The sequence below is a fragment of the Nocardioides sp. FY1077 genome (assembly GCF_058681775.1).
In genome coordinates this window covers 172205-228833 of record NZ_JBZWDB010000003.1, presented here as the reverse complement: position 1 = coordinate 228833, position 56629 = coordinate 172205, and the positions used below count along the sequence as shown (strand labels likewise).

Sequence of the window (56629 nt, the reverse complement as noted above, 5' to 3'; positions counted from 1 at the left end):
TCGTGTGCTCGAGCCCGACGGCCAGTGGAACAGCTACGAGATCGTGGTCGAGGGCGACCGGATCCGCGTCCACCTCAACGGTGCGCTGATCAACGACTTCCTCGACACCGACCCCAACCGGATGAACCTGCCGTCCCACATCGGGCTGCAGACCCACGGTGACGGCGACGACGTGTTCTTCCGCAACATCCGGATCAACAACCTGGACGAGCCGGACACCGTCGCCTCCACCACCACCGCGACAGCGGAGCCCGCCACGGTGCGGGCGGGCGGCACGACCGACGTCCGCGTGACCGTCACCGCCGACGGCGCGACGCCGACCGGCGAGGTGACCGTGCGCGACGGCGACCAGGTGGTCGGCACCGGCACGCTCACCGACGGCAGGGCGACGGTCGAGGTGGGTCCGCTCACCACGGTCGGCACACGGTCGCTGGTGGTGGAGTACGCCGGTGCCGGGCAGGTCACGGGCAGCCGGACGACCGTGCAGGTCGTCGTCGAGCCCGAGCCGGTGCTCACCGTCCGACCGCGCGTCGTCGACGCCGACAAGACCCGGCGGACGGGGTCGGTCAAGGTGATCTGCAAGCCGGCCGGAACCCGCTGCGTCGGGTCCATGAAGCTCCGGTCGGGCGGTGAGGTCCTCGGCGCCACCGAGTTCTCCGTCGCCGGTGGCAGGACCGTCGCGGTCAAGATCGAGCTCAACAAGCGGGCGCGCGGACTGCTGGCCAAGAGGGCGGCGGTCAGGGGCTCGCTCGTCATCTCCCTGGACGGTGCCGGTCGCTCTGTGGTGGGGGTGAGGCTCGTGCGCTGACCCTCACCGCACGTCATCTCGTCGCGCGTCGTGCTCCGGCACGGCGCGCGACGTCGTGCGCCCCTTGCTGGCCCCGGTCAGCGACGGTGCGTGGCCCCGCGGAGAATCCGATGATCCGCACCCACGCGACGCCGACCTTGCACGTACGTCGGAGCGGGTGGGGCCTATTCTCCCGGCAGTCGGCGGGTGGTCACGATCCGTTGCGCCAGGTCGCGCAGCTTGACTCCCTCGGACGTGGACAGCCGGGTGAGCAGGTCGAGGGCCGCGGGCGAGGGAAGGTCGAAGCGTTCCCGCACGATGCCCACGGCCTGGCCGATGACGCTGCGCGAGTCCAGTCCCGCCGCCAGGTCCTCTGCGTTGCGGGCGGCCGCCAGGGCGACAGCGACGTGGGCGGCGAGGGCGAGGCCCTCCGACCGGTCCTGCTCGGTGAAGCCGTCCTCTTGGGACGAGTACATGTTGAGCGCCCCGAGCGAGTCGCCGCCGGTGGACAGCCAGATCGCCAGCACGCTGCGAACGCCGTGGTCCTCGGCCACCCGCGGACCCCAGGCCGGCCAGCGGGGGTCGTCGCCGACGCTGGGGCTCACGACCACCCGGTGCTCGTAGATCGAGCTCAGGCAGGGCCCTTCCGAGAGCTCGTACTGCAGCAGGTCGCAGTCGACCGCCGTCTGCCCCACCCAGGCCGGGGTGTGCACCCCGGTGCCCGTCACGATCGAGAGGCCCACCGACTCGGCGCCGTCGATGTGGGAGGCGGTCAGCTGCGCCGCGGAATCCAGGGTGGCCTGTGCACCGTCCTGCCCCTGCATGTCCCGCGCCGCCACGGCCAGCCACGTCGACAGGGGTTCGGAGTCGGCCGGCACGAGGGCGAGTGTCCTCGACAGGCGAGCGGAGCGCCAGGCCGGTCCCGGAGGGAGCGGAGCCGCCCCTCCCTGCGTGCGGGCGACGGGGGCGCGGTGGGTGCGGGGTTCGTGGGTACCTGCAGGAGGTCCGGTCCCGGGCCCAAACAGTGAGCCCGGGGCCGGACCTCCCGATTCTGGGACGTCGGTCGTCGGCCCAGGATCACCCGTTGGAGTGGCCCGGACGCTCACCCGGCGGAGATCTCCTGCCGCGGCGAGCCCACGACATGTCGGAGGCGACGACAGCGCACGAGCCACCATCGACCAGGCGATGGCGGCTCGTGCGGACTGCTGCGGAGGGCTGGACCCGCCGCCGACTGGGCGGCCGCCTCGTAGGACACCCACCGCGCTCGGCGAGCGGCCAAGTCCTCGACGGCAGCGGGCTCCACCAGCCAGCGTTGCCCAGCACGGCGCATCGGCAGCCCCTCCGCTCTAGCGATGCGGACGACGCTGTTGGGGCTCACCCCGAGCACCCGGGCAGCCTGGGGCGTGGTGAGCCACAGCGGCGACGGCTGCACTACGAGCGCTCTCGGCGCTTGGACCCGGCGTACTCCTGCACCTTCCGGCTGGCCACTTCTCGCAGGACGGGTAGGACAACTATCGACGCAGAAACTGATAGGGACAACCAGGTCACCTTCACGTCGTACACGAGGAAAGCGATCACAACCGCCACCAGCGTGACCGCCGAGAGGGCCAGCTGTAGGCGGAACTCGGTCATAGCGCGACCGTAGAACATTGGCGACCGCAGGTGGCCTCAGCGGCACGCCGCGTGCACGTTGGTGCGCCCGAGCTCAGGAGACGTCGCGCCTGTCGCGCCTGATGGCGTGCTGCCGATCACTGCGGGTTCCGTGCGCCGCATCCTGACCGAATCCCTGGGCTGCGTGAACGCCAAACCTTCACATGGTCCCCGACAGGCTGTCGGGCGACGCGCCTTCAGCTGTCGTGCTCTCGACCCGCTCCGCCTGCATCACCACCAGGAAAGCTGGTTGCGGCTCGAACCCTGTGATGAGCCAGTTGGAACCCGTCGCCCCGGCGAAGCTATCGCCGTCGCCAACTGGTGCGAAGATCCGCTCCCAAGCGACCCAGCCCTCCTGAGACTCCACGAACCAGTTGAGCTCGGTCTCGGTGTCGAACGTCATCACGACGCGCATGTCCCCGTCGTCGGGGCAGAGGACAAGATCACGGATCTTCAACCGGTCGAGCAGCTCTGGTTTGTACTTTGATATGTACTGGCCCTGCGGTTGCTCGCAGGAGAAGCCGGGTGCCTCATGCGCGGCCTCAGCCACGTCTTCAACGGAGTTCAGACTGCGACTCGGAAGGCTGCCGTCACCGGAGCAGCCCCCCAGCGATGCCGCAGCAACGACCACCAGGGGTGCGAGAACGTGCCTGATCTCGTGAGTACGCGGCCTCATGAACGGCCCTCGGGCTCGACGCCTTGCCTTGGCACGAGCGGATCATATGGCGCTGAACTCGGAGTGAGGCCCCGAACCAGGTCGAAGGGCGACTCGGCCCTGTACGCGTCCGCGACGGGCGGCAGCGCCCTTTCGACCGCACTGTAGGACGTGCGGGAGCACTGAGGCCCGGGGCTGCCCCATGAGGGCAGCGCCGGGCCTCAGTCCTATGCGGCGGGCTCAGCCGAGAGTGGCCCAGTGGCGTGCGACCCGGGCCGGCACGCTGATGTCGGTCGAGGCGCGGTCGCCCGGCGAGTCAATGCCGCGCACGATGCCGTCGCCTACGAAGATGCCCCGGCGGGGCGAGAACGCGAAGTAGTACAGGCGGCGGCTGCTAGCGGTGACCACCTCAGACTTACCGCCAGCCAGGCCGAAACGCCCCGCCGGCTCAGGCTGCGTCGGGTCGCCGTAGTAGACCCGGACGCGGAAGTCGTTGGGGTTGGTGAACTTCACTCGGCCGGGCCGGTCGAGCTTCGTGACCTTCAACGGCTCCGGTTCGACCAACGCCACCGTCGCTGTGGCCGGGGTCAGGAACTCGTCGTTGCAGGCGTAGTAGGTGAACGACACCTCGGACGGCAGGTCATCGCTATAACCGAAGGAGTCGTTGATGAAATAAACGTCGCCGTCGAACACCTTCACCTGGGCGAACTCAGGAAGTCCGTCCCCCTTGACCCTGCACACGCCCAACTCGGCGCCCTGCGGGTCGGAGTCGTTAGCCAGCACGTCCAGCCGCTTCGACTCGCCGTGGTACAGCGTGAACGCGTCGTCGACCGCGACGGGCGGGGAGGTCTCGCCGTCGGCGGCGGAGGCCGACCCGGTGGCGGGACCCAGGAGCGCGGCGCCGAGCAGTGCGGTGAGGGTGGCGGTCAGGGCGGCGCGTCGGCGGCCCGGCGTGGCGGTGGTCATCTGTCCCTTCCTCGCGGCTCCCAGCGAGCAGCGACGCAAAGGTAAAGGCGAGCGCGCCACGCTGCTAGGCAACGGCGCCATCGTGACCCGATCGTCACCGCGCGCGGCCGGCGGACCGCAGTGCTGGGCCCTAATGGGTCCAAGTGGTCTGTACCACCGAGGCGTGAACGCTAGCCAGTCTGGTGCTGGGTAGGGAGACCTGGGTGCTCGGCCCCGGTGAGGTAGTGGAATTCGAGACCAGGTTCCGCACTGGTTAGGCAGCACGGGGTAGGAGCCGGCCGAGGTCTTCAGCATCTTCGGTCGGCCAGGAGTACGGATGTGCGTCCGTACCCCTCCACACGGCTAGCCCCCGCCTGGTCGAGGGCACGGGTCGCCGGCCGGCTGCCGTTCTGCACCTGGGATTGCCTCTGAGCAGCGTGACAGTGCCCGGGAACTGCCAAAAGTCAATCGTAGTTGACTTACTCTCCGAGTCAACTAAGGTTGACTGGTGACTAAAGTTGACATTTCGCTGATCACTGACAGCCCCGATCCCCTGGAAGCCTTGCGAGAGGCGGCCGCGTTGCGCCACCGCCTCGAAGGATGTGAAGAGGTGCTTGTGTACCGGGCGCGGGCGGCTGGTACGACCTGGATGCAGATCGCCGAGGCGCTCGGGGTCTCGAAGCAGGCTGTGCACAAGAAGTACGGCGGCCGACACCTCTTCGGCCGGACGGAGGCCTGAGAGTGTTGAGCGCGACCCTTGAGGATCAGGTACGTCGATCCGCAGATCGGCTCTGTGCCCGATCGCGCGGTTCTATCGTCGTGGGAGCAGTCCGCGACGAGCAGTCGGCAATGCACGGCGCAGACCCCCGAACTCTGTTCCAGATCGGCTCGGTAACAAAGACGTTCACCGCGCTCGTCCTCGCCCAGCTCGCTGTTAAGGGCGTCGTCCATTTGGAGCAACCGCTGCGCGACCTACTTCCCCGCGACATCACGGCTCCTGAAAGGGGCGGGGAGGTGATCCGGCTGGCCCACCTCGCCTGCCACACCTCCGGACTGCCCCGGCTCCCTAAGGGACTGCTGCCGCGGGCTCTCTGGAGTTCGGACCCCTACGCGGGCTGCACGGGCGAGCTCATGATGGACGGACTGCGGCGCACCCGGTTGCGGTCGGCGCCTGGCACCCGCTTCCGCTACTCCAACCTCGGTGCCGGTCTCCTTGGGCTCATCCTGGCGCGCCATGTCGGCGCCGAATACAACACACTCATCCAGGACCTCATCTGCCGGCCCCTTGGCATGAGCGACACGCACGTGGCTCTCGACCCCGAACGCGCCGCAAGACTGGCTGCCGGCTACTCCCGCCTGGGTCGCCCCCGCCCACCTTGGCACCTTGCCGCACTCGCCGGCGCCGGCGGTCTGCACTCCACCATGCCCGACCTGCTCACGCTGGCCCGAGCGCAGACCGGTCAGACACCCGAAGAACTGTCCGCGGCCATCTCTCTCACGCACACGACCGCGCACCGCATCAACACCAGAGCCGCCGTCCATCTTGGCTGGATCTCGGGCACCCTGCCCCGCAGTCAGGACCGGGTGCTGCTCCACAGCGGGGCCACCGGCGGCTACCGCAGCCTGCTCGCTATCGCCCCAGACCACGGAGCGGCCGTCGCCATCCTCAGTGCCAACGATCGCTCCGTGGACCGTCCGGGCCTCAACCTGCTCGCACAGATCCTCGGTTCTGGGGGCGGCCCGGACGCGGACCCAGGCGTTGCCCACACCGCGCCGAGCCGGGTATAGAAAGGAGCGACGACGAAGCCGCCCCCACCACCCTGCGTGAGGGTGCCGGGGGCGGCTACTCAGGTAGGAACAGATTGACGACGGCGAGGGCCGCCATGAGCAGAAGGATCACGCCGAGGAACTTCAGAAACCACAGGCTCGCTACTGCCTGGTTGTTCTCGCGCTTTGCACGCAGGATGCGGCGCAGGAAGAAGACGCCGATCGCGAAGATGACGGCGACGGGAAGCAGACTGGCCACGAACTGGAACAACGTCACCGCCGCATGCTCCCACCGCGGCCGTGGCGACGTAGCTACTCCGGCAGTTGGGGCTTCAGGCCGATCCGCACGACAGTCGGACCGTAGGGTGTAAATGACCCTGAGGGTGGCGCCGGTGGCGCGGCGTCGCCGGCGACGACGTGCCCGTCCGTGATGACGCGGGCGATGACCTTGCGCCTGACGATCACGCCGTGGCCGGTTCCCGGTCGGTTGAGTGTGACTAGGTGAGAACCCCCGAACGGATTGCGCCGAATGGGGGACCCGAGCCCAGCCGGGCCTCATCCTTGAGGGGTCCCCGCGTGCCCGCAAATGCGCGCCGCGTCCCCGCGCCCACGACCGTGGGCCTTTCCGGAAAGTCGCCCGTGCGCCTGCCTGCCCGTCCCTTACCTCCTACTGCCGCCGGCCTCGCCGTGGCGACCATGCTGCTCAGCCTTGCGGTCGGGATGACCTCCGTCTCGGCGCAAGCCGACGGCGTTGTCGTCCTGACCTGCGACGGCCAACCCGTCACTCTGGCCGGCACCCAGGACGGTGATGAGCTTCTTGGCACCGAGGGTCCGGACGTCATCGCCGGCCTGGGCGGCGGAGACATGATCCGGGGGTTGGGTGGCAACGATGTGATATGCGGCGGAGACGGCGACGACCTGGTAAGCGGGTACGGGGGTGACGACCGCATCTTCGGCAACGACGGAGGCGACGAGCTCCTCGGGAGGGAGGGCGACGACTTCCTGAGCGGCGGTCTCAGCGAAGACCTTCTGTACGGCGAGCTGGGCGATGACGTCGTGCTCGGCAACGGCGGCCCTGACTACATCGACAACGACGACGGCGCGGACCTGATGGTCGGCGGCGCCGACGAGGACTTCGTGTTCTACAACAGCTCGCAGGCAGGCGTGGTCGTCGACCTCCGCCCGGGTGGAGGTGCCAACGACGGCAACGATTCCGACGGGCCGGCGGGTGCGCGCGACGAGCTGCGCACCATCGAAAACGTCGAAGGATCCCGAAGCGCGGACACGATCATCGGCAACAGCAAGGCCAATGAGTTTCAGGGCGGCCCCGGGAGCGACGAGGTGGTGGGCCGCGGCGGCGACGACCTGCTCGTAGTCAACGACGACGCGGTCGACTCGACCGACTGCGGTAAGGGCCTCGACAAGGCGGTGTACGACAAGGGCCTCGACGTGCTCGACGCGTGTGAGCGTAAGAAGGACCCCCAGAGGAGCTGACTCGCAGAACGCCCCCGTCACCCTGCGCGAGGGTGACGGGGGCGGGCGAGGTGCGGGCGTTACGTGGGCCGCGATTCAGTTGAAGGTTGCGGCGGTGCCGGTGGGGTTGTCCTGGACGGCGAACTTGAGCGTGAAGGTGCCGCTGCAGGGCCGCCCGGCGTTGTCGAACCCAGAGACCCGCAGCTTCTTCGCGGTCGAGCCGGTGGTGGTCCAGAACAGGTTCTCGGTGTTGGGGACGTAGGCGGTGGCCAGTTGCGCGCCGTTCACGAGCTGGGCGTTGAGGTTCACGTTCTCGCAGCTCGAGGTGGCGGTGAACTCCTGTCCTGTGACGATGCTGCGGGCGGGCAACGTTGCCTCGGAGGTCATGTCGAGCAGGCTGAAACCAGCGCCGTCCCGCGAGCCGTAGGTGTACGGCGCGGACCACGTGTAGATCGTGGTCGCGGTTCCGCTGTCGAGGGTGGTCTCGTCGATGTCGTCGCCGGTCAAGGAGTCGTCGCGGATGTCGGTGCCGTCCAGGGAGCCAGCGCGGACCTTGTTGCTGTTGACGGCGTTGGGGGCCAGGTCGGGGCCGCGGACGTCGTTGTTGCGCAGGTCGGCGGAGGCGATGGTGCCGTCCTTGATGTCGGCGCCGGTGATCAGGCGTGCGGCGGTGGCGCCACCTGCCGTGGAGAGGACCACGGTCGCGCTGCAGAGGGCGACGGTGGGCAGGTGTCGTCGAAGCGTCATGGCCCGAACGGTGACAGGCGTTTACGTCGTGTGTCTGTGACGACTCTAGGCCCCCAGGAGGCCGGTTGTGACTAGGCGATAACCCCCCGAATGGACTACGCCGACTGGGGGACTCAGCACTGGCGCAGCCCCATGATTGGGTGGTTCTCGCGTGCCCGCGTCTGCGCGCCCGCGCCCCCGCGCTCACCACTGTGGGCCTCTCCGGAAGGTCGCCCGTGCGCCTGCCTGCCCGTCCTTTGCCCCGTACCGCCGCCGCCCTCGCTGCGGCAGCCATGCTGCCCGGCCTCGTCGTCGGGTTCACCTCTTCGGCACAGGCCGAGGGCGGCATCATCGTTCCCCTCTGCGACGGCAAGGTCGTCACTATCCCCGGCACCCCAGGCGACGACGAGCTCTTCGGCAGCGACGGTCCAGACGTCATCTCCGGCCTGGGCGGCAACGACCGGCTCTACGGGGTGGGTGGCAACGACACTGTGTGTGGCGGCGACGGCGATGACCTGTTGTTGGGAGGCGGGGATGATGACCGTCTCTTCGGCAACGCCGGTTCCGACGGCCTCTACGGGACAGACGGTGATGACTTCTTGCGGGGTGGTGTCGGCGGTGACGGTCTGTTCGGTGAGAACGGCGACGACGACGTGCGCGGTAATGCCGGTAACGACTTCCTCGCGAACGCTCCGGGTGCAGACCTGATGGTCGGCGGGGCCGGCGAGTGGGACTTCGTGGGCTACTTCGAATCCGACAGAGGCGTGGTCATCGACCTTCGTTCGGGTGGAGGTGCCAACGACGGCAACGCCACCGACGGGCCCGCAGGTGCGCGCGACGAGCTGCGCAGCATCGAAAACGCCCAAGGATCTGCGAGCGCCGACACGATCATCGGCAACGGCAAGGCCAACCTCCTGCAGGCCGGGGCTGGGCGCGACAAGGTGATGGGCCTGGGCGGTAAGGACGAGCTCACCGTCAATGACGACACCGTCGACTCCGCTGACTGCGGCGAGGGCCGCGACACCGTGACAGCGGACGAGAACCTCGACGTGATCTCCTCCTGCGAGCGCAAGACCACCCCCGCGCGCTGACGCACGGAAGCCGCCCCCGCCACCCTGCGTGAGGGTGACGGGGGCGGTTTCGCGGACGGCGCGGGTGGGTAGCACTGAACATTCCGGTCCCGGGCGAAGCCCCCAGCAAGCCCGGGGCCGGACCACAGCCGGGCTAGGCGGCCTTGGCTTCGTGGCGGCCGTCGACGTCCTCAACCTCGGCAGGGGTGTTGAGGGCCGCGAGGCCGGTGACGACGGCGACCTCGGCGGACCACAGCACGGTCTCGAGGTCGCCGATCACGCCACGGGCCTGGAGGTAGGCCACGACCGGCGTGCTGACGGCGGTCACGACGTAGAGCAGCGCGCGGACGCGGCGGGGCGGGTTCAGCTTCACGGGGTCTCCTTGTCGGTGAACTCGACCGCCACCCATGGGCAGTCGTGCAGGCGGGGCTCGATGTACATGTGGATGTGACCGGAGTCGGTCTTGCGGGCTCGGCGCCCGGGGGCAGGGATCGCGGTGATCCAGTCGGGGCCGTGGTGATAGAGCACGACCTCGTGGGGCCTGGTGTTGAGGCGGCGGGTGTTGCGGTCCATCGCCACGATCACGTCGCGGCCCTTGCGGCGGTGGTGCCGGCGGCGCTTCTTTTTAAGGTGGCGCATCCGCAGCCAGCCGACGAGCAGCACGGCCTTGATGTGGGGCTTGCGGTCGCCGTTCTTCGCCCCGGCCGGGGGGGTGGCCGGTGATGACGGCGAGCTCGGTGCCGTCGGGTCGTCGCACGACGACGTCCTGCACGTGCCGCGGCGGGGACTGGCGGGTCACCCCGAGCATCGCCCGCTTGCGCCACAGTCGGTTCGTGCGGACCGCAGCGCCTTGGGGCCCTCGACGTCCATGACGATGGGCTCGCGGGTGTCGCCGTGGACGATGCGCCAGCCGGCGAAGATGCGGCCGAGCAGGGCGTGGTCGTCGTAGCCGCGGTCGCCCTCGCCGATCTCGGCACAGCACAGGATGGCGCCCTCGGGGAGTCCGCGTTGCACGGCGCCCATCGAATCCTGCACCTGCTCTTTGGTGCCTCGCCCGAAGTTGGCGAGGGCCACCACGTCGGGGTGGGTGGGCGTGGTGGTCACGGTGTGCCTCACTTCTCTGGGAGGGCGTCGAGGGCTCCGCGCAGCTGCCTGCGTGCGGTGCGGAGGTCCTCGGCGGTGGCGTGGGCGGGGGTGCGGGAGGCGTCGGTGTCCTCGAGGAGGGCGGCGGCTTGGCCGGCGGCGTGGATGGCCTCGACGAGCCGGTCGCGGGCGCGGGTGACGTTGTTGCGCACCGGCCGCGGGGGCGGGGTGGCGAAGGTGCGCCGGTAGTCCTCGGCCGAGAACCCGCGGGGCGGGTCCGGTCGGTGTCGACGGCCAAAGGTGGCTCGACGGGCAGACCGCCAAGGTCGTAACCGGGAGCCACGTCGCCCCGCGCACTGCCCGGGTGACGGTGGGGGAGTGGTGCGACACCTGGCTCGACGGCTACCGCGGCAACCGCGCGTCAACCGTGCGCCAGGCCGAGGTGCACATCGCCCGCATCCGAACGGCTTTCGGCGACCTGCGGCTCGATGGAGTCCGTCCGTCGAACGTGAGGACGTGGTGTGCGCAGCTGGCAGCCGAGGGGCTGTCCGACTCGTACATTTACGCGCTTCACGCCCGGCTCGCGCAGATCTACACCGACGCCGTCCACGACGGGCTAGTGGCCAAGTCACCGTGCTCGCGACGCACGTCGGCGGCCGCGGGCAAGCAGCGCGCATACGTGGCGACGGCGGAGCAGGTCTGGGCGCTCTACGACGTCATGCCTGAGCACATGCGCGGCGCGGTGCTCCTCGGTGCGTTCTCGGGCCTGCGCCTGGCGGAAGCCTGCGGGTTGCGGATCTCAGACGTCGACTTCATGCGTGGCGTCATCACGCCCGCGGTCCAGTAACCGGTGGAGCCCCTCAAGTCGGAGACGTCGCAGACGGCGGTGTCGATCGGGCAGGCACTTGCGCTCGAGCTCGCCGCGCACGTCGAACGGACCACCCGCCGTGACGCCACGTTGCTCGTGAATGAGTGGGGCCAGCAGTTGAGCCCCTGGACGCTGGAGCGGGCGATGCGGGCGGCTCGGACCGAAGTTCCTGGGCTGCCGCCCGGGTTCCGGTATCACGACCTGCGGCACTACTTCGCCTCGCTCCTGATCGCCAGCGGCGCCGACGTCAAGGTCGTACAGGCACGGCTACGTCACGCCAGCGCTAAGACCACGCTCGACACCTACGGGCACCTCTGGCCAGACAGTGACGACAGCACACGAGCCGCCATCGACAGTGCAATGGCGGCTCGTGCGGACAATCTGCGGACTGCGGCGGAGGGTTGAACCCTCCGCCGCAGGTCAGACGGGGTGTCTTGATCAGATGTCGTAGTACAGCTCGAACTCGTGCGGGTGCGGGCGCATCTGCACGGGCATGATCTCGTGCTGGCGCTTGTAGTCGATCCAGGTCTCGATCAGGTCGGGCGTGAACACGTTGCCGGCGGTGAGGAACTCGTGGTCGGCCTCGAGGGAGTCGAGGACGGCGTTGAGCGAGGTCGGCACCTGGTCGATGTCGGCCATCTCGTCCGGCGGCAGCTCGTAGATGTCCTTGTCGATGGGCGACGGCGGCTCCATCTTGTTCTTGATGCCGTCGAGGCCGGCCAGCAGCAGCGCCGAGAAGGCGAGGTACGGGTTGGCCGACGGGTCGGGGCAGCGGAACTCGATGCGCTTGGCCTTCGGGTTCGAGCCGGTGATCGGGATGCGCACGCACGCCGAGCGGTTGCGCTGGGAGTAGACCAGCGAGATCGGGGCCTCGAAGCCGGGCACCAGACGGTGGTAGGAGTTCACCGTCGGGTTGGTGAAGGCCAGCAGCGACGGGGCGTGCTTCAGGATGCCGCCGATGTAGTGGCGGGCCATGTCGGACAGGCCGCCGTAGCCGGTCTCGTCGTAGAACAGGGGCGAGCCCTCGTTCCAGATCGACTGGTGCACGTGCATGCCGGAGCCGTTGTCGCCGAAGATCGGCTTGGGCATGAACGTGGCGGTCTTGCCGTTGCGCCAGGCGGTGTTCTTGATGATGTACTTGAACTTCATCACGTCGTCGGCGGCCTTGAGCAGCTCGTCGAACCGGTAGTTGATCTCGGCCTGGCCGGCCGTGCCGACCTCGTGGTGGGCCCGCTCGACCTGGAGGCCGGACTTCTCGAGCTCGATGACCATCTCGTCGCGCAGCTCGCCGAAGTGGTCGGTGGGGGCCACGGGGAAGTAGCCGCCCTTGTACTTGACCTTGTAGCCGCGGTTGTCGTTCTCGAACGAGTCGCCGGTGTTCCAGGCGCCGGCCGAGGAGTTGATCTCGTAGTAGCCGGCGTTGGCCTTGGTCTCGAACCGCACGTTGTCGAAGACGTAGAACTCGGCCTCGGGGGCGAAGAACGCGGTGTCGCCGACACCGGTGGTCTGCAGGTAGGCCATCGCCTTGCGCGCGATGTTGCGCGGGTCGCGGGAGTAGGCCTCACCGGTGAGCGGGTCGTGGATGAAGAAGTTCACCACGAGCGTCTTGGAGGAGCGGAACGGGTCGAGGTAGGCCGTCGTCGGGTCCGGGAACAGCGACATGTCGGACTCGTGGATGGCCTGGAAGCCACGGATCGAGGAGCCGTCGAAGCTGAGGCCGTCCTCGAAGACGGACTGGTCGAACGACGACACCGGCACGGTGAAGTGCTGCATGACCCCGGGCAGGTCGCAGAAGCGGACGTCGACCATCTCGACGCCCTCGTCCTTGATATAGGCGAGCAGCTCGTCGCTGTTCTGGAACATTCGTCCTCCTTGGCTGTCCTACGTGGTCAGCCGGCGGGTCGGGAGCGGACAGACCGGCGCGACACTGCACCGGTGGGTGCCGCCACCCTAGGGAGACGGCAGTTTCACGACCGTATCGGTTGTGTGTCGGGGATGTAACAGAGGCTCGGCGGGCGGTCACCACCCCGCTACGGCGCGCTCGGTGCGCCGTCGTGCGGGCGGCCCGCCTAGCCTGGACGCGTGAGCACCGCTGCGACCCGACCGACCGACCAGGGCCCCGAGACCGCGTCGTGGGGTCGCCGCGTGGTGGCCCTGCTGGTCGACTGGCTGGCCTCCACCCTGGTCGTCATCCTCATCGTCGGATGGGACGCCTACGCCGAGGTCGGCAGCACCGAGCAGTCCTGGACGCTGCTGGTCTACGTGCTCGAGGCGACGGTGCTCACGTCGTTCGCCGGAGGCTCCTTCGGCCAGGTCGTCACCCGGCTGCGCGTCGTGTCGGTGCCGACCGGAGCGCCGGTGCCGCCGCTGCGCAGCCTGGTGCGCCACGTGCTGGTCGCGCTGGTGATCCCGCCGCTGGTGTTCCGTCCCGACGGGCGCGGCCTGCACGACATGGTGGCCGGCTCGGCCGTGTTCACCCTGCAGACCTACCGCGCGCTCGTCGGTCGCTGAGGCGCACGGCGCCACCGCGACGCCGGCCGGCCGGATCTTCACGCCCGGGTCACGGAATCGTGACCGTCCGGGAGGTTTCACCCCCACCACCCGTGGGCGATCATCGGGGGGACACCCGCGTACGTCGACCTGAAGGGCACCCCATGTCACGCACCACCACCTGGAGCCGCACCCTGCGCCGCTCCGCGGCCGCGGCGGTCGTCCCGCTCGCGCTGGTCTCGCTCAACGCCTGCGGCGGCGAGGGCGACACGTTCGACGACACCACCGGCGAGGACTCCTCGCAGGCCGCCGACACCTCGGTCGACGCCCCCAGCGACTCCGCCGACGAGTCGACCGACGGTTCCGGCGACGAGTCGACCGACGCCGAGCCGGCCGACGTGGCCGAGGGCGAGGAGGTGAGCGCCGCCGAGATGGCCGACATCATGGCGGCGTCGTTCGAGAACGCCACCACCGCCCAGGTCACGCTGCAGAGCGAGGGCGCCATGGCCACCGAGGCCGAGGGCGAGGCCGACTTCTCCACCGACCCGTACTCGATGGACATGACCATGGAGCTCGGCGGCCAGAGCATCGACATGGTCCTGCTCGACAACGTCATCTACATGTCGGGCATCGCCGGGCCCGACACCTGGGTCGAGATGGACCTCGACGACCCGAACAACCCGATGGGGTCGATGATGACCGACCAGATGGACCCGCGCACGATGTTCGACGCCCTCGAGGGCGGCATCCAGACCGCCACCTACGAGGGCCAGGACGACATCGACGGCGACACCGTCGACGCCTACTCCCTCGTCCTCGACGGCACCGCGATGCTCGACACCCTCGACCCCGAGCTGCAGGAGCTCGCGAAGTCGCAGATGCCGAAGACCATCGCCTACGACATCTTCATCGACGAGGACGGGCTGTTCCGTCGTGCGGTCATCGAGATGGGCCCGACCGGCACCATGACGATGACCTACGACAACTGGGGCGACCCCGTCGACATCCAGGCGCCGCCGGCCGGAAAGGTGCAGAGCATGGACGACCTGATGGGCGGCATGAGCCAGCCCGGCGGGACCCCCGCGGGCTGAGCCGACCTCCCGCCTGCACCACGAAGGGCGCCTCCCCGGCCGGGGAGGCGCCCTTCGTCGTACGGCGGGTGCAGGCAGGTGCGGGCAGGTGCAGGGCTCAGCGGCCGCGCATGTTCTGGCGCATGCCCTTCATGCTCGTCGGCACCGGGCCCTTGGGCAGCGGCACCGCGGGACGCTGGGCGTCGAGCGCCTTGAGCCGGTTGCGGATGTCGGTGATCTCGGCGGGCTTCACCTGGCGCCCGAGCTTCTGCACGTGCTTGACCAGCTTCGGCAGCGGCACCTGGCCCTCCTCGCGGCCGCAGACGACCTCGTGGATGGGCGCACCGCCCGCCACGCGCTCGTGCTTGCGGCGCTCGGCGGTGAGCAGCTGGCGGGTGCGGTGGGCGTTGCCCTCACCGACCAGCACGATGCCGGGAGGCCCCACCACGCGGTGGACGACGTCCTGCTGGCGGGTGAAGGCCACCGCGGGGGTGGTGACCCAGCCCTTGCGCAGCATCCGCAGGGCGGCCGCGGCCGCACCGGCCTGACCCTCCATCTGCCCGTACGCCGAGCTCTGCGCGCGTCGACCGAACAGGATCAGCGCGGCCAGCGAGCCGAACAGCAGTGCGCCGACGACCGAGAGCACCCACGCGATGGCGCCGGAGCCGGGCAGGATCCAGAAGACCGCGAAGCCGACGGCCGCCCCGACCAGGAAGGCCAGCAGCAGCCAGAGCCCGATCTTCGGGTCGGTGCGCTTGGTGATGCGGTAGGTCTCGGCGAACTGGTGGCGCCGCGAGGTCTTCGGGGCGACAACAGGGGTGGCGCCCGCGGGGGCGTCCTTCTTTCGGGCCATGCGGACGTGTGCTCCCAGTCGTTCTGCGGGTGGTCTCGAGGTCAGCGCGAGGCGGCTGCGGAGCGCGCCTCGATGGCCTGACGGTACAACCGACCGGCGCGGTAGGACGAACGCACCAGCGGGCCGGACAGCGCGCCCGCGAAGCCGATCTCCTCGGCCTCGGCCTGCAGCTCGACGAACTCCTGCGGCTTCACCCACCGCTCGACCGGGTGGTGGCGCACCGAGGGGCGCAGGTACTGGGTGATCGTGATCAGGTCGCAGCCGGCCTCGTGCAGGTCGCGCAGGGCCTGGGAGACCTCCTCGCGGGTCTCGCCCATGCCGAGGATGAGGTTGGACTTGGTGACCAGGCCGAACGCGCGGGCCTGGGTGATCACGTCGAGGGAGCGCTCGTAGCGGAACGCCGGGCGGATGCGCTTGAAGATGCGCGGCACGGTCTCCACGTTGTGGGCCAGCACCTCGGGGCGCGACTCGAAGACCTCGGTGAGCAGGTCGGGGCGGCCGTTGAAGTCGGGGATCAGGTTCTCCACGCCCGTGCCGGGGTTCAGCTCGTGGATGGCGCGCACGGTCTCGGCGTACAGCCAGGCACCGCCGTCGGGGAGGTCGTCGCGGGCGACGCCGGTGATCGTGGCGTAGCGCAGCTCCATCTTCTGCACCGACTCCGCGACGCGGCGCGGCTCGTCGCGGTCGAGGGGCTGCGGCTTGCCGGTGTCGATCTGGCAGAAGTCGCAGCGCCGGGTGCACTGGTCGCCGCCGATGAGGAAGGTGGCCTCGCGGTCCTCCCAGCACTCGAAGATGTTGGGGCAGCCGGCCTCCTGGCACACCGTGTGGAGCCCCTCGGACTTCACCAGGCCCATCAGCTCGGTGTACTCGGGGCCCATCTTGGCCCGGGTCTTGATCCACTCGGGCTTGCGCTCGATGGGCGTCTCGGCGTTGCGGACCTCCAGGCGGAGGAGCTTGCGGCCTTCGGGGGCAGGAGCGGTCGTCACGCCCCGACTCTACGCCGGTGGGCCACGTCGCCGCCGTCCGGTGTGCGGCCGGTGTGCGGCCGGCGTGCGGCCGGCGTGCGGCGCCCCCGGGCCGGGCTCAGGGCACGTCGCGGCGGCGGAACGAGGCCACCGACAGCGCACCCGTCAGCAGCACCACGACGCCGACGTACGACCCGCCCTGCACCGCCGAGATGCGCTGGCTGCCGTCGCAGTCGACGTCCCGCGGCGGTCGGCGCCCGGAGCAGGCCGGGTCGAGCGCGGACTCGCTGTAGTACTCCATCTGGTCGGTGACGAGCGCGACCACGTTGTTCTGCGGCTGCCAGCGCTGCGCCTGGTCGCCGCCCAGGATGCCGATGAGGGTGCCGCCGAGCACGGTGAGGGCGAAGACCACCCCGAGGGTGGCCACGGTGCTGCGCAGCAGCATCGTCAGCGCGAAGCCACCGAACGCCGCGGCGGCGACCAGCAGGCCACCCCGCAGCGACTGCTCCACGCCGTCGAGCACGACGCCGCCGGTGGGGGACAGGTCGCGCGCCTGCGCGAAGGCCAGGAGCACGGCCCAGCAGGCCAGCTGCACGGCCACGCCGACCACGAGCGCGAGACCTGTGACGGCGAGCGCCTTGGCGCCCCACACCCGCGCGCGGCGGGCCTCGAACAGCAGCTGGTTGCTCATCGAGCCGCTGTTCCAGTCGTGTCCGGTGAAGGTGGTGCCGAGCAGCACCATCAGCAGCGCCAGCACCATGGCGACGACGAGCATCGATCCGCTCTGCAGCTCGTCGGCCGGGCTCAGCGGCGAGCGGAAGGCGTAGCTGCTGAGCACCGCGGTGCCGCAGGCGTCGGGGAGCCCGCCGGCCGTCGCGTCCTCCAGCCCGTAGTCCTGCGGGCGACGCTCGCAGCGCTGCAGCTCCTGGCGCAGGAACCGGTCGTCGTAGGTCTCGAGGACCTCGGCGAGGTCGTCGGCCGTGACCGGCCGGGTGCTCCACGCGGTGGCCCCGACGACGACCGCCGGCACCAGCACCGCGGCGGCCAGCAGCAGCAGCACGGCCCGGCGCCAGCGCAGCCGGGTGAGCTCCACCCGCAGCAGCGCGCCCATCACCGCCCGCCCATCGTGTCGTCGGCGGTGAGCCGCAGGAAGTAGGTCTCCAGGTCCTCGCGCGCCGGCGTGAGCTCGGTGAGCCAGAGCCCGGCCTCGCCGAGCAGGCGGGTCACCTCGCCGGGGCGGTCGGTCTCCACCTCGAGGGCGTGCGCGGGGGTGCCCGGGTCGTCGCCGGGCGGGTCGGTGACCACGAGGCCGGCGCGGCGCAGGACGGCCGCGGCCGCCACCGGGTCGTCGGTGACCACGCGGAAGGTGGTGCCGACCTCGAGGAGGTCGTCGACGGGGCCGCTGGCCAGCAGCCGGCCGTTGCCGATGATGGTGGCGGAGGTGCACACCTGCTGCACCTCCGCGAGGATGTGGGAGCTCAGCAGCACCGTGGTGCCGCTGGCGCCGAGGTCGCGCACGGTGTCGCGGACCTCCCGGATGCCGGCGGGGTCGAGACCGTTGGTCGGCTCGTCGAGGATCAGCAGGTCGGGGTCCTTCAGCAGCGTGGCGCCGATCGCCAGGCGCTGCTTCATGCCGAGGGAGTAGGAGCGGAAGGGGTCACCGTCACGGCCCGTGAGGCCCACGGTCTCCACGGCCGCGTCGACGCGGGCGCCCCCCACCCCGATGGAGCGGGCGAGCAGCAGCAGGTTCTGCCGCCCGGTGAGGTTGGGGGAGAACTTGGGCGACTCCACCACCGCGCCGACCCGCCCGATCACCCGGGGGAGCGCGCGGGGCACCTTCTCGCCGAAGAGCGCCATGGTGCCGGCGGTGGGGCGGGAGAGGCCGAGCAGCATCCGGATCGTCGTGGTCTTGCCCGAGCCGTTGGGCCCGAGGAACCCGTGCACCCCACCGGCCGGCACCGCGAGGTCGAGTCCCTGCACGGCCACCCGGGTGCCGCCCCGGCTGCGGTACTCCTTGCGCAGGCCGTGGGTCTCGATCACCGGTGCGGTCATGGGCGTCCCCGATCCCGGCGCGGGCCGACCCCGGTGCCGTCACCGGATCCAAGCAGCCGGGGGGCCCGGTGGCGCGGGACGCGCCGGGTGTGTCCTCCACCTTCCCCGGACCCGAGCGAGGGGGGTGACGCGGCTCAGCGACCGGGGGCGAGGACCTCGATGCGCGGCGCCCGCCCGGGCTCGGGGCGGGCCTCGTAGTCGGGGGTCGCGACGTACGGCTGCCAGGCCAGCAGCCCGCGCAGGTGGCCCACCAGCACCGGGAGCACCTCGGCGACCGTGACGTCGCGCCCGGTCTCCTGCGTCAGCGAGGTGACGCCGGCGTCGGCGATGCCGCAGGGCACGAACCGGTCGTACCAGCCGAGGTCGACGTCGCAGTTCAGCGAGATGCCGTGCATGGTGACGCCGCGGCTGACCCGGATGCCGATGGCGCCGACCTTGCGCTCGGGGCGGGCGCCGTCGGCGCGCAGCCACACCCCGCTGCGGCCCGGCACCCGCGCGGTCGCCACGCCCAGGTCGGCGCAGGTGGCGATCATCGCCTCCTCCATGCGGCGCACGAAGTCGACGACGAGGACGTGGTCGGGCAGCCGCACGATCGGGTAGCCGACCAGCTGGCCGGGCCCGTGGTAGGTGATCTTGCCGCCGCGGTCGACGTCGAGCACCGGCGCGCCACCGGGGTCGACGGGCCGCTCGTGGGGGTCGGTGCGCTTGCCGGCGGTGAAGGTGGGCGGGTGCTCGAGCAGCAGCACGGTGTCGGGGGCGGTGCCGTCGACGACCTGGGCGTGCACCTCGCGCTGCAGGTCCCAGGCCGCGAGGTAGTCGACGGCGTCGTCGCCGAGGCCGACCGTGCGGACGTCGAGTGCGCCGGGGCTGTCCATGCTCCCGAGCCTACCTGTGGACGACGGGGACGGCCGGGTGCGGAACGGGTAGGAGAGGGCCATGCTGCTGCCGCGCCTGCTGCTCGCCGTCCTCGTCGTGACCGTCCTCGGGGCGGTGGCGGCCGTGGCCGTGGTGGCCCTGCCCGGCGCCGGGCCCGGCGCCGGGCCGGCCGCGCCGGGGGTCGCCGCGCCGGCTCCCCCCACGACGCCTCGCCCTGCCGTGCTGGCCGCCGACGTGCTGCGCGACTGGGACCGCCGCCGGGCCGCGGCCTGGGCGACCGGCGACCTCCACCGGCTGCGGGGGCTCTACGTCGCGGGCTCCGCGACCGCGGTCGCCGACGTGGAGATGCTGCGGGCCTGGGTGGCGCGGGGCCTGCGGGTGCACGGGCTGCGCACGCAGCTGGTCGCGGTGGCCGGCGGCGGGGTGGCGGCGCGCACCCTGCGTCTCGTGGTCACCGACCGACTCGCCGGCGGGGTGGCCGTCGGGCGAGGGGTGCGCGAGACCCTGCCGGTCGACGCGCCCTCGACGCGGCGGGTGGTGCTGCGCCGCGAGGGCGGGCGGTGGCTGGTGGTGGAGGCGCGTCAGGCCAGCGCGGCGGCGAGCACGGCGTCGACGTCGGGGTCGTGGAACTGATAACCCGAGTCGAGCAGCGCGGTGGGGCGCACGTTGAGCGAGCCCAGCAGCTCCGCGGCCATCCGGCCGGCGCCGAGGCGCAGCAGGGGCGACGGCACCCGCACCACGGCGGGGCGGTGCACGGCGGCGGCCAGGGCACGGGTGAACTCCGCGTTGGTCGGGGTCTCCACGCAGCAGAGGTTGAACGGCCCCGACGCCGAGTCGTGCTCGGCCAGGTGGACGGTGGCGTCGACCCAGTCGCGCAGCGAGATCATCGCCATGTGCTGCGCACCCGAGCCGAGGCGCGCGCCGAGACCGGCCTTGAAGACCAGGCGCAGCTGCTTCAGCGGCGCTGCTTCAGCGTCCATCACCGGCGCCGTGCGCAGCACGCAGACGCGGGCCCCGGCGTCCACGGCGGCGTCGGCGGCCGCCTGCCACTCGCGGGTGACGTCGGTGAGCAGCGCGTCGCCGCGGCTCTCGGCCGACTCGGTCAGCACGGTGTCGCCGTGGTCGCCGTAGAAGGAGATGCCGTTGCCGGCGAGCAGCGCCGGGGGCCGCTCGGCGGTGGCGACCGCGTCGGCGAGCACCCGGGTGGTGGTCACCCGGCTCTCGCGCAGCTCGCGGGCCCAGGTGGCGGAGTGGGGGTTGCCGACGGTGGGCGCGCCGGCGAGGTTGACCACGACGTCGGCCGACTGCACCAGCGCCCGGTCGTAGACGCCGGCGTACGGGTCCCAGGTCGACTCGCCGGGTCCGCGGGCGGGACGGCGGGTCAGCGTCGTGACGGTGTGGCCGCGCGCCCGCAGGGCGCTGACGAGGTGGGACCCGAGGAACCCGGACGAGCCGGCCATGACGACGTCGAGAGACATGTCGCCACCCTGTCAGACCGCCGAAATGCCGGCGGCCGGCACGACCCCGCGCGGGGGGCGTGCCGGCCGACGGACCGGGTGGTGCTCAGACCTCGAACTGGCCGGACTCCAGGCGCGACTTCACGTCCTGCAGGAAGCGGCCGGCGTCGGCGCCGTCGACCAGGCGGTGGTCGTAGGTGAGCGCCAGGTAGACCATGTGGCGCACCGCGATGGTCTCGCCCAGGTTGGCGTCGTCGATGACGACCGGACGCTTCACCACCGCGCCGGGGCCCATGATCGCGACCTGCGGCTGGTTGATGATCGGGGTGTCCCAGAGGGCGCCCACGCTGCCGAGGTTGGTGATCGTGAACGTGCCGCCCGACAGCTCGTCGGGACCGATCTTGTTGGTGCGGGTGCGCTGGGCCACGTCGGCGATCTTCTTGGCCAGACCGGCGATCGACAGGTCACCGGCGTCCTTGACGACCGGGGTCAGCAGGCCCTTCTCGGTGTCCACCGCGAACGCGACGTTCTCGCGGTCGTAGTAGGTGATCTCACCGGCGTCGGTGTCGATCGTCGCGTTCAGCTTCGGGTGCTGCTTGAGCGCGTCGATCGCCGCCTTCGCGAAGAAGGGCAGGTAGGAGAGCTTGACGCCCTCGCGGGCCAGGAAGTCGGCCTTCGACGCCTCGCGCAGCCGCGCGATGTTGGTGACGTCGACCTCGACGACCTGGGTGAGCTGCGCCGAGGTGTGCAGCGAGCTGATCATCCGCTCCGAGATGATCTTGCGCAGGCGGCTGACCTTCTCGGTCGTGCCGCGCAGCGGCGACGGCGTCGTGCTGGGGGCCTTCGCGCCCGAGGCGGCGGCCGGGGCCGACGCGGCGGGGGCAGCGGGTGCGGCCGCCGGGGTCGCGGCCTGCTGGGCCTGGGCCTCCTTGGCCTTGGCGGCCTCCAGGACGTCCTGCTTGCGGACCCGTCCGCCGACACCGGTGCCGGTGACCGACGCCAGGTCGACGTCGTGCTGGTTGGCCAGCTTGCGCACCAGCGGGGTGACGTAGCCGGCGGCGTCGTTCGAGGTGCCGCTGGACGACCCGCCCGACGGTGCGGTGGCGGCCGGCTCGCCGGTGGACGGCGACTGGCCGCTGGGCGCGGGGGCCTCCTCGGCGGCCTCGGTGGTCTCCTCGGCGAGCTCGGGCGTCGACTGACCGCCCTTGTCGCGCTCGGGGGTCGCGTCGCCGGAGGGGAGGTCGCCGGTCTCGGACTCGACCTTCTCCTCCTGCTCCGCCTTCTTCTCGGCCTGCGCGTCGTCCTTGGGCTGGGCCTCGGGGGTGGCGGTGTCGGACACGTCGTCGACCGACGCGCCCTGGTCGCCGATGACGGCCAGCTCGGCGCCGACCTCGACGGTCTCGTCCTCCTCCACCTTGATCGCCAGCAGGGTGCCGGCCACGGGGGAGGGGATCTCGGTGTCGACCTTGTCGGTGGACACCTCGAGGAGGGGCTCGTCGACGGCGACGTCGTCGCCGACGGCCTTCAGCCAACGGGTCACGGTGCCCTCGGTGACCGACTCGCCCAGGGCGGGCAGGGTCACCGAGGTGCCCGAGCCGCCGCCGGAGCTGTCGGAGCCCTCGGACTCCTCGGACTTCTCGGACTCGGGGGTCTCGTCGCCCGGGGGCAGGTCGCCGGTCTCGTCGGCGATCTCCTGCTCCTGCTCGGCCTTCTTCTCCGACTCCTCCTCGTCGACCGGCTGGGCCTCGGGGGTGGCGGAGTCGGCGGACTCGGAGGCGTCGGGGATGTTGGCCCCGCCGCTGCCGTCGGCGCCGGCCTCGCTCTCGTCGCCGATCAGCGCGAGGACGCCGCCGACCTCGACGGTGTCGTCCTCCTCGGCCTTGATCTCGAGCAGGGTGCCGGCGACCGGGGAGGGGATCTCGGTGTCGACCTTGTCGGTGGAGACCTCCAGCAGCGGCTCGTCGACCGCGACGGTGTCGCCCACGGCCTTCAACCAGCGGGTGACGGTGCCCTCGGTGACGGACTCACCCAGGGCGGGGAGGTTGACTTCGGTGGCCAATGTGAGTTCCTTCGCTCGCGTTCTTCGTGGTGGGGTCGGTGCGGGTGGCGCAGGTGGAAGCAGGCGGAGCGGGTCAGCCGTGGGCGTGCAGCGGCTTGCCCGCGAGGGCGAGGTGGGCCTCGCCGAGCGCCTCGTTCTGGGTGGGGTGGGCGTGCAGCAGCGGCGCGACGTCCTCGGCGTGGGCCTCCCAGCCGTAGATCAGCTGGGCCTCGCCGACGAGCTCGCCGACGCGGTCGCCGACCATGTGCACGCCGACCACGGGGCCGTCGGCGCGACGGACGAGCTTCACGAACCCCTGGGTCTTGAGGATCTGGCTCTTGCCGTTGCCGCCGAGGTCGTAGGTGACCGTCTCGACGGCGTCGGCTCCCCAGCGCTCCACCGCGGTGGCCTCGTCGAGACCGACCGAGGCGACCTCGGGGTGGGAGTAGGTGACCCGGGGGACGGCGGTCTCGTCGATCGGCGCGGGGTCGAGGCCGGCGAGGTCCTCGGCCACGAAGATGCCCTGCGCGAAGCCGCGGTGGGCCAGCTGCAGTCCCGGGACGATGTCGCCCACCGCACGCACGCCCTCGACGTTGGTGCGGCAGCGCTCGTCGGTGAGCACGAAGCCCCGCTCGGTGGCGATGCCCTGCTCCTCGTAGCCGAGTCCGTCGGTGGCGGGGCCGCGACCGACCGCGACGAGCAGCAGCTCGGCCTCGATCACGTCGTCGGCGCCGCCGGCGCCCTCGACGGTGACCGCCACGCCGTCGGCGGTGGTCTCGACGGAGCGGAAGCGGGTGCTGGTGCGCAGAGTGATGCCGCGCTTGCGGAAGGCGCGCTCGAGGGCCTTGGACGACGCCTCGTCCTCGCCGGCCACCAGGCGGGGCAGCGCCTCCACGACGGTGACGTCGACCCCGAAGCTGCGCCAGACGCTGGCGAACTCCGAGCCGATGACCCCGCCGCCGAGCACGACCACCGAGGCCGGGACGTGGTCGAGGCGCAGGGCGTGGTCGGAGGTGAGCACGCGGCGGCCGTCGACCTCGAGGCCGGGCAGCGTGCGGGGGTAGGAGCCGGAGGCCAGCACGACGTGGCGCGCGGTGTGGGGCCCGCCGTCGACGGTGACCTCGCCGGGGCCGGTCAGCCGGCCGGTGCCCTGCAGCACGGTGATGCCGCGTGAGGAGACCAGGCCGCTGAGGCCCTTGTAGAGGCGCTGGACCACGCCGTCCTTGTAGGCGTTGACGCCGGCCATGTCGACGCCGTCGAGGCTGGCGTTCACGCCGAACTGGGCGGCGCCGCGCGCGGAGTCGGCCACCTCCGCGGCGTGCAGGAGGGCCTTGGTCGGGATGCAGCCGACGTGCAGGCAGGTGCCGCCCACCTTGTCCTTCTCCACCAGGCCGACGCGCAGGCCGAGCTGGGCCGCACGGAGGGCGCAGGCGTAGCCGCCGGAGCCCGCACCGAGGACGAGGACGTCGAAGTCGGTGTCGTTGTCGGAGCCGGCCACCGTGGTCCTTCCGTGTGCCGTCGGGTGGGTCAGGAGCAGATCCATCCTTGCACTTCTCCAGGGCGTGTCCACACCGGCCTGCGGCGGAACGGGCAGACTGGGGCCATGGCGTTCCTGGACCGGTTCCGACGAGGCAGCTCCCCGCGCATGCGCAAGCCCGCGCGCGACGGGTTCCGCACGGGCTCCACGCAGGTGCGCGCCTCCGACTCCGTCGACCAGGACCACCTGCAGACCTGGGTCGTCGAGCGCCGCGGTGTCGAGGGGTTCGTCGAGCCGCGCACGGCGGTCAGCGACGTCACCCTGCTGCTGGTGGCCCACGACGGCGAGTGGACCCGGCGCCGGGTGCCCTCCATCGAGTGGGCCCACGCGTTCTGCAACCGCCACCAGGTGCCGTCGTACGACGCCGCCGTGGTGGGGGTGCCCCAGCGGATGCGCGACTACAACTCCCGCGTCAAGGCCCAGCGCCGCCAGCAGGGGCTCTGAGCGACCCGGTCAGGCCTCGGTGCGGCTGAGCGCCCGGGCGAAGTCGACCACGGTGGCCACCGCGAAGCCGGTGCCGCCGGCGGTGAGGTGACCCGCGGCCGAGGAGCCGAACGACGGGCCGGCGATGTCGAGGTGGGCCCACGGCAGCCCGGCGGTGAACTCGCGCAGGAACGCCGCGGCGTACAGCCCGCCGCCCCAGCGCACCCAGTCGTGCTGGGCGAGGTCGGCGACCTTGCTGCTGCGGATGCGCTCGCCCATCTGCTCGGGGATCGGCATCGGCCAGTGCGGCTCGCCGGCGACCCGGGCAGCGGCGAGGACGTCGTCGACGACCGACGGGGTGCCCATCACGCCGGCGACCTTGTCGCCGAGGGCGACGACCATGTGGCCGGTGAGGGTCGCCACGTCGAGCACGACGTCGGGGGAGACCTCGGTGGCCCGCACGAGCGCGTCGGCGAGCACGAGGCGTCCCTCGGCGTCGGTGTTGGAGATCTCGACGGTGGTGCCGCCGTACAGCTTGAGCACGTCGCCGGGTCGGGTGGCGGAGCCCGACAGCATGTTCTCGGCCATCGGCACGAACGTGGAGACCTTCACCGGCAGGCCGAGGCGGGCGATGGCCAGGGTGGCCTGCACGACGGCGGCGGCGCCGGCCATGTCGGACTTCATCTCGCTCATCGAGGCGGCCGGCTTGATGCTCAGCCCGCCGGAGTCGAAGGTGATGCCCTTGCCGACGAGCGCGAGGTGGCGGGTGGCGCCCTTGGGCGCGTAGGTCAGCTCGACGAGCCGCGACGGGGCGGCGGAGCCCGCGCCCACACCGAGGATGCCGCCGCAGCCGAGCTCGGCCAGTGCGGCCTCGTCGTGCACGGTGGCGGTGACGCGGTGGGCACGGTCGACGTCCTTCGAGGTCGCCTTCACCGCGGCGACCACCGCGTCGGCGAAGGCGGGCGGCGTGAGGTCGCCGGGAGGCGTGTTCACCCAGTCGCGGGTGGTGGCCACGGCGGCGGCCACGACCTGGGCCTCGGCGAAGGCGGTGACGAGCTCGGCACGGCGTGCCCCGGCCGCGAGCACCGCCACCTCGGCGGGCGCGGCGTCGCCGGGGGCGGTGTCGCGCTGGTAGGTCGTGAAGCGGTAGCCGCCCAGCGCCCAGCCCTCGGTCACCGCACGCACCAGCTCGGCGGTCTCGGCGGGCAGCGCCAGGGCCACGGTGGCGGCGTTGGTGACGGTGCGGGCCGCCGTGCCGGCCGCGCGGCGCACGACGTCGGGGGTGGGGTCGGCACCGAGGCCGACCAGCACGAGCTGGGGGGAGGTCAGGGTGCCACCGGTCGGCACGCGGGTGGCCTCGCCGGCCGCCCCGGTGAGGTCGAGCATCGCCAGCAGGGGCCGCAGCCGGCGCCCGTACGCCTCGGCGACCGCCTCCGCCCCGGGGGCCAGCCGGGGGCCCTTCTCGGTGTGGAGGACGCCCACCACCACCGCGTCGGCCTTGGTCCGGGTCGGGTCGGCTCTGCGCAGGGTGTACGTCGTCACCGCTGCAGGTTAACGGGGAGGGCGGCGCGATAGGTTGGCGACATGGCCGAGCCCGCGCTGCAGTCGTCCCTGCTCACCTCCCCGCTCCACGCGCGCCACGTCGACCTGGGCGCCAAGCTGGCCGAGTTCGGCGGGTGGGCGATGCCGCTGGAGTACCCCACCGGCGTGGTGCGCGAGCACACCGCCGTGCGGGAGGCCGCCGGCATCTTCGACGTCAGCCACCTCGGCAAGGCCAGCGTCACCGGGCCCGGCGCGGCGGCGTACGTCGACGCCACGCTCAGCAACGACCTGGGCCGCATCGGCCCCGGGCAGGCGCAGTACACGCTGTGCTGCGACGAGGTGACCGGCGGCATCGTCGACGACCTCATCGTCTACCTCCACGACGACGAGCACGTGCTGCTGGTGCCGAACGCCGCCAACACCGCCGAGGTGGTGCGCCGCCTCGCGGCCTCCGCGCCGGTCGGCGTGACGGTGACCGACGAGCACCGCGACCACGTCGTGCTCGCCGTGCAGGGCCCGCGCAGCGACGAGCTGCTCGCTGCCGTGGGCCTCCCGGTCGGCCACGACTACATGAGCTTCACCGTCGCGCCGTGGACCTCGCCCGTCGACCCCGGCGCGGGGGGCCACGAGGTCGTGGTCTGCCGCACCGGCTACACCGGCGAGCGCGGCTACGAGCTGGTGGCACCCAACGCCGCGGCGCTCGGGCTGTGGGACGCACTGGTCGCCGCCGGCGAGCCGCTGGGGCTGCTGCCGTGCGGCCTGGGGGCGCGCGACACGCTGCGCACCGAGATGGGCTACCCGCTGCACGGGCAGGACATCTCCCTCGACGTCACCCCCAACGAGGCCCGCCTCGGCTGGGCGGTGGGGTGGAAGAAGGAGGCGTTCTGGGGCAAGGCCGTGCTGGAGGCCGAGCGCGTCGCGGGGCCCCGCCGCCGCCTCCACGGCCTGGTGGCCGCCGGTCGCGGCATCCCGCGTCCCCACATGACGGTGTCGCTGACCGCCGACGTGCTGCTCGGCGAGGTCACCTCGGGCACCTTCTCCCCGACGCTGCGCAAGGGCATCGGCCTGGCGCTGCTGCCGACGTTCGTGGCCGACGACGCCCAGGTCGGCGTCGACGTCCGCGGACGCCGCGAGATCTTCCAGGTCACGCGGCCGCCGTTCGTCGACCCCTCCGTCAGGAAGTGACCCGCCCGTGAACCTGCCCGAGCAGCCCGCCGCGTTCCGCCAGCCCACCCCCGCCGAGCGGCCCTGGTGGTGGCGCCTCGAGGACGCCGCCGGCCAGGAGGTCACGGTGGAGGGCGACCTGGGCGGCGAGCGCTTCGCCAACCAGGCCGACGCCGAGTCGTGGGTGGGGGAGTGCTTCGGCGACCTCGCCGCCGAGGGCGTCGACGCGGTGGTGCTCTTCGACGGCGAGCGCCGCGTCTACGGCCCCATGTCGCTGCACCCCTGAGGGCGCCGGCCGTGCGGTTCAGCCAGGTCGACGTCTTCAGCGCCGAGCCGCTGCTCGGCAACCCGGTGGCGGTGGTGCACGACGCCGACGACCTCGACGACGAGCAGATGGCCGCGTTCGCGCGGTGGACCAACCTGTCGGAGACCACGTTCCTGCTCCGCCCCACGACACCGGGCGCCGACTACCGGCTGCGCATCTTCACCCCCGGTCGTGAGCTGCCGTTCGCCGGCCACCCGACGCTCGGCTCCGCCCACGCCTGGCTGGAGGCCGGGGGCGTGCCGGCCCAGGACGACGCGGTCGTGCAGGAGTGCGGGGCCGGGCTGGTCCGGGTGCGCCGCGGCGCCCGGCTGGCCTTCGCGGCGCCGCCGCTGGTGCGCTCCGGCCCGGTCGACGACGCCGACCTGGCCCACGTGCGGGCGGTGCTCGGCGGGGTCGACGGAGCCGCGGCGCACGTGGTCGACGCCGCCTGGGTCGACAACGGGCCGGGCTGGCTCGCCGTGCTGCTCCCCGACGCCGCCGCCGTGCTCGACCTGCGCCCCGACCTCGCCGCCTTCGGCGACCTGCGGCTCGGCGTCGTGGGCCCCCACCCGCCCGGTGGACCCGCCGACGTGGAGGTGCGCGCGTTCGTGCCGAGCCTCGGCGTGGGCGAGGACCCGGTCACCGGCAGCCTCAACGCCGGCATCGCGCAGTGGCTGGCCGGCGGGCGGCTGCCGGCGTCGTACGTCGCCGCGCAGGGCACGGTGCTGGGCCGGCGCGGGCGGGTGCACGTGGAGACCGACGGCGACACCACCTGGGTCGGCGGCGACACCCGCACGACGGTGGCGGGGGAGGTGCGGCTCGACGCGGGCCGCGGCCGGTAGTCTCCGCGACGTGCAGGCCTACCTCGACCTCGTCCGTCGCGTCCTGGACGAGGGGGTCGCCAAGGGCGACCGCACCGGCACCGGCACCCGTTCGGTGTTCGGCCACCAGATGCGCTTCGACCTCGCGGCCGGCTTCCCGCTGGTCACCACGAAGCGGGTGCACACCCGCTCGGTCTTCGCCGAGCTGATCTGGTTCCTGCGCGGCGACACCAACGTCACCTGGCTGCGCGACCGCGGCGTGACGATCTGGGACGAGTGGGCCGACGAGCACGGCGACCTCGGCCCGGTCTACGGCGCGCAGTGGCGCTCCTGGCCCACCCCTGACGGCCGCCACGTCGACCAGCTCGCGCAGGTGGTCGAGCAGGTGCGCCGCGACCCCGACTCCCGCCGCCACGTCGTGTCGGCCTGGAACGTCGCCGACCTGCCCCACATGGCGCTGGCGCCCTGCCACACGATGTTCCAGTTCTACGTCGCCCCCGGGCTCGACGGCGCCCCCGGCCGGCTGTCGTGCCAGCTCTACCAGCGCTCGGCCGACGTGTTCCTCGGCGTGCCGTTCAACATCGCCAGCTACGCGCTGCTGACCCACATGGTCGCCCAGGTGACCGGCCTGGCCGTGGGCGACTTCGTGCACACCCTCGGCGACGCCCACCTCTACACCAACCACCTCGACCAGGCCCGCCTGCAGCTCACCCGCGAGCCGCGGCCGCTGCCGACGCTGTGGCTCGACCCGTCGGTGCGCGACCTCGCCGACTTCGACCTCGAGCACGTCGCGGTCGAGGGCTACGACCCCCACCCGGGCATCAAGGCCCCGATCGCGGTCTGAGGTGACCCCGGGAGGCAGGCGGGTGCTGCTCGTGGCGGCGGTCGCGCGCAACGGCGTCATCGGCGCCGACGGGGCCATCCCGTGGCGGGTGCCGGGGGAGATGGCCCACTTCAAGGCCGTCACCCTGGGCCACACCCTGGTGATGGGGCGGGCGACGTACGACTCGATCGGGCGGCCGCTGCCCGGGCGCACCACCGTCGTGCTCACCCGCGACCCGGCGTGGTCGGCCGAGGGCGTGCTGGTGGCCCACGACCTCGACGGCGCGCTCGCGCTGGCCGACGGGATGCTCGGCGACGTGGTGGTCGCCGGCGGCGCGACCGTGTACGCCGCGGCGCTCGCCGTGGCCGACGAGCAGGTGGTCAGCGAGGTGCCGCTGGAGCCCGACGGCGACACCCGCTACCCGGCCATCGATCCCGCGGTGTGGCGCGAGGCCTCCCGCGAGCAGCGCGAGGGGTACGCCGTGGTGCGCTGGCTGCGCCGCTGACCCACCCGGCCGGCCCACCCGGCCGACCCGTGCCCGGGGCGCGTCACACGTGGCTGAGGGGGAGGCGCACCGTGAACGTGCTGCCCTCGCCGAGCTCGGACTCCAGGCGGATCGAGCCGCCGTGGCGCTGCACGATGCGCCGCACGATGCTCAGGCCCAGGCCGGTCCCGGGGCGGGCCAGCGCCTCGGGGTTGGTGGAGCGGAAGAACTCGCTGAACAGCTCCTCCTGGTCGGGCTTGCTGATGCCCAGGCCGTTGTCGCGGCACACCAGCCGCACGAACCGGTCGGCGCGCTCGACGAGCACGTCGACCCGTCCGCCGCTGGGCGTGTACTTCACCGCGTTGCCGACCAGGTTGAGCGCCACCCGCTCCAGCTCGTCGTGGTCGCCGGTGATCAGCAGCGGGCCGCCGTGGGGCTGGAGCACCAGCTCGACGCCGTCCTCGTGGGCCCGCAGGCGGAACGCGGCGACCGCGTCGGCCGCCAGCTGGTGCAGGTCGACCACCGCGGAGGCCGGCCGCGCGTCGCGGTCGGTGAGCTTCTTGAGGGTCAGCAGGTCGTCGATCAGCGAGAGCACCCGGTCGAGGTTGCGGTGCACGACCTGGAAGCTGGCCGTGGGCGCCCCTGCGGGGTCGTCCTCGATCAGCTCGAGGTGGCCCGCGATCGAGGTCAGCGGCGTGCGCAGCTCGTGGGACACCGTCGAGATCAGGTCGTTCTTGTAGTGGTCGAGCGCCTCGAGCTGCTGCACCAGCACGTGCTCGCGCTCGAGCAGGCGGGCGTTCAGCACGGCCTGGCCGAGGTGGCGTGCGATCTGGCCGGCCGCCTCGACCTCGTGGGGGCTCCACGTGCCGGCGCGCGAACGGCTGGTCGCCGCGCGGGTGCGGGTGCTGCTGCGCTCCTCGCCCGGCAGTCCGCCGGGTCGCGCCGGCTCGGGCTCGGCCGGGCTCCCGGCGTCGTCCGCGTCGAGGGTCGCGGGGGCCGTCGCGGGGGTCGTGGCGGCCGCGTCGGGGTCACGACGGGCCGCGGCGAGGTAGCCGAGGCAGTCGCGGCCCACGCCGATCGGCACCAGCAGCAGCGACGCCAGCCCGCTCGCGGCGAGGTAGTCGAGCACGAGCTCCTGCTCGGTGTGGCCGAGGTGCGGCACCGCCGCCCGGCGTCGCACCCAGCCAGCCGCACCGCCGGCGACGGGCAGCCGCTCGCTGCCGTCGACGCGCACGGTGCGGGCGACCGTGACCGAGCCACCGCCCTGGGTGGTCGAGAGGGTCGCGGTGCCCTGGGCCCAGTGCTCGCGCGCCGTGCGGGTGGTGATGGCCACGATCTCCTCGGGGGCCCGGGCCAGCGGCGGGTCGGAGGGGGTGAGCACGGCGGGGTGGCGGGCGCCGTGGCCGAGGCCGGACAGGTCGTCGCCGTCGAGGGCGCGCACCCACACCAGGTCGGCCCCCAGGGCCTGCGCGACCGGCCCCACGGCGCCGTCGAGGACCTGGGCGACGTCGAGGGTGCCGGACGCCGCGGAGTGGATCGCACCGACGTCGGCGGCCAGGCGCACCTGCTCGGCGAGCTCGGTGGCGCGCCGGGCGTTGCTGAGGGCGATCCCCGCGAGGTCGGCGTACATCTCGAGCAGCTCGCGGCAGGCCTGGTCGGGCCGGCGTCCGTCGAGGGGCAGGTCGACGGCGAGCAGGCCGAGCAGCTCGCCCTCGGGGGAGCGCAGCGGCGAGCGCAGCGTGTCCTCGGGCCGCCACCGGTCGGGGTCGGGGTCGGGGTCGTCGTCGACCTGCGGGATCCAGCCCGAGGCGGGCAGGTCGACGAGACGCTCCGCGGGGATGAAGAGCAGCGAGCCCCACTCCTCGGCCAGCGCGAACTCCTCCTCCATCGCCGCCAGCGGCACGCGGGTGCCGACCAGCTGCTCGCGGGCCGCGGCGCTGCCGGCGACCGTGACGATCTCGAACTCGAGGTCGGGCCCGAGGTAGCTGATCGCGGCCACCTCGAAGCCCACCGTGGCGGCCACGCCCTCGGCCACCGCCTCCAGCACGGCGTCGACGTCGCCGCCGAGGTTCATCCGCCGCATGATCTGGTAGACCGAGCGCAGGTCACCCGGCTCGCGGTGCACGCTCGCGGCCCTGGTCGGGTCGCTGGGGTCCACGTCGCCTCCGAGATGGGATGGGGGTGCCGGGATGCACCGGGCCAGGTCAGGACGGCGGCCAGTGTCGCAGAACTGCGCCGGGTGGTGCGGCGGCGCTCCCGCACCGGACGCGGGTCGCCGCGCGATAGCCTGCCCCCATGACTGCTGAGGTGACGCCCGCCGGCCCCACGGCCCCCTTCGGCACCGTGCTGGCCGCCATGGCCACGGCGTTCCGCGCCGACGGGTCGCTCGACCTCGAGGGCACCCAGCGCATCGCCCGCCACCTCGTCGACCACGGCCACGACGGCCTGGTCGTCTCCGGCACCACGGGGGAGGCGTCGACCACGACGCCCGAGGAGGACGGCGAGATCCTGACGGCGGTGCGCGACGCCGTCGGCGACGACGTCGTGCTGGTGGCCGGCGTCGGCACCAACGACACGCGCACGTCGGTGCGCCTCGCTCGCCAAGCCGCGGACCTCGGCGCCGACGGGGTGCTGCTGGTCACGCCGTACTACAGCAAGCCCGGCCAGGCCGGCGTGCTCCACCACTTCCGCCAGGTCGTCGACGCCAGCGACGTGCCGGTGATGCTCTACGACGTGCCGGGGCGCACCGCGACCCAGCTGGCCTGGGAGTCCTACGTCGAGCTGGCCGGCTGGGAGAAGGTGCTGGCGGTCAAGGACGCGGTCGGCGACATGGCCCGCGGGGTGCGCATCCGAGACCTGGGCCTGGCCGTCTACTCCGGCGACGACGTCGCCAACCTCGCCTGGCTCGCCCACGGCGCGGTCGGCTTCGTCTCCGTGGTGAGCCACGTGGCCGGAGACCAGCTGCGCGCCCTCCACGACGCCTACCGCGCCGGGCGCACCGAGGAGGCGCTGGCGGTCTACCGCCGGATGCTGCCGGCGATCGAGGCCGTCATGGGGGTGCCCAACTACGGCGCCACCACCGCCAAGGCCGGCCTCGAGCTGCTCGGGGTGCTCGACAACCGCCGGGTGCGCTCGCCGCTGCTGGCCCTCGACGACGCCGAGGTCGCCGCGCTGCGCACCGGCCTGGTGGCGTCGGGACTGCTTCCCGACGCCTGACCGGCCCGACCTGGCGCCCCGTCGTCCGCCCCCGCGGTGGCGGTGGGAATGCTGGGACGCGACACGCTTCCTGTGGTCCCTGTGACTGGTGAGGCGTTCCCCTAGGTTGTGCAGCATGGCGACCCGTACGTCTTCCCCGCCGGGGTCGCGGAGCACGAGCACGTCTTCGAAGCCGTCCACGGCGTCGTCGAGGAGCGGTTCGAGCACCCGACCACGGAGTACCCCGACCACCACGACCGCGCGCAGCAAGGCCACCGGCAAGCGGCCTGCGCGCACCACCACGAAGAAGCCCGCAGCGCGCCCGGCCAGCAGGTCGGGCGGCCGTTCGGGCAGCACGTCGACGAAGGTCCTCGACCGGCAGGCGCCCCGCGCCGTCCGCACCGGTCGTGGCCCCGTCGCGCGGCTCTTCGACGCGGTCCTGCGCGGGGTGGTCGCCACCTGGCTGGCCCTCGCCCACGGCGTGGGGGCGCTGGCGCGCGGCATCGGCCACGGCGCCCGCGACCTCGACCCCGAGCACCGTCGTGACGGTGCCGGCCTGGTGGTGCTCGCGCTCGCCGTGGTCAGCGCCGCAGCGGTCTGGTTCCAGCTCGGCGGCGCCGTCATGGAGGCCACCCGCACCGCGGTGACCGGCTCGGTCGGCAAGGTCGGCTGGCTGGTCCCGCTGGCGCTGGTCGTCGTCGGGTGGCGCACCATGCGCGACCCCGTCGGCAACGGTCCGGCCGGTCGCCAGGTCATCGGCTGGAGCTCGCTGGCCCTCGGCGTGCTGGGCATCGTGCACATCGCCGGCGGGAGCCCGCAGCCGGTGCGCGGCGACGCCAGCCCGCTGCAGGACGGTGGGGGAGCGGTCGGCTACGTCGTCTCCTCGTTGCTGCTCGACCTGCTGCGCGCGACGTACGTCGTCGTCCCGCTGCTGGTGCTGCTCGCCGTCTTCGGCCTGCTCGTCATCACCGCCACCCCGCTCTACCAGGTGCCGGTCAAGCTCGCCGACCTGCGCGACCGCGCGCTGGGCCGCGACCTGCACGACGCCGGTGCCACGCGCCCCCGCCGCGGCTCGCGCCGCGACGACCACGAGGCCGACGACGACGAGATCGACCCCGAGATGGGCGACCCCGCCTACGACACCCCGGTGCTCTCCGACCGCGAGCTCGCCAAGCGCGCCCGCCGCAAGGACCCCATCGAGGTGGCGATGGAGCAGGAGGAGGCCGTCGTCCCCGACCTGTTCGCCCCCGAGCAGCGGACCCCGCTGGCCCCGCCGGTGGCGGTGCCCGTGCCCGTCGCGGTGGAGGACGACGAGGACGCCGACCCCGGCGACCTCGAGCCGCCGCCCCACTCGCCGCTGCCCCAGCGCGTGGAGCAGCTCGCGCTGTCGGGTGACATCACCTACCACCTGCCGGCCAACGAGGTGCTCAAGCCCGGCTCGGTGCACAAGGCCCGCTCCAAGGCCAGCGACGCGGTGGTCGACCGGCTCACCCAGGTGATGACCGAGTTCACCATCGACGCGCAGGTCACCGGCTACACGCGCGGCCCGACCGTCACCCGCTACGAGGTCGAGCTCGGCCCCGCGGTGAAGGTGGAGAAGGTCACCGCGCTGAGCAAGAACATCGCCTACGCCGTCGCCTCGGCCGACGTGCGGATCCTCAGCCCGATCCCCGGCAAGTCGGCGATCGGCATCGAGATCCCGAACGTCGACAAGGAGATCGTGTCGCTGGGCGACGTGCTGCGCTCCACCACGGCCCGCAACGACCACCACCCGATGGTGGCCGGGCTCGGCAAGGACGTCGAGGGCGGCTTCGTGGTGGCCAACCTCGCCAAGATGCCCCACCTGCTGGTGGCCGGCGCGACCGGCTCGGGCAAGTCGTCGTTCATCAACTCGATGATCACCTCGATCCTGATGCGCTCCACGCCCGACGAGGTGCGGATGATCATGGTCGACCCGAAGCGGGTCGAGCTGAACGCCTACGAGGGCGTCCCGCACCTGATCACCCCGATCATCACCAACCCGAAGAAGGCCGCCGAGGCCCTGGCCTGGGTCGTGCGCGAGATGGACATGCGCTACGACGACCTGGCCAACTTCGGCTTCCGTCACATCGACGACTTCAACAAGGCCGTGCGCGCCGGCAAGGTGGAGGTGCCGCCCGGCTCGGAGCGCCAGCTGACGCCCTACCCGTACCTGCTGGTGATCGTCGACGAGCTCGCCGACCTGATGATGGTCGCCCCGCGCGACGTCGAGGACGCCGTCGTCCGGATCACCCAGCTCGCCCGCGCCGCCGGCATCCACCTGGTGCTGGCCACCCAGCGCCCGTCCGTCGACGTGGTCACCGGCCTGATCAAGGCCAACGTGCCGTCGCGGCTGGCGTTCGCCACCTCGTCGCTGGGCGACAGCCGGGTCATCCTCGACCAGCCGGGCGCCGAGAAGCTCGTCGGCCAGGGTGACGGGCTGTTCCTGCCGATGGGGTCGTCGAAGGCCGTGCGCGTGCAGGGCTCGTGGGTCACCGAGGCGGAGATCGCCCAGGTGGTCAAGCACTGCAAGGAGCAGCTCGAGCCCACCTACCGCGAGGACGTCACCGCCCCCGCGGCGAGCAAGCGCGAGCTCGACGACGACATCGGCGACGACATGGACCTGGTCATCCAGGCCATCGAGCTCGTCGTCTCCACGCAGTTCGGGTCGACCTCGATGCTGCAACGCAAGCTGCGTGTCGGCTTCGCCAAGGCGGGCCGCTTGATGGACATCATGGAGAGCCGTGGCGTCGTCGGACCGAGCGAGGGCTCCAAGGCCCGCGACGTGCTCGTGAAGCCCGACGAGATCGACGGCGTCATCGCGACCCTGCAGGGGGACTTGTGAACAGCGACACCCAGCACGACACGGACCTGACCACCACCCCTACCTCACTCGACGACGGCACCGGCACCGGTACCGACGCCGCACCGGACGCCGCGCCGGGCGCCTCGCCGACGGGCGGGGCACACCCCGTGCCCGCGGCGCCCGCCGTCGTGGAGGTGCGCCGCAACGGCCTGCTCTCCGGGGCGATCGGGGGCGTGGCGCTGCTGGTGGCCGCGGCCTACCTGGCCCGGGCCACCGCCACCGCCGCACCCCTCGACTGGGCGCTGTGCGCGGTGATGGCCGTGGTGGCCGTCGCCCACCTGCTGGTGCTGCGCGACGCCCGCACCCCGCTCTTCGTCGCCGACGACCTCGGCGTGCGCCTGCGCAGCGGCCGCACCTGGCGCGGCCTGCCGTGGACCCAGATCGAGGCCGTGGAGGTGCTGCCGCGCCGCCGCGTCGTGCGTGACGGCGCCATCGACGTGCTGGCCGGCGACGACGACCCGATCTCGGTGCCGCTGTCGGTGTCGACGAAGGTGGTCGGCACCGGCCCCGGCACCTCGCTGGTCGAGGCGCTCGACGCGCTCGCCGCCGGCGCGGTGGAGGTCGTCGAGATCGAGGGCTACGAGTACCTCGACGACGAGGCCTGGGCCGCGGTGCGCGAGGACGGCGAGCCCGCTGCACCCGTGGTCGCGCCCCCGTCGACCCAGCCGGTGCCGATGACCCAGATGACGCAGCCGATGCGGGTCACGCAGCGCGAGGCGGCCCCCGAGGTCACCATCGACGTGCCTGCCCGGCCCACCGAGCCCGTGCTGTCCGGTGCCACCGCCGTGACCCGCGACGACCTCCACACCGAGGTCGACGCCGAGCCCGCCGACGACGGGGACACCCGCGACCGGCCGGCCCGCGACCCCCGTCCCACGCTGGCCCGGGCCATCGGCGGCCTCGCCGCGCGGCTGCCCTGGCGTCACGGCAGGTCCCGGACCGAGACGGCTCCCGACGTCGAGGTGGACGCCGGGGCCGAGCGTGCCCCGGCGTACGACGCGCCGGTCGGCGTGGAGCCGAGCCCGACGCCGAGCGCGCTGCGCGACCCGGTGAGCGCGGTGCGCGCCGAGATCCGCAGCGAGGGCGCCCACGCCGCCCCGGTCGGCGCCGACCAGGGTCGCGCCCCGGAGGCGCGCGAGCTGCGCCGCTCGGGCAGCGTCAACCTCGTCGAGGACACCGCGGTCTGGGGCGACCGGGTCAGCCCGATCGCCACCGCGGGCGACGCCGTCGCCCCGATCGTCATCGACGACCTCGGTGCCGAGCCCGCGCCCGACCCGGTGGTCGGCCCCGAGCTGGCCGCGGCCCGCACCCGGCTCGGCCTGAGCGTCGACCAGCTGGCCGAGCGCACCCGCATCCGCCCCCACGTGATCGAGTCGATCGAGGTCGACGACTTCGCGCCGTGCGGCGGCGACTTCTACGCCCGCGGCCACCTGCGCACCCTCGCGCGGGTGCTGGGTGTCGACGTCACGCCGCTGCTGGCCGACTACGACGAGCGCTACGCAGACGCGCCGATCAACCCCCGTCGCGTCTTCGAGGCCGAGCTGGGCGCCGGTGGCGCGATCCGCGGCACCCGTGGCGGACCCAACTGGTCGATCATGATCGCCGCCGTGATGGCGCTGGTGCTGTGCTGGTCGATCGCCCGCCTGGTGATGGACAGCCCCGCCGAGCTGCGCGACCCCGCCCCGGGCTTCCGCCAGACCGGCAGCAGCCAGGCGGCCACCCCCGCCGGCGCCTCGGTGCCGGTCACGCTGACCGCCGCCGGCGGCGGCGCCACCGTGGTGGTGCGCGACGGTGCCAACGAGCTGGTCTTCAAGGGCACGCTCACCTTCGGCCAGGTCAAGACGCTCGGCGCGGTCTCGCAGCCGGTGCGGGTGCAGTCGTCCGACGGCTCCCTCGAGGTCGCCGTCGCCGGTGAGGACCAGGGTCCGCTCGGCACCACCGGCACCTCGGCCCAGGACACCTTCGCCGCCGAGGACTGACCGGGCCGCACCCTGCTCGACCCTTGCTCGACCCCTGCTCGACCCCTCGGGGCCGGTCCCGCTGCCCAGCGGACCGGCCCCGAGCTGCGTCTGCCCGCCCCTCGCGGCCTGCTGTGCCCGCCGGGGCGCTCAACCGGCGCACGTGCGCGGGTCGGGTGCGCAGGCCAGCGCGGGCGGTGGTGCGAAAGGCGTCAGGCGCGGCGGTAGCGGCGCTCGGGGCGGCCGCTGCCGCCGTACTGCAGCCGCACGGCCAGGCGCCCCTGGGCGACGAAGTGCTCGAGGTAGCGCCGGGCGCTGACGCGGGAGACGCCCACCGCCTCGGCGCACTCGGCGGCCGAGCGCTCCGCGCCGTCGTCGAGCGCGGCGAGGACGACGTCGGCGGTCTCGCGGCTCAGGCCCTTCGGCAGCTGCTCGCGGGCGCGGGCGAGCGGGGCGAAGGCGGCGTCGATCTCGTCCTGGCCCGCGGTGCCGACGCCGGCCAGCGCGGCCCGCGCGGCGCGGAAGGCCTCGAGGCGCCACAGCAGGTCGTCGGCCTCGAACGGCTTCACCAGGTAGTGCGCAGCGCCACCGGCGACCGCCGCCCGCACCGTGTCGGCCTCCCGCGCCGCGGTGACCATCACGACGCCAACCTCGTTGCCGGCGCCGCGCAGGCGCCGCAGCACCTCGATGCCGGTGAGGTCGGGCAGGTGGACGTCGAGCAGCACCAGGTCAGGGGAGAGCCGCTCGATCTCGGCGAGCGCGGCCTCGCCGGTGGCGGCCACGCCGACCACCCGGAAGCCCTCCGCCCGCTCCACGAACCGGGTGTGGATCGAGGCCACCATGAAGTCGTCGTCGACGACGAGCACGGTCAGGTCGCTCACGGTGGGCGGGTCACGGTCCTCGGGTCGGCGGGGGCTGGTCGGCGGGCTGGTCGACGGGCTGGTCGACGGGTCGGGGGAGCCGGGCGGTGAACACCGCCCCGGGGGCATTGTGCACCGACACCGACCCCCCGCGCCGCTCGCAGACCACCTGCACCAGCGCCAGGCCCACCCCGCGGCCGCCGACGCCGCTGGGCTTGGTGGTGACCCCGCGGCGGAACACGTCGTCGCGCTGCTCCTCCGGCACCCCGGGCCCGCTGTCGGCGACCTCCACCACGACGGTGCCGTCGTCCTCGCGCCGCAGTCGTACGTCGACCCGCGCGCCGCCCGGACCCGGGCCGGACGCACCGGACGCACCGGACGGACCGGACGCCGCGGCGTCCACGGCGTTGTCGACGAGGTTGCCCAGCACCGTGGTGACGTCGGCGGCGAGCTCGGGGTCGAGGCGCGGCAGCGCGGAGTCGGGGCGCAGCGCGAGCTCGACGCGGCGCTCCACGGCCAGGCTGGTCTTGGCGATCAGCAGCGCCGAGACGGTGGGGTCGTCGACGCGGGCCAGCACGTGGTCGCTGATCTCGGCGCGCCGGCGGTTGAGGGTGCCGAGGAAGGACCCCAGCTCGGCGTACTCCGCCAGCTGCAGCAGCCCGGAGATGGTGTGCAGCTGGTTGCTGAACTCGTGGGTCTGCGCGCGCAGGGTCTCGGTGACGCTCTCGCGGGCGCTGAGCTCGCCCTGCAGCGCCACCAGCTCGGTGCGGTCGCGCAGGGTGGTGATGGTGCCGATGCGCCGCCCGCCGGCCTCGACGCGGTTGCGGTTGGTGACCAGCACCCGCCCGTCGACGACGAGGACGCCGTCGCGCAGGTCGTCGGCGCCGAGCAGCAGGTCGCGCACCTGGGGGGTGACGTCGAGGTCGGCCAGCGACCGGCCCTGCGGCCGCTCGGGGAGGCCGAGCAGGTCGCGCGCGCTGTCGCTGACCACGGTCAGCACCCCGTCGTCGTTGACGGCCACCACGCCCTCGCGGATCGAGGTCAGCAGCGCCTCGCGCTGGTCGGCCAGGGCGGCGATCTCGGCCGGCTCCAGCCCGCGGGTGCGCCGCTTGATCAACCGCGCCAGCAGCCACGCGCCGGCCAGGCCGAGCGCCAGCCCGCTGGCCAGCACGACGAGCAGGTCGCCGGTGGTCGCCGCGAGCCGCTCGGTGAGCGGCGGGTAGTCCTCGGTGACCACCACCAGCCCCACCTGCCGCGGCGGCTCGCCGGGCCGCCCGGGGGTCGCCGCCCGGCCGCCGCCGTACACCGGCACCTGGGCGGTCAGCACCCGCGCGCCGCGGTCGGTGGTGTCGCCGGTCCAGCTGCGGCCCTGCGCCACCTGCGGACCGAGCGCCACCTGCTCGCCCTCGCGAGTGGGGTCGGTGGAGACGAAGACCTCGCCGTCGGTGGCGGCGAGGTAGACGGTGCTGGCCCCGACGTCGTTCTGCCGCTGCTGCACGTAGAAGGCCAGCGACCGCGCGTCGATCGAGCGCAGCAGCCCCTCCTGCACGGCGGAGGTGTTGGCGAGGCTGTCGGCCGCGGCGCGCAGCCGGGCGCCGCGGGTGTCGCGGAAGTCGGCGTCGCTCTGGCGCACCGAGACCACGCTGGTGACCAGCACGACCAGCAGCAGGACGACGAGCTGGAGCAGCAGGAACTGCCCGGCCAGGCTCAGGTGCCGTCGCTCACCGCCCCGTGACCACAAGTTCCGCAACCTCCGTTGGTTCCTCAACCGTGACGCCCGCCACAGCGTGGGTGAGCATCGACACGTCCCACCCGTCCACGCCCCAGGAGACACATGCTCCCCGCAGCCCCCCGGCCCCGTCGCGCCGGGCCCCGTCGTCCGCGCGTCGCGGCCGCTCCCGTGGCCGCCGTGGCCACCGTGCTGAGCCTGCTGGTCGCGCTGTCCGGCTGCGGGGTCACCCGCGGCGACGAGAGCGCCGACCTCGACATGTGGATCCCGAACAGCCCTGGCGGCGGCTACGACCAGACCGGCCGCGCCGCGGTCGGGATCATGGAGGCCGAGGACATCACCGGCGGCTCCTTCCAGGTGACCAACATCCTCGGCGCCGGCGGGGCCACCGCGATGAGCCAGCTGATGGGCGCGGAGGGCGACGAGCACCTGATGATGACCATCGGTCTCGGTGTCGTCGGCTCCACCTACTCCTTCGCCTCCGACGCCCGCCCCCAGGACGCCACGCCGCTGGCCCAGCTCATCGAGGAGCAGGAGGGCGTGCTGGTGCCGGCGGAGTCGCCGTTCCGCACGATCGACGACCTGGTCGAGGCGTGGAAGGCCGACCCCGACTCGGTCGTGGTGGGCGGCGGGTCGTCGCCCGGCGGTCCCGACCACCTGTTCCCGATGCAGCTGGCCGAGACGGTGGGCATCGACCCCAAGGACGTCCGCTACGTCCCCTACGACGGCGGCGGACCCCTCACCAGCGCCCTGCTGGGCAACAAGATCCAGGTCGGCTTCTCCGGGCTCAGCGAGTTCGAGGGCCAGATCGAGAGCGGCGACCTGCGGGTGCTGGCCGTCTCCGGCGAGGAGCGCCTCGGGGGCGACGCCGTCAAGGACGTCCCCACGCTGACCGAGTCGGGCATCGACCTGGTGTTCATCAACTGGCGCGGCGTGCTCGCCCCGCCGGGCATCTCCGAGGAGCGACGCGACGAGCTGATCGCCTACCTCACCGCCATGCACGACTCCCCGGAGTGGCAGCAGACCCTGGCCGACAACGGCTGGATCGACGCCTTCCGCACCGGGGACGACTTCGAAGACTTCCTGCTGGAGCAGGACGACCGCGTCTCGACGACGCTCGAGGAGCTGGACCTGCTGTGAGCACCCCCACCGAGACCCGCGCCGACACCCCGGCGCCCGCCCCCCGCGAGGAGGGTGTCGACAAGGCGCAGTACGCGCTGGCCGCGCTGCTCGTCGTCGTCGGCGCCTACACCTTCTACGACGCCACGACGCTGCGCGTCGGCTTCGGCGACCCCGTGGGGCCGCGCGTCTTCCCCTACGTCATCGGCGGCGCCCTCGTGGTGCTCGGGCTGCTGCTCGTGGTGGCCACCGCCCGTGGCTCGCGCCCCGAGCCGGAGGGCGGCGAGGACGTCGACCTCGCCCAGCGCGCCGACTGGGCCACCGTGGCCAAGCTGGTGGGCGTCCTGGCCTTCACCATCGCCACCGTCGACCTGCTCGGCTGGGCCCTCACCGGCGCCGTGCTGTTCGCGGGTGCCGCCTGGTCGCTGGGCTCGCGCACCGTGGTGCGCGACGTGATCACCGGGCTCGTGCTCGCGGTCGGCAGCTGGTACGCCTTCTACGTCGGCCTCGGCATCCCGCTGTCGCCCGGCCTGCTCGACGGGATCCTCTGACATGGGCGCCCTCGATCTCCTCTGGGGCGGCCTGCAGCAGGCCGCCACCCCCGAGAACCTGCTCTACGCCGCCGTCGGCGTCCTGCTCGGCACGTTCGTCGGCGTGCTGCCCGGCATCGGCCCGGCCATGGCGGTGGCGCTGCTGCTGCCGGTCACCTTCGGCCTCGAGCCGACCCAGGCGTTCATCATGTTCGCCGGCATCTACTACGGCGGCATGTACGGCGGCTCCACCACCTCGATCCTGCTGAACACCCCTGGCGAGTCGGCATCGGTGATGACCGCGCTCGAGGGCAACAAGATGGCCAAGCGGGGACGGGCCGCCCAGGCGCTGGCCACCGCCGCCGTGGGCTCGTTCATCGCCGGCACGATCGGCACGCTGCTGGTGGCGTTCTTCGCCCCGCCGCTGGCCGACGTGGCGGTGCAGATCGGCGCCCCGTCGTACTTCGCCATCATGGTGCTGGCGCTGGTGATGACCACCGCGGTGCTGGGCTCGTCGGTGCTGCGCGGCTTCATCGCCCTGTTCCTCGGGCTCACGATCGGCCTGGTGGGCCTCGACCCCAACACCGCGCAGGCCCGGATCAGCCTCGGCCTGCCCCAGCTCATCGACCCGCTCGACATCGTCGTCGTGGCCGTCGGCATCTTCGCCCTCGGCGAGGCGCTCTGGGTGGCCGCGCACCTGCGCCGCAGCCCGCTGCAGATCATCCCCGTCGGGCAGCCCTTCATGGGCCGCGACGACTGGCGACGCTCGTGGAAGCCGTGGCTGCGCGGCACGGCGCTGGGCTTCCCGTTCGGGGCCATCCCGGCCGGTGGCGCGGAGATCCCGACGTTCCTGTCGTACGTCTCGGAGCGCAAGCTGTCGAAGTCCGGCGAGTTCGGCCACGGCGCCATCGAGGGCGTGGCCGGCCCGGAGGCCGCCAACAACGCCTCGGCCGCCGGCATGTTCGTCCCGATGCTGGCCCTAGGGCTTCCGGTCACCGCCACCGCCTCGGTGATGCTCGCGGCGCTGCAGGGCTACGGCATCCAGCCCGGCCCGCAGCTGATGACCGAGCAGGCCGACCTGGTCTGGACGCTGCTGGCCAGCCTGCTCATCGGCAACTTGCTCCTGCTGGTGCTGAACCTGCCCCTGGCGCCGCTGTGGGCCCGGCTGCTGCGCATCCCGCGCCCGCAGCTGTACGCCGGCATCCTGTTCTTCGCCTGCCTGGGCGCCTACGCCACCAACCTCGACCCCTTCGACGTCGGCCTGCTGCTCGTCTTCGGCCTGCTCGGCCTGATGATGCGCCGCTTCGGGCTGCCGGTGCTGCCGCTCATCCTGGGCGTCATCCTCGGCCCGCTCATGGAGGGCAAGCTGCGCGAGGCGCTCAGCATCTCCGGCGGCGAGTTCTCGGGGCTGGTCAACGAGCCGCTCGCGGTGGTGGTCTACGTGCTGATCGCCGTGGTGATCGTGGCGCCGACGGCGCTGCGCGCCCTGCGCCGACCGCACCACCCGGGTGGCGAGCCCGCCGCCCGGTCGCACGACGACGAGGAGATGGCACAGCGATGAGCGACGCGAGCACCCCCGCCACGGCGGCCGGCTGGGTCGTGGTGGCCTGGGCCCCCGACGAGTTCGGCACGGTGGCCCTGGCCCACGGCATCGCGGAGGCCCGCCTGCGCGGCCGTGGCGTGCTGGTGGTCAACGCCACCAAGGGAGACGCCCTGGTCGACGACCGCTGGGCGGGCCCCGAGGCGCTGCAGGCGGTGGAGCGCGAGCTCGCCGCCACCGGCCTGCCCCACGACGTGCGCCAATCGGTGGGCGGCGACGTCGCCGACCAGGTGCTGGCCGTCGGGGACGAGGTCGACGCCCGGCTGGTGGTGATCGGGCTGCGCCGCCGCTCGCCGGTGGGCAAGCTGCTGATGGGCAGCGTCGCCCAGCGCATCCTGCTCGGGTCGAGCTGCCCCGTGCTGGCCGTCAAGCCGGGCGAGCTGCCGGACTAGTCACCCGCCCGCCGACTGCCCGGCGTGCGCCCCGCCACACGCCCCGCCGCACGCCCCGCCGCACGCCCCGCCGCCCGTCGGGCGCGAGGCCCAGCGGCGGGGCGACGGTTCGTGCCGGGCGACCCGCGGACGGCATACTCGGAGGCACCCATGACGACTCAGACCCCGCCCGTGCCCGAGGCCACCGCTCCGCAGACCCCCGACACCGCCGCGCCCCTGTCGGTGGCGATGGTGACCCTGGGGTGCGCCCGCAACGAGGTCGACTCCGAGGAGCTCGCCGGTCGCCTCGAGGCCGGCGGCTTCCGCCTGGTCGACGACCCCGCCGCCGCCGACACCGTGGTGGTCAACACCTGCGGCTTCGTGGAGGCCGCGAAGAAGGACTCCGTCGACACCCTGCTCCAGGCCGCCGACCTCAAGGCGACGGCCGGCGGGGGAGGGCAGGCCCAGGCGGTCGTCGCCGTGGGCTGCCTGGCCGAGCGCTACGGCAAGGACCTCGCCGAGTCGCTGCCCGAGGCCGACGCCGTGCTCGGCTTCGACGACTACCCCGACATCGCCGCCCGGCTGCGCTCGATCGTGGCCGGCGAGGTGCACCACCCGCACACCCCGCAGGACCGCCGGCTCCTGCTGCCGATCTCCCCGGTCGACCGCGCCGCCTCGACCGTGCCGGTTCCCGGGCACGGCGACGCACCGGTCACCGCCGCCCCGGGCGCCACGACGACCACCCTGGCTCCCGGCACGGCGACCCCGGGCCTGGCCGACCCCGCCACCGTCGGTGCGGGCGGCCCGGCCACCGGCCCGCGCGCCGTGCGCCGGCGACTCGACTCCGGCCCGATGGCGGCCCTGAAGCTGGCCAGCGGCTGCGACCGGCGCTGCTCCTTCTGCGCGATCCCGGCGTTCCGCGGCTCGTTCGTGAGCCGGCGGCCCTCCGACGTGCTGACCGAGGCGCGGTGGCTGGCCGAGCAGGGCGTGCGCGAGCTGTTCCTGGTCAGCGAGAACTCCACGTCGTACGGCAAGGACCTCGGCGACCTGCGCCTGCTCGAGACGCTGCTGCCCGAGCTGGCCGCCCTCGACGGCGTGGAGCGGGTGCGGGTCAGCTACCTGCAGCCCGCCGAGACCCGCCCCGGCCTGGTGCAGGCGATCGCGGCGACCCCCGGCGTGGTGCCGTACTTCGACCTCTCGTTCCAGCACGCCAGCGCCACGGTGCTGCGCCGCATGCGCCGCTTCGGCGACCCCGCGTCGTTCCTGGGGCTGCTCGACCAGGTGCGCGCCCTCGCACCGCTGGCCGGGGTGCGCTCCAACGTCATCGTCGGCTTCCCCGGCGAGACCGAGGACGACCTGGCGACCCTCTGCGACTTCCTGGTCGCGGCCCGGATGGACGTCACCGGCGTCTTCGGCTACTCCGACGAGGACGGCACCGAGGCCGCGTCGTACGGCGGCAAGCTCGACGACGACGAGGTGCGCGCCCGCACCGAGCACGTCACCGCCCTGGTCGAGGAGCTCAACGCCCAGCGGGCGGAGGAGCGCCTCGGCGAGGTCGTGGAGGTGCTCGTGGAGTCGGTGGAGGACGGCTGGGTCGAGGGCCGCGCCGCCCACCAGGGCCCCGAGGTCGACGGCACCACCCTGGTGCGCGACTGCACCGCCCCCGTGGGGCGGCTGGTGACCGCTACCGTCGTGGCCACCGACGGGGTCGACCTCGTCGCCGAGACCACCGGAGAGGTGCGATGAGCCAGCAGCCGCCCGTGGGGGAGCCGGTGGGCCAGCAGCCCGCCACCGCCCCCAGCAACTGGAACCTGCCGAACGCGCTGACCACCCTGCGCATCGTGGCGGTGCCGTTCTTCGCCGCCGCGCTGCTCGTCGACGGCGGCGACTCCGTCACCTGGCGCTGCGTGGCCTGGGTCATCTTCGTCGCCGCGATGATCACCGACAAGATCGACGGCGACATCGCCCGCGCCCGCAACCTGGTCACCGACTTCGGCAAGATCGCCGACCCGATCGCCGACAAGGCGATCACCGGCATGGCCCTGATCGGCCTGTCGATCGTGGGCGACGTGTGGTGGTGGGTCACCGTGCTGGTCCTGCTGCGCGAGTGGAGCGTCACGGTCCTGCGGCTCTCGGTGCTCAAGCGGATCGTGATCGCGGCCGCCGACCTCGGCAAGCTCAAGACCACGGTGCAGGCGCTGGCGCTGGGCCTGCTGGTGCTGCCGCTGCGCGACCCCGACCTGCCGGCGGCCCTCGAGGTGCCCGGCGAGGTGGTCTTCTACGTCGCCCAGGCGGCGCTGGCCATCGCCGTGGCGCTCACGCTGTGGTCGGGCTACGAGTTCTACCGGGGGGTCTGGCAGCAGCGCCACAGCCTGCGCAGCGGCGGGCCCGGCGAGGGTGCCGATACCGGGACCGGCCACGGCGCGGGTGCCGACGCGGCCAGCGACCCCAAGTCGTAACACAGTTGTCATCCGCGGTCTCGGTTCGACGAGGGGGGTCCGAGGTTAGGGTCCCGAGGTCTCATCCATTCGTGTGAAGGATCTCCCACTCGTGTCTTCTCGTTCCTGGTCCACCCGGGCCGCTCGTCCCGTCGCTGCCGGGATGGGTCTCGGCCTCGCGGCCATGTCCCTCTCGCTGCTCGGCACCACCCCCGTCGTCGCTGCTCCGCAGCCGGCCGCCGCCGAAGGCGACAAGGTCGTCAAGCTCACCATGCTCAACATCAACGACTTCCACGGTCGCATCGACGCGAACACCACCAAGGTCGCCACGACCGTGGAGGCGCTGAAGGAGGCCAACGGCCCGCGGCGCACCCTGTTCCTCAGCGCCGGCGACAACATCGGCGCCTCGCTGTTCGCCTCCAGCCAGGCCGCCGACGAGCCCACCCTCGACGTGCTGGACGCCCTCGACCTGAAGACCTCGGCCGTCGGCAACCACGAGTTCGACCGCGGCTACGCCGACCTCGCCGGCCGCGTGTCCGAGTCGGCCGACTTCGACTACCTCGGTGCCAACGTCTTCCTGAAGGGCGGCCGGCGCGCACTCCCGGCGTACGACACGTTCAAGCGGGCCGGCGTCACCGTCGGCGTCATCGGCGCGGTGACCAAGGAGACCCCCAGCCTGGTGAGCCCGGCGGGCATCGACAACCTCGAGTTCCGCGACCCGGTGGCCGCGGTCAACCGCGTCGCGCGCCAGCTCTCCGACGGCGAGGCCGGCAACGGCGAGGCCGACGTCATCGTGGCGGAGTACCACGAGGGGGCCGGCGAGGGCGCCCCGGCGGGTGCCACCATCGAGGAGGAGATCGCCGAGGGCGGCGCCTTCGCCCGCATCGTCACCAAGACCGACGCGCAGGTCGACGCCATCTTCACCGGCCACACCCACAAGCAGTACGCCTGGGACGGCCCCGTGCCGGACAGCCAGCGCACCCGTCCGGTCCTGCAGACCGGCTCCTACGGCGAGAACGTCGGTCGCATCACGCTGAGCGTCAACCAGCGCACCGGCCGGGTCAAGGCCTACGACCAGGCCAACGTCGCCCGTGCCGCGGCGGAGAACCTCGAGTACCCGGCCGTGGTCGAGGTCAAGGAGATCACCGACCGCGCGCTGGCCGAGGCCGCCGAGGTCGGCAACACGCCGGTCGGGTCGATCACCGACGACATCACCACCGCCTACGCCGGTGGCACCTACGGCCCCGACGGCTACACGGTCGCCGACCCCAAGACGGGCCGCGACCAGCGCCAGCTCGAGTCGACTCTCGGCGGCCTGGTCGCCAACGCCCTGCGTGACGGCGTCTCCGACTTCGCCGAGCCCGACCTGGGCCTGACGAACTCCGGGGGCCTGCGCGCCGAGCTGCTCTACGCCGGCGACACCTCGAGCAACCCCGCCAACACCGACGGCGTGGTGACCTTCGCCGAGGCCAACGCGGTGCTGCCGTTCAACAACACCGTGGCCATCGTGGAGCTCACCGGCGCCCAGCTCAAGGCGGTCCTGGAGCAGCAGTGGCAGACGAACCCCGACGGCACCGTGCCGTCGCGGGCCTACGCCCAGCTCGGCATGTCCGACAACGTGAACGTCATCGCCGACCCGACCGCTGCGGCCGGCTCCCGGATCACCTCGGTGCGCATCAGCGGGGAGCCGCTGGACCCCGAGGAGACCTACACCGTCTCGACGCTGTCCTTCCTGGCCTCGGGTGGCGACAACTTCCGCGCCTTCGCCCAGGGCAGCTTCGTCGACACCGGTCTGCTCGACGCCGAGCTGTGGCGTGAGTACCTCGAGGCCAACGCCTCGCTGGCGCCCGACTACGCCCGCCAGCAGGTCTTCGCCACGGGCCTGCCCCAGGCGATCGCGGCCGGTGCCGAGGAGAGCTTCACGCTCACCTCGCTCGACCTCACCTCGCTCGGCAGCCCGCTGAACACGACGGTCACCGCGACCTACGTGAACGGCGCCACCCGCACCGTCCTCGGCACCTTCCCGGTGACCAACGGCACCTCGGAGGTCACCGTCACCGTGCCCGCCGGCTCCACCGGCGGTGTCGTCGAGCTCGTCGCCGACCCGAGCGGCACCACCGCCGTCGTGCCGGTCGCCGCTCCCTGATCGACCCGTCCGCACGAGGGGCCTGCCGCTGCGGCGGCAGGCCCCTCCGTGCGGCACCCCCCTCCTCCGGGACCCGTCCGGGTCCCCGCAGGTCCCTCTCCTCCTCGGAAGGTTCGTCATGCCCATCTCGTCCCGGGCGACCCGTCGGGTCGCCCTCCCCCTGGCCGGGGCGTTCAGCCTCGCTGCCGCCGTCACCGGTCTGGTGTCGACGCCGGCGTCGGCGGTGCCCAGCACCGGCCTGGTGATCAGTGAGGTCTACGGCGGTGGAGGCAACTCCGGCGCCGTCTACACCCACGACTTCATCGAGCTCCACAACCCGACCACCGCGGCGATCTCCGTCGACGGCATGTCGGTGCAGTACCGCAGCGCCACCGGTACCGGTGCCGGCGCGGTGACGGCGCTGACCGGGTCCGTGCCCGCCGGTGGTCGCTACCTCATCCAGGAGGCGAAGGGCACCGGCGGCACGACCCCGCTGCCGACGCCCAACGCCACCGGCACCATCGCCATGGCCGGCGGTGGCGGGCAGGTGTGGCTGTCGTCCGGCACGCAGGCCCTGACCCCGCCGTCCGGAAGCGTGATCTCCGCGCCCGGCATCATCGACTTCGTGGGTGCCAGCAGCTCGGCGACCTCGTTCGAGACCGCCCGGACCGCCGCGCTCGGCAACACCACCTCGGCGCAGCGCACCGCCGCTGACACCGACGACAACAGTGTCGACTTCGTCGTCGCCGAGCCGACCCCGGCCGCCTCCGCTGCCGAGCCCGAGCCCGAGCCGGAGCCCGTCGACGCCACCATCCGCGAGATCCAGGGCACCGGCACCACCTCGCCCCTCGAGGGCGACCCGGTGACCACCACCGGCGTGGTGACCGCGGCCCCGCAGTTCCTCTACGGGTTCTACGTGCAGACCCCCGGCACGGGCGGCCCGACCGACCCGGCGACTCGCACCGGCTCCGACGGCGTCTTCGTCTACTACCCCAACGGCTCCGGCACGGTCTCGGTCCAGCCCGGCCAGAGCGTCGAGGTCACCGGCGAGGTCGACGAGTACGCCGGCCAGACCCAGGTGGTCTCCTCGGCCGCCGGCACGCAGGTGCTCGAGCAGGCCGGCGCGCCGGTCACCGCGACCACGACCACCTCGTGGCCCGACACCGCCGCGGAGAAGGAGTCGCTGGAGGGCATGCTCTACCGGCCCACCGACGACTTCACCGTCACCAACACCTTCTCGACCAACCAGTTCGGCGAGGTCGGCCTCGCGCTCGGCGACAAGCCGCTGATCCAGCCCACCGAGGTCGCCGACGCGCAGAACGCCGAGGCGATCGCCGCGGTCGAGGCCGACAACGCCGCGCGGTCGATCGTGCTCGACGACGCGTCGGGCACGACGTACAGCGCCACCGCCAACGGCAAGACGCTGACCCCGCCGTACCTCTCGAACGAGAACCCGGTGCGCGTCGGTGCGGCGGCCACGTTCACGAAGGACGTGGTGTTCTCGCAGGGCGGCTCGCCCAGCGCGCCGACGTACCGCTTCCAGCCGCTGCAGACCGTGAGCGGCCCGGACTACACCACCACGTCGCCGGCGACGTTCGAGAACACCCGCACCGCCGCCCCCGACGAGGCGCGGATCAACGCCGACGGCACCGCCGACCTGAAGGTCGCGTCGTTCAACGTGCTGAACTACTTCACCACCCTCGGTGACGCCGACAACGACAACGTCGGCGACGGCGGCTGCGACACCTTCCCCGACAAGGACGGCGACGGCAACAACGTCTCCGGCGGCTGCGACCAGCGCGGCGCCTGGGACCCCGAGGACTTCGCGCGCCAGCAGGAGAAGATCGTCTCGGCGATCAACACCCTCGACGCCGACGTCGTGGGCCTGATGGAGATCGAGAACTCCCTCGCCCTGGGCGAGACCGCCGACGAGGCCACCAAGGCGCTCGTCGCGGCGCTGAACGCCGACGCCGGCGCCGGCACCTGGGCGGCCAACCCGTCCTCGACCGACCTGCCCGCCGCCAGCGAGATGGACGTCATCAGCAACGCCATCATCTACAAGCCGGCCGCCGTCGAGCGCGTCGGCGAGGCCCGCGCCCTGGGCGACCAGAGCAGCTCGGGCCAGGCCTTCGACAACGCGCGTGAGCCGATCGCGCAGACCTTCGCGCCGGTCGACGGCGGCACGCCGTTCCTGTTCGTGGTCAACCACTTCAAGTCGAAGGGCTCCGGGGTCAACGACGGCACCGGCCAGGGCAACGCCAACCCCGACCGCGTCCGTCAGGCCACCGCGCTGCGCGACTGGCTGCCCGGTGTGCAGGAGCAGTCCAAGGCCGAGGCCGTCCTGCTCGTGGGCGACTTCAACTCCTACTCCCAGGAGGACCCGCTGCAGGTGCTCTACGGCGCCGGCTACACCAACATCGAGGGCGGCCAGGGCGACGACGCGGAGTACTCCTACTCCTTCAGCGGCCTGTCGGGCTCGCTCGACCACGTGCTCGCCAACGACGTGGCCCTCGAGGCGATGACCGGTCACGACATCTGGAACATCAACTCCCCGGAGTCGGTCTACTTCGAGTACAGCCGGTTCAACTACAGCCCGACGAACTTCCACCAGCCGGGCCCGTACCGCTCCTCCGACCACGACCCCGTGGTCATGGGCCTCGACCTGACCGAGGAGCCCGACCCGGTCGTGCCCTCGACCGTGAGCGCCCCCACGACGACCGTCACCGAGGGCGAGGAGGGCACCGTCACCGTGACGGTCACCCCCGCCACCGCCACCGGCACGGTCACGATCAGCAACGGCTCGACCGAGCTGGGCGACGCCGAGGTCACCGGCGGGTCGGCCACGGTCACCGTGCCGGGCGACCTCGACGCCGGTACCTACACGCTGACCGCGGCCTACTCCGGTGACGCCGTCACCGAGCCCTCCACCACGACGTTCACCTACGTCGTGGAGCCCGCCGACGCCGACGAGGTGTCCGTCGACGTGACGACCTCGCCCAAGCGCGTGGTCGTGGACGAGACCAAGGTGTCGTTCCGCGTGAAGGTGACCATCGACGGCGTCCGCGCCGCCGGCACCGTGCGGGTCAACCCTCCCGGTGCGGGCTACCGCACCGCCGAGCTCGACAACGGCGTGGCGACGGTTCGGCTCAACTCCACCTTCAAGCGGGTGGGGGAGAAGCAGGTCGTGGTCACCTACACCGGTCCCGACGGTGAGACCGCCCGCACCGTCGTGACCGTCGACGTGCAGCGCTGACCCCAGCACCACCCAGCACCACCCAGCACCACCCAGCACCACCCAGCACCAGTCGGACGGGGTCCTGCCCACGGGCAGGGCCCCGTCCTGCGTCCCAGCGTGGGTTCAGGCCTGCTCGGCCGCCGCGAGGTGGAACACGGCCTGCACCAGCGCGAGGTGGCTGAAGGCCTGCGGGAAGTTGCCGGCCATCCGCTCGGCCACCGGGTCGTACTCCTCGGCCATCAGCCCCACGTCGTTGACCAGGCCCACGAGGCGGTCGAGGAGTGCGCGGGCGTCGTCGAGCCGGCCGGCGGCGGCGTACGCCGAGACCAGCCAGAACGAGCAGGCCACGAACGGGTGCTCGTCACCCGACAGGCCGTCGACGCCGCTGGAGGTGCGGTAGCGCATCACCAGCCCGTCGCGCAGCAGGTCCTCCTCGACGGCGCGGATGGTGCCGAGCAGGCGGGGGTCGTCGCCGGGCAGGATGCCGCAGGTGCTGAGCACCAGCAGCGAGGCGTCGACCTCGCGGGTGTCGGGGTGCTGCACGAACGTGCGGCGCTCGGCGTCCCAGCCCTCGGTGAGCACCAGCTCGCGCACCTCGTCGCGGATCGTGCGCCAGCGCTCCACCGGCCCCTCGAGGCCGTGGTCCTCCACGGCGCGCACGGCGCGGTCGAAGGCCACCCACACCATCGCGCGGGAGTGGGTGAACGCCCGGGGCTCGCCGCGGATCTCCCAGATGCCGTGGTCGGGCTCGCGCCAGTGCCCCGCGAGGTCCTCGACCATGGCCCGCTGCAGCGCCCACGCGTTGGGGTCGGCGTCGCCGATGCGCTCGCGCACCACCGCCAGCGCCTCCATCACCTCGCCCAGCACGTCGTGCTGGCGCTGGCCCACCGCGCCGTTGCCGATCCGCACCGGGCGCGACCCGGCGTACCCGGCGAGGTGGTCGAGCTCCGACTCCGGCAGCCGCCGCGAGCCGTCGACGCCGTACATCACCTGCAGGTCCTCGGGGTCGCCGGCGACCGCGCGCAGCAGCCAGTCGCGCCACAGCGCGGCCTCCTCGGTGTAGCCGGCCTCCAGCAGCGAGCCCAGGGTGAGCGCGGCGTCGCGCAGCCAGCAGAAGCGGTAGTCCCAGTTGCGCTCGCCGCCGAAGTCCTCGGGCAGCGAGGTGGTGGGGGCGGCCACGATGCCGCCCGTGCTGGCGTGGGTCATCAGGCGCAGCGTCAGCAGCGAGCGGCGCACGACGTCGGCGTGGGGGATGTCGGTGCGACACGTCGCGGCCCACGCCTCGTCCTCGGCGGTCGACGCCGCGATGCGGTCGTCGAGGCGTCCCAGCGTGGCGGGGGTGGCGTGGGAGGGCAGCCACACCATCGAGAAGGTCAGCTCGTCGCCGGCGGCCACCTCGAAGTCGTCGGCGTGGGTGTGGTCGACGGCCACCGGCAGCCGCGGGCCGCGCAGCACCAGCTTGTCGGGCCCGGCGACCGCCGTGATCACCGCCTCGCCGCCGATCGTCTCGCGGCGCACCCACGGGCGCACCCGGCCGTAGTCGGTGCGCAGGCGCCACTCGTGGTGCACCGGCACCCGCCCGCGCACGCCGGTGACCCGCCGCACCAGGTCGGCGCGGTCGGTGCCGCGCGGCATCAGGTCGGTCACCGTCACCTGGCCCTCCGCGGTGGTGAAGGTGGTCTCCAGCACGGTGGAGGAGCCGACGTAGCGGCGCTCGGTGGAGTAGGGCACCGACGGCGCCAGCTGCCACCGGCCGTCCTCCGGCGTGCCGAGCAGCGCGGTGAGGCAGGAGGGGGAGTCGAAGCGCGGCAGGCACAGCCAGTCGACCGAGCCGTCGCGGCCGACCAGGGCGGCGGTGCGCCGGTCGCCGATGAGTGCGTAGTCCTCGATGGGCAGAGCCATGGCGGGAGCCTACGGGCGGGCCGGTGCCGGTCGGAGCAGGTCGGGGCACGTCGGGGCACGTCGGGGCACGTGGCGGGCGGTCCCCGGTGTGGCAGGGTCGGGCCATGGCCCGCACCCGAGCGTCGAAGGAGCTGCCGGCCGCCGCGGCGCGGGTGCACGAGGCGCTCGCCGCCCGCGGGGAGACCCTCGGGACCGCCGAGTCGCTCACCGGGGGCCGGCTGGCGGCGGCGATGACGTCGGTGCCGGGGGTGTCGGCCACCTTCCGCGGGGGTGCCGTCACCTACGCCACCGACCTCAAGGTCAGCGTGCTCGGCGTGCCGGAGCAGGTGGTGGCCGAGCACGGCGTGGTCTCGGCCGACTGCGCCGCGGCGATGGCCCGCGGCGTGCGTGCGCTGACCGGTGCCGGCTGGGGGCTGGCCACCACCGGCGTCGCCGGACCGGAGCCCCAGGAGGGCAAGCCCGTCGGCACCGTGTACGTCGGGGTCGCCGGCCCGGACGGGGTGACGGTGCTGTCGCTCGACCTGGGCGGCGACCGGTCGGCGGTGCAGGACGCCACCTGCCTCGAGGCGCTGCTGGGCCTGCTCGGCCGGCTCTCCGACGCCGGCCCGGGGACCCGCGACGGGACCGGCGACGCGCCCGGCGACGGCACCGGCGACAGCACTGGCAGCGAGGCCGGCCAGAGGGGCGCGGCGCCCGGTGAGCACGGGGACCTGCCGGGGGAACAGCACCCACTCCGGTAGCGTTGCCCCCAGCAGACCGATCGCTCCCCGCTCGGACCCAGCAACGGAGGCTCGCATGGTGCTCTTCCGCCGCCTTCTCGGCGACGTGCTCCGCGCCGAGCGCATGGAGCGCGGGATGACCCTCCGCGAGGTCTCCGAGGAGGCCCGGGTCAGCCTCGGCTACATCTCCGAGATCGAGCGCGGGCAGAAGGAGGCGTCCTCCGAGCTGCTGTGGTCGCTGTGCCAGGCGCTCGACGTGCCGCTGTCGTCGGTGCTGCAGGCCGTCTCCGACGCCGCCGTGCTCGAGGAGGCCGCGACCGTGGCCACCCGGCTCCCCGTGCCCGACCGCACCCCGCGTCCCGTCGTCGCCTCCGCCGCCTGACCCACCTCCGCGCCTGCGGCAACGGCGACGAGCAGCGCCGGCCGGCTCAGCCGACCGGCGCGGGCTGGCAGGACGGGCACCAGTAGATCGCCCGCTCCCGCCCCAGCGGCCCCTGCATGCCCACCTCGACCGGGGTGCGGCAGCGCCGGCAGGGCGCGTGGTCGCGGCGGTAGACCCACATCCGGTTGCGCTCGCGCAGGTCGCCGGTGGTCGACTGGACCGCCCGCTCCTTGTTGAGGTCGAGCATCGCCCGCCCGCGGCGCACCATGCGGGGCAGGTCGCGCACCGCGCCGACCGGGGTGCGGGGATGCACGCCGGTGACGAAGCACAGCTCGGCGACGTACATGTTGCCGAGCCCGGCGAGCCGGGTCTGGTCGCGCAGGGCGTCGCCCACCTCCACGGCGTCGTCGACGTGCAGGCGCCGCAGCGCCTCCGGCTCGTCCCAGTCGGGCCCGAGCAGGTCGGGGCCGAGGTGGCCGACCACCGTGTGCTCCTCGGTGGTCGGCAGCAGCTCCACGATGCCGAGGGAGAAGCCGACGGCGTGGCGGGGACCGACGTCGAGGACCACCCGGGCCTGGTGGCTGGGTCGCGTCCAGCGCACACCGGTGGCCACGACGCGCCAGGCGCCCTCCATCTTCAGGTGGGTGTGCAGGGTCCACCGCCCGCTGACGTGCTCGATGCGGGTGAGCAGGTGCTTGCCGCGCGACACCGTGGTCACCACCCGCCCGCCGCCGAGGTCGGTGGTGGCCAGCTGCGGGACCCGGAAGTCGGTGCGGGTGAGGTCGTGGCCCGACAGCGCCCGGTCGAGCAGCCGAGCGGCGCGGTAGACGGTGTCGCCCTCAGGCACCGCGGCTCCGCAGCTGCAGGCCCCGCGGGGTCGCCAGGAACCCGGCCGACTGCAGCGCCTCGCGCAGCGGCGTCGTGCCCCCGCCGAGCAGCGCGGTGCCGTCGGCCTTCTCCACCGTCATCCGCCCGAGCGCACCCGCGCGGGCCGCGTCGGCCAGCGACTGCGCGGCGGCGCCGAGCCGGTCGGCGTCGTCGGTCCAGGTGAGCAGGGTGCGCCCGCCGCGCTCGACGTAGAGCGTGAGCTCGCCGTCGACGAGCACCACCAGCGCGCCGGCCTTGCGGCCGGGCCGGTGACCCTTCTCGCCCTCGGCTGCCTCGCCGCCCTCGCGCACCGGCCACGGCAGCGACGCGCCGTAGGGGTTGGCGGGGTCGGTCGCGGCCAGGGCCACCGCGACGGGCTTGTCGTCGCCGCTGCTGCGCGAGGAGCCCTCGGCGGCCTCGCTGAAGGTGCGCAGCCGGTCGATGGCCCCGGCGGTGCCGAACTGGGCGGCGCCCAGCCCGCTGACGAAGTACCCGCGCCGGCAGCGCCCGGAGTCCTCGAACGCCGAGAGCACCTTGTAGACCGCGGCGAACCCGCCCGGCACCCGCTCCTGCACCACCGCGCCGCGGATGACCACGCCGTGGCGGTCGAGCAGGCGCTCGGCGGTGGCGTGGGCCCGGCGGGTCGGGTCGGGGTCGAGCTCGGGCAGCATCGCCCAGCGACCCGCGGTCTCCGGCGGACCGGTGCGCGGCGCCGGCCGGGAGGCCGCGCGCCCGCCGGTGGTCGACGACATGCGCAGCCGCGGCGGCGGGCGACGGGTGCGGTGGCTGGCG

Annotated in this window: 56 protein-coding genes (2 of these 56 cut by a window edge); 29 read left to right on the top strand and 27 right to left on the bottom strand. The window is 73.0% G+C overall.

What is annotated here, in order from left to right:
* Positions 1-808 carry the 3' portion of a 3-keto-alpha-glucoside-1,2-lyase-like domain-containing protein gene (locus AC4OR8_RS10645; RefSeq protein ID WP_492165528.1) on the top strand. It extends 3917 nt beyond the left edge of the window, so the window shows 808 of its 4725 coding nt (coding positions 3918-4725); its start codon lies off the left edge, out of view; the stop codon is at positions 806-808.
* Positions 809-972: 164 nt separating this feature from the next.
* On the opposite strand, the gene AC4OR8_RS10640 is transcribed toward AC4OR8_RS10645, so the two are convergent.
* The 5 genes from AC4OR8_RS10640 to AC4OR8_RS10620 all read right to left on the bottom strand — a co-directional run bounded on the left by AC4OR8_RS10640 (position 973) and on the right by AC4OR8_RS10620 (position 4058).
* Positions 973-1665 (bottom strand): GAF and ANTAR domain-containing protein, encoded by a 693-nt coding sequence (locus AC4OR8_RS10640; protein WP_492165527.1) that lies wholly within the window; start codon positions 1663-1665, stop codon positions 973-975.
* 224 nt (positions 1666-1889) lie between these two features.
* On the bottom strand, positions 1890-2219 hold the full coding sequence (locus AC4OR8_RS10635) for a helix-turn-helix domain-containing protein (protein ID WP_492165526.1): 330 nt from the start codon (positions 2217-2219) through the stop codon (positions 1890-1892).
* The gene (locus AC4OR8_RS10630; protein WP_492165525.1) at positions 2219-2419 is read right to left on the bottom strand and encodes a hypothetical protein; all 201 of its coding nucleotides are present in this window, start codon (positions 2417-2419) and stop codon (positions 2219-2221) included. The genes AC4OR8_RS10635 and AC4OR8_RS10630 overlap by 1 nt, the downstream gene beginning before the upstream one ends.
* 178 nt (positions 2420-2597) lie before the next feature.
* Complete coding sequence (locus AC4OR8_RS10625; protein WP_492165524.1) at positions 2598-2987, bottom strand: hypothetical protein; 390 nt, start codon at positions 2985-2987, stop codon at positions 2598-2600.
* Between the two features lie 345 nt (positions 2988-3332).
* Positions 3333-4058 carry an Ig-like domain-containing protein gene (locus tag AC4OR8_RS10620; RefSeq protein WP_492165523.1) on the bottom strand — a complete coding sequence of 242 codons (726 nt, stop codon included), beginning with the start codon at positions 4056-4058 and terminating at the stop codon, positions 3333-3335.
* A 487-nt stretch (positions 4059-4545) separates the two neighbouring features.
* Between AC4OR8_RS10620 and AC4OR8_RS10615 the strand changes: the two genes are divergently transcribed.
* Together AC4OR8_RS10615 and AC4OR8_RS10610 are read left to right on the top strand one after the other, a co-directional pair.
* Positions 4546-4776, top strand: coding sequence for a hypothetical protein (locus AC4OR8_RS10615; RefSeq protein WP_492165522.1), 231 nt, complete (start codon positions 4546-4548; stop codon positions 4774-4776).
* A gap of 2 nt (positions 4777-4778) precedes the next feature.
* A complete protein-coding gene (locus AC4OR8_RS10610) occupies positions 4779-5825 on the top strand; it encodes a serine hydrolase domain-containing protein (RefSeq protein WP_492165521.1) in 1047 nt (348 codons plus the stop codon).
* A gap of 55 nt (positions 5826-5880) precedes the next feature.
* Here the strand turns inward: AC4OR8_RS10610 and AC4OR8_RS10605 are convergent, their stop codons facing one another.
* Complete coding sequence (locus tag AC4OR8_RS10605) at positions 5881-6081, bottom strand: hypothetical protein (RefSeq protein WP_492165520.1); 201 nt, start codon at positions 6079-6081, stop codon at positions 5881-5883.
* 419 nt (positions 6082-6500) lie between these two features.
* Here AC4OR8_RS10605 and AC4OR8_RS10600 point away from each other — a divergent pair, with 419 nt between their 5' ends.
* Positions 6501-7298 (top strand): calcium-binding protein, encoded by a 798-nt coding sequence (locus AC4OR8_RS10600; RefSeq protein WP_492165519.1) that lies wholly within the window; start codon positions 6501-6503, stop codon positions 7296-7298.
* Positions 7299-7373: 75 nt separating this feature from the next.
* Here the strand turns inward: AC4OR8_RS10600 and AC4OR8_RS10595 are convergent, their stop codons facing one another.
* Positions 7374-8024, bottom strand: a complete 651-nt coding sequence (locus tag AC4OR8_RS10595; protein WP_492165518.1) for a hypothetical protein — start codon at positions 8022-8024, stop codon at positions 7374-7376.
* A gap of 215 nt (positions 8025-8239) precedes the next feature.
* Here AC4OR8_RS10595 and AC4OR8_RS10590 point away from each other — a divergent pair, with 215 nt between their 5' ends.
* A complete protein-coding gene (locus AC4OR8_RS10590; protein WP_492165517.1) occupies positions 8240-9094 on the top strand; it encodes a calcium-binding protein in 855 nt (284 codons plus the stop codon).
* A 133-nt stretch (positions 9095-9227) separates the two neighbouring features.
* Here AC4OR8_RS10590 and AC4OR8_RS10585 read toward each other — a convergent pair whose 3' ends face one another.
* The 4 genes from AC4OR8_RS10585 to AC4OR8_RS10570 all read right to left on the bottom strand — a co-directional run bounded on the left by AC4OR8_RS10585 (position 9228) and on the right by AC4OR8_RS10570 (position 10368).
* Positions 9228-9446: a hypothetical protein gene (locus AC4OR8_RS10585; RefSeq protein WP_492165516.1), complete on the bottom strand. Its 219-nt coding sequence runs from the start codon at positions 9444-9446 to the stop codon at positions 9228-9230.
* Positions 9443-9736, bottom strand: coding sequence for a hypothetical protein (locus AC4OR8_RS10580; RefSeq protein ID WP_492165515.1), 294 nt, complete (start codon positions 9734-9736; stop codon positions 9443-9445). Before AC4OR8_RS10580 ends, AC4OR8_RS10585 begins: the two co-directional genes overlap by 4 nt.
* Positions 9737-9868: 132 nt before the next feature.
* On the bottom strand, positions 9869-10177 hold the full coding sequence (locus tag AC4OR8_RS10575) for a hypothetical protein (RefSeq protein WP_492165514.1): 309 nt from the start codon (positions 10175-10177) through the stop codon (positions 9869-9871).
* Between the two features lie 8 nt (positions 10178-10185).
* The gene (locus AC4OR8_RS10570; RefSeq protein WP_492165513.1) at positions 10186-10368 is read right to left on the bottom strand and encodes a hypothetical protein; all 183 of its coding nucleotides are present in this window, start codon (positions 10366-10368) and stop codon (positions 10186-10188) included.
* Positions 10369-10520: 152 nt separating this feature from the next.
* Between AC4OR8_RS10570 and AC4OR8_RS10565 the strand changes: the two genes are divergently transcribed.
* Positions 10521-11003 (top strand): site-specific integrase, encoded by a 483-nt coding sequence (locus tag AC4OR8_RS10565; RefSeq protein WP_492165512.1) that lies wholly within the window; start codon positions 10521-10523, stop codon positions 11001-11003.
* A 3-nt stretch (positions 11004-11006) separates the two neighbouring features.
* Positions 11007-11429, top strand: a complete 423-nt coding sequence (locus tag AC4OR8_RS10560; protein ID WP_492165511.1) for a tyrosine-type recombinase/integrase — start codon at positions 11007-11009, stop codon at positions 11427-11429.
* A gap of 33 nt (positions 11430-11462) precedes the next feature.
* Here AC4OR8_RS10560 and glnA read toward each other — a convergent pair whose 3' ends face one another.
* The gene (gene glnA / locus AC4OR8_RS10555; RefSeq protein WP_492165510.1) at positions 11463-12887 is read right to left on the bottom strand and encodes a type I glutamate--ammonia ligase; all 1425 of its coding nucleotides are present in this window, start codon (positions 12885-12887) and stop codon (positions 11463-11465) included.
* Between the two features lie 219 nt (positions 12888-13106).
* On the opposite strand from glnA, the gene AC4OR8_RS10550 reads away from it, so the two are divergent.
* The gene (locus AC4OR8_RS10550; protein WP_492165509.1) at positions 13107-13535 is read left to right on the top strand and encodes an RDD family protein; all 429 of its coding nucleotides are present in this window, start codon (positions 13107-13109) and stop codon (positions 13533-13535) included.
* A gap of 143 nt (positions 13536-13678) precedes the next feature.
* Positions 13679-14605, top strand: coding sequence for an SCO4651 family lipoprotein (locus tag AC4OR8_RS10545; RefSeq protein WP_492165508.1), 927 nt, complete (start codon positions 13679-13681; stop codon positions 14603-14605).
* A 97-nt stretch (positions 14606-14702) separates the two neighbouring features.
* Here the strand turns inward: AC4OR8_RS10545 and AC4OR8_RS10540 are convergent, their stop codons facing one another.
* From AC4OR8_RS10540 to lipB, 5 genes are all read right to left on the bottom strand, one after another.
* A complete protein-coding gene (locus AC4OR8_RS10540) occupies positions 14703-15437 on the bottom strand; it encodes a DUF4191 domain-containing protein (protein ID WP_492165507.1) in 735 nt (244 codons plus the stop codon).
* Positions 15438-15478: 41 nt separating this feature from the next.
* Positions 15479-16423 (bottom strand): lipoyl synthase, encoded by a 945-nt coding sequence (gene lipA, locus AC4OR8_RS10535; RefSeq protein WP_492165506.1) that lies wholly within the window; start codon positions 16421-16423, stop codon positions 15479-15481.
* A gap of 97 nt (positions 16424-16520) precedes the next feature.
* On the bottom strand, positions 16521-17516 hold the full coding sequence (locus AC4OR8_RS10530; RefSeq protein ID WP_492165505.1) for a hypothetical protein: 996 nt from the start codon (positions 17514-17516) through the stop codon (positions 16521-16523).
* Positions 17513-18454: an ABC transporter ATP-binding protein gene (locus tag AC4OR8_RS10525; RefSeq protein ID WP_492165504.1), complete on the bottom strand. Its 942-nt coding sequence runs from the start codon at positions 18452-18454 to the stop codon at positions 17513-17515. Before AC4OR8_RS10525 ends, AC4OR8_RS10530 begins: the two co-directional genes overlap by 4 nt.
* 134 nt (positions 18455-18588) lie before the next feature.
* Positions 18589-19329 (bottom strand): lipoyl(octanoyl) transferase LipB, encoded by a 741-nt coding sequence (lipB, locus tag AC4OR8_RS10520; protein WP_492165503.1) that lies wholly within the window; start codon positions 19327-19329, stop codon positions 18589-18591.
* 61 nt (positions 19330-19390) lie between these two features.
* Between lipB and AC4OR8_RS10515 the strand changes: the two genes are divergently transcribed.
* Entirely contained in the window at positions 19391-19963 is a 573-nt protein-coding gene (locus AC4OR8_RS10515) for a hypothetical protein (RefSeq protein ID WP_492165502.1), read from the top strand.
* Here the strand turns inward: AC4OR8_RS10515 and AC4OR8_RS10510 are convergent.
* From AC4OR8_RS10510 to lpdA, 3 genes are all read right to left on the bottom strand, one after another.
* Positions 19912-20808, bottom strand: a complete 897-nt coding sequence (locus AC4OR8_RS10510; protein ID WP_492165501.1) for a TIGR01777 family oxidoreductase — start codon at positions 20806-20808, stop codon at positions 19912-19914. The genes AC4OR8_RS10515 and AC4OR8_RS10510 overlap by 52 nt on opposite strands.
* A gap of 85 nt (positions 20809-20893) precedes the next feature.
* Complete coding sequence (sucB, locus tag AC4OR8_RS10505) at positions 20894-22846, bottom strand: 2-oxoglutarate dehydrogenase, E2 component, dihydrolipoamide succinyltransferase (RefSeq protein WP_492165500.1); 1953 nt, start codon at positions 22844-22846, stop codon at positions 20894-20896.
* 73 nt (positions 22847-22919) lie between these two features.
* Positions 22920-24368: a dihydrolipoyl dehydrogenase gene (lpdA, locus tag AC4OR8_RS10500; protein ID WP_492165499.1), complete on the bottom strand. Its 1449-nt coding sequence runs from the start codon at positions 24366-24368 to the stop codon at positions 22920-22922.
* Positions 24369-24428: 60 nt separating this feature from the next.
* On the opposite strand from lpdA, the gene AC4OR8_RS10495 reads away from it, so the two are divergent.
* Positions 24429-24806 carry a hypothetical protein gene (locus AC4OR8_RS10495; RefSeq protein ID WP_492165498.1) on the top strand — a complete coding sequence of 126 codons (378 nt, stop codon included), beginning with the start codon at positions 24429-24431 and terminating at the stop codon, positions 24804-24806.
* A 9-nt stretch (positions 24807-24815) separates the two neighbouring features.
* Here the strand turns inward: AC4OR8_RS10495 and AC4OR8_RS10490 are convergent, their stop codons facing one another.
* Positions 24816-26327 (bottom strand): leucyl aminopeptidase, encoded by a 1512-nt coding sequence (locus AC4OR8_RS10490; RefSeq protein WP_492165497.1) that lies wholly within the window; start codon positions 26325-26327, stop codon positions 24816-24818.
* Between the two features lie 42 nt (positions 26328-26369).
* Between AC4OR8_RS10490 and gcvT the strand changes: the two genes are divergently transcribed.
* From gcvT to AC4OR8_RS10465, 5 genes are read left to right on the top strand one after another with little or no spacing between them, the layout of a single operon-like run.
* On the top strand, positions 26370-27512 hold the full coding sequence (gcvT, locus tag AC4OR8_RS10485; RefSeq protein ID WP_492165496.1) for a glycine cleavage system aminomethyltransferase GcvT: 1143 nt from the start codon (positions 26370-26372) through the stop codon (positions 27510-27512).
* A 7-nt stretch (positions 27513-27519) separates the two neighbouring features.
* A complete protein-coding gene (locus AC4OR8_RS10480; protein WP_492165495.1) occupies positions 27520-27777 on the top strand; it encodes a hypothetical protein in 258 nt (85 codons plus the stop codon).
* An 11-nt stretch (positions 27778-27788) separates the two neighbouring features.
* Positions 27789-28637: a PhzF family phenazine biosynthesis protein gene (locus AC4OR8_RS10475; protein ID WP_492165494.1), complete on the top strand. Its 849-nt coding sequence runs from the start codon at positions 27789-27791 to the stop codon at positions 28635-28637.
* A gap of 10 nt (positions 28638-28647) precedes the next feature.
* Positions 28648-29460, top strand: coding sequence for a thymidylate synthase (locus tag AC4OR8_RS10470; RefSeq protein ID WP_492165493.1), 813 nt, complete (start codon positions 28648-28650; stop codon positions 29458-29460).
* A gap of 22 nt (positions 29461-29482) precedes the next feature.
* Positions 29483-29944, top strand: a complete 462-nt coding sequence (locus AC4OR8_RS10465; RefSeq protein ID WP_492165492.1) for a dihydrofolate reductase — start codon at positions 29483-29485, stop codon at positions 29942-29944.
* 43 nt (positions 29945-29987) lie between these two features.
* On the opposite strand, the gene AC4OR8_RS10460 is transcribed toward AC4OR8_RS10465, so the two are convergent.
* A complete protein-coding gene (locus AC4OR8_RS10460; RefSeq protein ID WP_492165491.1) occupies positions 29988-32081 on the bottom strand; it encodes an ATP-binding protein in 2094 nt (697 codons plus the stop codon).
* Between the two features lie 137 nt (positions 32082-32218).
* Between AC4OR8_RS10460 and dapA the strand changes: the two genes are divergently transcribed.
* From dapA to AC4OR8_RS10445, 3 genes are all read left to right on the top strand, one after another.
* Complete coding sequence (dapA, locus tag AC4OR8_RS10455; RefSeq protein ID WP_492165490.1) at positions 32219-33139, top strand: 4-hydroxy-tetrahydrodipicolinate synthase; 921 nt, start codon at positions 32219-32221, stop codon at positions 33137-33139.
* Positions 33140-33254: 115 nt separating this feature from the next.
* A complete protein-coding gene (locus tag AC4OR8_RS10450; protein ID WP_492165489.1) occupies positions 33255-35981 on the top strand; it encodes a DNA translocase FtsK in 2727 nt (908 codons plus the stop codon).
* Complete coding sequence (locus AC4OR8_RS10445) at positions 35978-37981, top strand: helix-turn-helix domain-containing protein (protein ID WP_492165488.1); 2004 nt, start codon at positions 35978-35980, stop codon at positions 37979-37981. The genes AC4OR8_RS10450 and AC4OR8_RS10445 overlap by 4 nt, the downstream gene beginning before the upstream one ends.
* Before the next feature lie 191 nt (positions 37982-38172).
* Here AC4OR8_RS10445 and AC4OR8_RS10440 read toward each other — a convergent pair whose 3' ends face one another.
* The gene (locus tag AC4OR8_RS10440) at positions 38173-38841 is read right to left on the bottom strand and encodes a response regulator (RefSeq protein WP_492165487.1); all 669 of its coding nucleotides are present in this window, start codon (positions 38839-38841) and stop codon (positions 38173-38175) included.
* 10 nt (positions 38842-38851) lie between these two features.
* On the bottom strand, positions 38852-40561 hold the full coding sequence (locus tag AC4OR8_RS10435; RefSeq protein WP_492165486.1) for a sensor histidine kinase: 1710 nt from the start codon (positions 40559-40561) through the stop codon (positions 38852-38854).
* Between the two features lie 168 nt (positions 40562-40729).
* On the opposite strand from AC4OR8_RS10435, the gene AC4OR8_RS10430 reads away from it, so the two are divergent.
* The 8 genes from AC4OR8_RS10430 (at position 40730) to AC4OR8_RS10395 (ending at position 51985) form a co-directional block, all read left to right on the top strand.
* Positions 40730-41689: a Bug family tripartite tricarboxylate transporter substrate binding protein gene (locus AC4OR8_RS10430; protein WP_492165485.1), complete on the top strand. Its 960-nt coding sequence runs from the start codon at positions 40730-40732 to the stop codon at positions 41687-41689.
* On the top strand, positions 41686-42219 hold the full coding sequence (locus AC4OR8_RS10425; RefSeq protein ID WP_492165484.1) for a tripartite tricarboxylate transporter TctB family protein: 534 nt from the start codon (positions 41686-41688) through the stop codon (positions 42217-42219). The genes AC4OR8_RS10430 and AC4OR8_RS10425 overlap by 4 nt, the downstream gene beginning before the upstream one ends.
* Position 42220: 1 nt before the next feature.
* Positions 42221-43759 carry a tripartite tricarboxylate transporter permease gene (locus AC4OR8_RS10420; RefSeq protein WP_492165483.1) on the top strand — a complete coding sequence of 513 codons (1539 nt, stop codon included), beginning with the start codon at positions 42221-42223 and terminating at the stop codon, positions 43757-43759.
* A complete protein-coding gene (locus AC4OR8_RS10415; RefSeq protein WP_492165482.1) occupies positions 43756-44190 on the top strand; it encodes a universal stress protein in 435 nt (144 codons plus the stop codon). Before AC4OR8_RS10420 ends, AC4OR8_RS10415 begins: the two co-directional genes overlap by 4 nt.
* Positions 44191-44406: 216 nt before the next feature.
* Positions 44407-45915 carry a MiaB/RimO family radical SAM methylthiotransferase gene (locus AC4OR8_RS10410; RefSeq protein WP_492166409.1) on the top strand — a complete coding sequence of 503 codons (1509 nt, stop codon included), beginning with the start codon at positions 44407-44409 and terminating at the stop codon, positions 45913-45915.
* The gene (gene pgsA / locus AC4OR8_RS10405) at positions 45912-46628 is read left to right on the top strand and encodes a CDP-diacylglycerol--glycerol-3-phosphate 3-phosphatidyltransferase (protein WP_492165481.1); all 717 of its coding nucleotides are present in this window, start codon (positions 45912-45914) and stop codon (positions 46626-46628) included. Before AC4OR8_RS10410 ends, pgsA begins: the two co-directional genes overlap by 4 nt.
* A 91-nt stretch (positions 46629-46719) precedes the next feature.
* Entirely contained in the window at positions 46720-48753 is a 2034-nt protein-coding gene (locus AC4OR8_RS10400; protein WP_492165480.1) for a bifunctional metallophosphatase/5'-nucleotidase, read from the top strand.
* Between the two features lie 118 nt (positions 48754-48871).
* The gene (locus AC4OR8_RS10395) at positions 48872-51985 is read left to right on the top strand and encodes an ExeM/NucH family extracellular endonuclease (RefSeq protein ID WP_492165479.1); all 3114 of its coding nucleotides are present in this window, start codon (positions 48872-48874) and stop codon (positions 51983-51985) included.
* A gap of 105 nt (positions 51986-52090) precedes the next feature.
* Here the strand turns inward: AC4OR8_RS10395 and AC4OR8_RS10390 are convergent, their stop codons facing one another.
* Entirely contained in the window at positions 52091-53869 is a 1779-nt protein-coding gene (locus tag AC4OR8_RS10390) for a glycoside hydrolase family 15 protein (protein WP_492165478.1), read from the bottom strand.
* Positions 53870-53973: 104 nt separating this feature from the next.
* Here AC4OR8_RS10390 and AC4OR8_RS10385 point away from each other — a divergent pair, with 104 nt between their 5' ends.
* The gene (locus AC4OR8_RS10385) at positions 53974-54609 is read left to right on the top strand and encodes a CinA family protein (RefSeq protein ID WP_492165477.1); all 636 of its coding nucleotides are present in this window, start codon (positions 53974-53976) and stop codon (positions 54607-54609) included.
* 55 nt (positions 54610-54664) lie between these two features.
* Positions 54665-54970, top strand: a complete 306-nt coding sequence (locus AC4OR8_RS10380) for a helix-turn-helix domain-containing protein (protein ID WP_492165476.1) — start codon at positions 54665-54667, stop codon at positions 54968-54970.
* 46 nt (positions 54971-55016) lie between these two features.
* On the opposite strand, the gene AC4OR8_RS10375 is transcribed toward AC4OR8_RS10380, so the two are convergent.
* A complete protein-coding gene (locus AC4OR8_RS10375; RefSeq protein ID WP_492165475.1) occupies positions 55017-55817 on the bottom strand; it encodes a DNA-formamidopyrimidine glycosylase family protein in 801 nt (266 codons plus the stop codon).
* Positions 55810-56629, bottom strand: partial view of an ATP-dependent helicase gene (locus AC4OR8_RS10370; RefSeq protein ID WP_492165474.1) — the 3' end only. 3833 nt of this gene lie beyond the right edge of the window; only the last 820 of its 4653 coding nucleotides appear in the window; its start codon lies off the right edge, out of view — the gene reads right to left on this strand; its stop codon occupies positions 55810-55812. The genes AC4OR8_RS10375 and AC4OR8_RS10370 overlap by 8 nt, the downstream gene beginning before the upstream one ends.

What these genes read in the sequence shown, in the direction of transcription:
- AC4OR8_RS10630 (WP_492165525.1), bottom strand. Translation starts at nt 2,419, where the DNA reads ATGACCGAGTTCCGCCTACAGCTGGCCCTCTCGGCGGTCACGCTGGTG.
- AC4OR8_RS10620 (WP_492165523.1), bottom strand. Translation starts at nt 4,058, where the DNA reads ATGACCACCGCCACGCCGGGCCGCCGACGCGCCGCCCTGACCGCCACC.
- AC4OR8_RS10600 (WP_492165519.1), top strand. Translation starts at nt 6,501, where the DNA reads ATGCTGCTCAGCCTTGCGGTCGGGATGACCTCCGTCTCGGCGCAAGCC.
- AC4OR8_RS10595 (WP_492165518.1), bottom strand. Translation starts at nt 8,024, where the DNA reads ATGACGCTTCGACGACACCTGCCCACCGTCGCCCTCTGCAGCGCGACC.
- glnA (WP_492165510.1), bottom strand. Translation starts at nt 12,887, where the DNA reads ATGTTCCAGAACAGCGACGAGCTGCTCGCCTATATCAAGGACGAGGGC.
- AC4OR8_RS10545 (WP_492165508.1), top strand. Translation starts at nt 13,679, where the DNA reads ATGTCACGCACCACCACCTGGAGCCGCACCCTGCGCCGCTCCGCGGCC.
- AC4OR8_RS10540 (WP_492165507.1), bottom strand. Translation starts at nt 15,437, where the DNA reads ATGGCCCGAAAGAAGGACGCCCCCGCGGGCGCCACCCCTGTTGTCGCC.
- AC4OR8_RS10525 (WP_492165504.1), bottom strand. Translation starts at nt 18,454, where the DNA reads ATGACCGCACCGGTGATCGAGACCCACGGCCTGCGCAAGGAGTACCGC.
- lipB (WP_492165503.1), bottom strand. Translation starts at nt 19,329, where the DNA reads ATGGACAGCCCCGGCGCACTCGACGTCCGCACGGTCGGCCTCGGCGAC.
- AC4OR8_RS10515 (WP_492165502.1), top strand. Translation starts at nt 19,391, where the DNA reads ATGCTGCTGCCGCGCCTGCTGCTCGCCGTCCTCGTCGTGACCGTCCTC.
- AC4OR8_RS10510 (WP_492165501.1), bottom strand. Translation starts at nt 20,808, where the DNA reads ATGTCTCTCGACGTCGTCATGGCCGGCTCGTCCGGGTTCCTCGGGTCC.
- lpdA (WP_492165499.1), bottom strand. Translation starts at nt 24,368, where the DNA reads ATGGATCTGCTCCTGACCCACCCGACGGCACACGGAAGGACCACGGTG.
- AC4OR8_RS10495 (WP_492165498.1), top strand. Translation starts at nt 24,429, where the DNA reads ATGGCGTTCCTGGACCGGTTCCGACGAGGCAGCTCCCCGCGCATGCGC.
- gcvT (WP_492165496.1), top strand. Translation starts at nt 26,370, where the DNA reads ATGGCCGAGCCCGCGCTGCAGTCGTCCCTGCTCACCTCCCCGCTCCAC.
- dapA (WP_492165490.1), top strand. Translation starts at nt 32,219, where the DNA reads ATGACTGCTGAGGTGACGCCCGCCGGCCCCACGGCCCCCTTCGGCACC.
- AC4OR8_RS10450 (WP_492165489.1), top strand. Translation starts at nt 33,255, where the DNA reads ATGGCGACCCGTACGTCTTCCCCGCCGGGGTCGCGGAGCACGAGCACG.
- AC4OR8_RS10420 (WP_492165483.1), top strand. Translation starts at nt 42,221, where the DNA reads ATGGGCGCCCTCGATCTCCTCTGGGGCGGCCTGCAGCAGGCCGCCACC.
- AC4OR8_RS10415 (WP_492165482.1), top strand. Translation starts at nt 43,756, where the DNA reads ATGAGCGACGCGAGCACCCCCGCCACGGCGGCCGGCTGGGTCGTGGTG.
- pgsA (WP_492165481.1), top strand. Translation starts at nt 45,912, where the DNA reads ATGAGCCAGCAGCCGCCCGTGGGGGAGCCGGTGGGCCAGCAGCCCGCC.
- AC4OR8_RS10395 (WP_492165479.1), top strand. Translation starts at nt 48,872, where the DNA reads ATGCCCATCTCGTCCCGGGCGACCCGTCGGGTCGCCCTCCCCCTGGCC.
- AC4OR8_RS10390 (WP_492165478.1), bottom strand. Translation starts at nt 53,869, where the DNA reads ATGGCTCTGCCCATCGAGGACTACGCACTCATCGGCGACCGGCGCACC.
- AC4OR8_RS10385 (WP_492165477.1), top strand. Translation starts at nt 53,974, where the DNA reads ATGGCCCGCACCCGAGCGTCGAAGGAGCTGCCGGCCGCCGCGGCGCGG.
- AC4OR8_RS10380 (WP_492165476.1), top strand. Translation starts at nt 54,665, where the DNA reads ATGGTGCTCTTCCGCCGCCTTCTCGGCGACGTGCTCCGCGCCGAGCGC.